42 protein-coding genes and 2 tRNA genes are annotated in these 53,197 nt (G+C 69.8%); 9 read left to right on the top strand and 35 right to left on the bottom strand.

Features of this window, described 5'->3' with window-relative positions:
• Together ACZ4WS_RS12150 and ACZ4WS_RS12145 are read left to right on the top strand one after the other, a co-directional pair.
• Positions 1-2,782, top strand: a 2,782-nt coding sequence (locus tag ACZ4WS_RS12150) for an ATP-binding protein (protein WP_467979591.1), incomplete at its 5' end; no start/stop codon positions are given.
• A gap of 16 nt (positions 2,783-2,798) precedes the next feature.
• Positions 2,799-3,383 carry a response regulator gene (locus ACZ4WS_RS12145; protein ID WP_467979590.1) on the top strand — a complete coding sequence of 195 codons (585 nt, stop codon included), beginning with the start codon at positions 2,799-2,801 and terminating at the stop codon, positions 3,381-3,383.
• 30 nt (positions 3,384-3,413) lie between these two features.
• On the opposite strand, the gene ACZ4WS_RS12140 is transcribed toward ACZ4WS_RS12145, so the two are convergent.
• Together ACZ4WS_RS12140 and lepA are read right to left on the bottom strand one after the other, a co-directional pair.
• Complete coding sequence (locus ACZ4WS_RS12140) at positions 3,414-5,288, bottom strand: AMP-dependent synthetase/ligase (protein WP_467979588.1); 1,875 nt, start codon at positions 5,286-5,288, stop codon at positions 3,414-3,416.
• Positions 5,289-5,538: 250 nt separating this feature from the next.
• Positions 5,539-7,407: a translation elongation factor 4 gene (gene lepA, locus ACZ4WS_RS12135; RefSeq protein ID WP_467979587.1), complete on the bottom strand. Its 1,869-nt coding sequence runs from the start codon at positions 7,405-7,407 to the stop codon at positions 5,539-5,541.
• Positions 7,408-7,727: 320 nt separating this feature from the next.
• Between lepA and rpsT the strand changes: the two genes are divergently transcribed.
• Positions 7,728-7,994: a 30S ribosomal protein S20 gene (gene rpsT / locus ACZ4WS_RS12130; protein ID WP_467979586.1), complete on the top strand. Its 267-nt coding sequence runs from the start codon at positions 7,728-7,730 to the stop codon at positions 7,992-7,994.
• A gap of 486 nt (positions 7,995-8,480) precedes the next feature.
• Here rpsT and holA read toward each other — a convergent pair whose 3' ends face one another.
• The 8 genes from holA to leuS all read right to left on the bottom strand — a co-directional run bounded on the left by holA (position 8,481) and on the right by leuS (position 19,761).
• Positions 8,481-9,467, bottom strand: coding sequence for a DNA polymerase III subunit delta (gene holA, locus ACZ4WS_RS12125; RefSeq protein WP_467979584.1), 987 nt, complete (start codon positions 9,465-9,467; stop codon positions 8,481-8,483).
• A 115-nt stretch (positions 9,468-9,582) separates the two neighbouring features.
• Positions 9,583-9,828 (bottom strand): hypothetical protein, encoded by a 246-nt coding sequence (locus ACZ4WS_RS12120; protein ID WP_467979582.1) that lies wholly within the window; start codon positions 9,826-9,828, stop codon positions 9,583-9,585.
• Positions 9,829-10,005: 177 nt separating this feature from the next.
• Entirely contained in the window at positions 10,006-10,860 is an 855-nt protein-coding gene (locus ACZ4WS_RS12115) for an arylamine N-acetyltransferase family protein (protein WP_467979580.1), read from the bottom strand.
• 4 nt (positions 10,861-10,864) lie between these two features.
• The gene (locus ACZ4WS_RS12110; protein WP_467979980.1) at positions 10,865-13,453 is read right to left on the bottom strand and encodes a ComEC/Rec2 family competence protein; all 2,589 of its coding nucleotides are present in this window, start codon (positions 13,451-13,453) and stop codon (positions 10,865-10,867) included.
• A gap of 128 nt (positions 13,454-13,581) precedes the next feature.
• Positions 13,582-14,463, bottom strand: coding sequence for a ComEA family DNA-binding protein (locus tag ACZ4WS_RS12105; protein WP_467979578.1), 882 nt, complete (start codon positions 14,461-14,463; stop codon positions 13,582-13,584).
• A gap of 604 nt (positions 14,464-15,067) precedes the next feature.
• Positions 15,068-15,913 (bottom strand): DegV family protein, encoded by an 846-nt coding sequence (locus ACZ4WS_RS12100; RefSeq protein WP_467979576.1) that lies wholly within the window; start codon positions 15,911-15,913, stop codon positions 15,068-15,070.
• Positions 15,914-15,985: 72 nt separating this feature from the next.
• Positions 15,986-16,717 carry a hypothetical protein gene (locus tag ACZ4WS_RS12095; RefSeq protein ID WP_467979574.1) on the bottom strand — a complete coding sequence of 244 codons (732 nt, stop codon included), beginning with the start codon at positions 16,715-16,717 and terminating at the stop codon, positions 15,986-15,988.
• 155 nt (positions 16,718-16,872) lie between these two features.
• Positions 16,873-19,761 carry a leucine--tRNA ligase gene (gene leuS, locus ACZ4WS_RS12090; protein ID WP_467979573.1) on the bottom strand — a complete coding sequence of 963 codons (2,889 nt, stop codon included), beginning with the start codon at positions 19,759-19,761 and terminating at the stop codon, positions 16,873-16,875.
• A 424-nt stretch (positions 19,762-20,185) separates the two neighbouring features.
• Here leuS and ACZ4WS_RS12085 point away from each other — a divergent pair, with 424 nt between their 5' ends.
• Together ACZ4WS_RS12085 and ACZ4WS_RS12080 are read left to right on the top strand one after the other, a co-directional pair.
• On the top strand, positions 20,186-21,505 hold the full coding sequence (locus ACZ4WS_RS12085; protein ID WP_467979572.1) for a cytochrome b/b6 domain-containing protein: 1,320 nt from the start codon (positions 20,186-20,188) through the stop codon (positions 21,503-21,505).
• A complete protein-coding gene (locus tag ACZ4WS_RS12080) occupies positions 21,506-23,125 on the top strand; it encodes an NADH-ubiquinone oxidoreductase-F iron-sulfur binding region domain-containing protein (RefSeq protein WP_467979570.1) in 1,620 nt (539 codons plus the stop codon).
• Between the two features lie 50 nt (positions 23,126-23,175).
• On the opposite strand, the gene ACZ4WS_RS12075 is transcribed toward ACZ4WS_RS12080, so the two are convergent.
• Positions 23,176-23,248: transfer RNA gene (locus ACZ4WS_RS12075), tRNA-Ala, on the bottom strand.
• Between the two features lie 147 nt (positions 23,249-23,395).
• Here ACZ4WS_RS12075 and ACZ4WS_RS12070 point away from each other — a divergent pair.
• Positions 23,396-24,580, top strand: a complete 1,185-nt coding sequence (locus ACZ4WS_RS12070) for a glycosyltransferase 87 family protein (RefSeq protein ID WP_467979569.1) — start codon at positions 23,396-23,398, stop codon at positions 24,578-24,580.
• Here ACZ4WS_RS12070 and ACZ4WS_RS12065 read toward each other — a convergent pair.
• From ACZ4WS_RS12065 to ACZ4WS_RS12055, 3 genes are all read right to left on the bottom strand, one after another.
• On the bottom strand, positions 24,549-24,782 hold the full coding sequence (locus ACZ4WS_RS12065; protein ID WP_010986886.1) for a hypothetical protein: 234 nt from the start codon (positions 24,780-24,782) through the stop codon (positions 24,549-24,551). The two genes, ACZ4WS_RS12070 and ACZ4WS_RS12065, sit on opposite strands and share 32 nt — an antisense overlap.
• Positions 24,783-24,785: 3 nt before the next feature.
• Complete coding sequence (locus ACZ4WS_RS12060; RefSeq protein ID WP_467979567.1) at positions 24,786-24,959, bottom strand: hypothetical protein; 174 nt, start codon at positions 24,957-24,959, stop codon at positions 24,786-24,788.
• A gap of 69 nt (positions 24,960-25,028) precedes the next feature.
• Positions 25,029-26,393, bottom strand: coding sequence for an MFS transporter (locus tag ACZ4WS_RS12055; protein WP_467979978.1), 1,365 nt, complete (start codon positions 26,391-26,393; stop codon positions 25,029-25,031).
• Positions 26,394-26,618: 225 nt separating this feature from the next.
• Between ACZ4WS_RS12055 and ACZ4WS_RS12050 the strand changes: the two genes are divergently transcribed.
• Positions 26,619-27,509, top strand: coding sequence for a helix-turn-helix transcriptional regulator (locus ACZ4WS_RS12050; protein WP_467979566.1), 891 nt, complete (start codon positions 26,619-26,621; stop codon positions 27,507-27,509).
• Positions 27,510-27,579: 70 nt separating this feature from the next.
• Here ACZ4WS_RS12050 and ACZ4WS_RS12045 read toward each other — a convergent pair.
• From ACZ4WS_RS12045 to ACZ4WS_RS12015, 7 genes are all read right to left on the bottom strand, one after another.
• A tRNA-Ala gene (locus ACZ4WS_RS12045) sits at positions 27,580-27,652 on the bottom strand.
• Between the two features lie 106 nt (positions 27,653-27,758).
• A complete protein-coding gene (locus tag ACZ4WS_RS12040) occupies positions 27,759-28,430 on the bottom strand; it encodes a histidine phosphatase family protein (RefSeq protein WP_467979565.1) in 672 nt (223 codons plus the stop codon).
• A complete protein-coding gene (gene rsfS, locus ACZ4WS_RS12035; protein WP_467979563.1) occupies positions 28,427-28,870 on the bottom strand; it encodes a ribosome silencing factor in 444 nt (147 codons plus the stop codon). Before rsfS ends, ACZ4WS_RS12040 begins: the two co-directional genes overlap by 4 nt.
• A 203-nt stretch (positions 28,871-29,073) precedes the next feature.
• On the bottom strand, positions 29,074-30,789 hold the full coding sequence (locus ACZ4WS_RS12030; protein WP_467979561.1) for an LCP family protein: 1,716 nt from the start codon (positions 30,787-30,789) through the stop codon (positions 29,074-29,076).
• Between the two features lie 16 nt (positions 30,790-30,805).
• Positions 30,806-31,372, bottom strand: a complete 567-nt coding sequence (gene nadD, locus ACZ4WS_RS12025; protein ID WP_467979976.1) for a nicotinate-nucleotide adenylyltransferase — start codon at positions 31,370-31,372, stop codon at positions 30,806-30,808.
• Between the two features lie 238 nt (positions 31,373-31,610).
• Entirely contained in the window at positions 31,611-31,772 is a 162-nt protein-coding gene (locus ACZ4WS_RS12020) for a hypothetical protein (RefSeq protein WP_467979560.1), read from the bottom strand.
• Positions 31,773-31,941: 169 nt separating this feature from the next.
• Complete coding sequence (locus ACZ4WS_RS12015; RefSeq protein WP_467979559.1) at positions 31,942-32,100, bottom strand: hypothetical protein; 159 nt, start codon at positions 32,098-32,100, stop codon at positions 31,942-31,944.
• Positions 32,101-32,203: 103 nt separating this feature from the next.
• Between ACZ4WS_RS12015 and ACZ4WS_RS12010 the strand changes: the two genes are divergently transcribed.
• Entirely contained in the window at positions 32,204-33,319 is a 1,116-nt protein-coding gene (locus tag ACZ4WS_RS12010) for a M48 family metallopeptidase (protein ID WP_467979558.1), read from the top strand.
• Between the two features lie 158 nt (positions 33,320-33,477).
• Here ACZ4WS_RS12010 and ACZ4WS_RS12005 read toward each other — a convergent pair whose 3' ends face one another.
• From ACZ4WS_RS12005 to proB, 5 genes are all read right to left on the bottom strand, one after another.
• Positions 33,478-34,545, bottom strand: coding sequence for an SCO2583 family membrane protein (locus ACZ4WS_RS12005; protein ID WP_467979556.1), 1,068 nt, complete (start codon positions 34,543-34,545; stop codon positions 33,478-33,480).
• 124 nt (positions 34,546-34,669) lie between these two features.
• Entirely contained in the window at positions 34,670-35,284 is a 615-nt protein-coding gene (locus ACZ4WS_RS12000) for an SCO2584 family spore wall biosynthesis protein (RefSeq protein ID WP_467979555.1), read from the bottom strand.
• An 86-nt stretch (positions 35,285-35,370) separates the two neighbouring features.
• Entirely contained in the window at positions 35,371-36,657 is a 1,287-nt protein-coding gene (locus ACZ4WS_RS11995) for a glutamate-5-semialdehyde dehydrogenase (protein WP_467979554.1), read from the bottom strand.
• Positions 36,658-36,718: 61 nt separating this feature from the next.
• Complete coding sequence (locus ACZ4WS_RS11990; RefSeq protein WP_467979974.1) at positions 36,719-37,213, bottom strand: hypothetical protein; 495 nt, start codon at positions 37,211-37,213, stop codon at positions 36,719-36,721.
• 280 nt (positions 37,214-37,493) lie between these two features.
• Positions 37,494-38,621, bottom strand: a complete 1,128-nt coding sequence (gene proB / locus ACZ4WS_RS11985; protein ID WP_467979552.1) for a glutamate 5-kinase — start codon at positions 38,619-38,621, stop codon at positions 37,494-37,496.
• Positions 38,622-38,877: 256 nt separating this feature from the next.
• On the opposite strand from proB, the gene ACZ4WS_RS11980 reads away from it, so the two are divergent.
• A complete protein-coding gene (locus ACZ4WS_RS11980; RefSeq protein WP_467979550.1) occupies positions 38,878-40,281 on the top strand; it encodes a polysaccharide pyruvyl transferase family protein in 1,404 nt (467 codons plus the stop codon).
• A 141-nt stretch (positions 40,282-40,422) separates the two neighbouring features.
• Here ACZ4WS_RS11980 and ACZ4WS_RS11975 read toward each other — a convergent pair whose 3' ends face one another.
• The 9 genes from ACZ4WS_RS11975 to rplU form a co-directional block, all read right to left on the bottom strand.
• Positions 40,423-41,565, bottom strand: coding sequence for a glycosyltransferase family 2 protein (locus ACZ4WS_RS11975; RefSeq protein ID WP_467979973.1), 1,143 nt, complete (start codon positions 41,563-41,565; stop codon positions 40,423-40,425).
• Positions 41,566-41,894: 329 nt separating this feature from the next.
• Positions 41,895-44,009 carry a hypothetical protein gene (locus ACZ4WS_RS11970; RefSeq protein ID WP_467979548.1) on the bottom strand — a complete coding sequence of 705 codons (2,115 nt, stop codon included), beginning with the start codon at positions 44,007-44,009 and terminating at the stop codon, positions 41,895-41,897.
• A gap of 186 nt (positions 44,010-44,195) precedes the next feature.
• On the bottom strand, positions 44,196-45,695 hold the full coding sequence (locus ACZ4WS_RS11965) for a D-ribitol-5-phosphate cytidylyltransferase (RefSeq protein WP_467979547.1): 1,500 nt from the start codon (positions 45,693-45,695) through the stop codon (positions 44,196-44,198).
• A gap of 197 nt (positions 45,696-45,892) precedes the next feature.
• Entirely contained in the window at positions 45,893-47,089 is a 1,197-nt protein-coding gene (locus tag ACZ4WS_RS11960; RefSeq protein WP_467979545.1) for a hypothetical protein, read from the bottom strand.
• Positions 47,090-47,210: 121 nt separating this feature from the next.
• Complete coding sequence (locus tag ACZ4WS_RS11955) at positions 47,211-48,761, bottom strand: alkaline phosphatase D family protein (RefSeq protein ID WP_467979543.1); 1,551 nt, start codon at positions 48,759-48,761, stop codon at positions 47,211-47,213.
• Between the two features lie 202 nt (positions 48,762-48,963).
• A complete protein-coding gene (locus tag ACZ4WS_RS11950) occupies positions 48,964-50,436 on the bottom strand; it encodes an FG-GAP-like repeat-containing protein (RefSeq protein ID WP_467979542.1) in 1,473 nt (490 codons plus the stop codon).
• 265 nt (positions 50,437-50,701) lie between these two features.
• A complete protein-coding gene (gene obgE / locus ACZ4WS_RS11945) occupies positions 50,702-52,138 on the bottom strand; it encodes a GTPase ObgE (protein ID WP_467979540.1) in 1,437 nt (478 codons plus the stop codon).
• 169 nt (positions 52,139-52,307) lie between these two features.
• Positions 52,308-52,562, bottom strand: coding sequence for a 50S ribosomal protein L27 (gene rpmA / locus ACZ4WS_RS11940; protein WP_028802588.1), 255 nt, complete (start codon positions 52,560-52,562; stop codon positions 52,308-52,310).
• A gap of 14 nt (positions 52,563-52,576) precedes the next feature.
• Positions 52,577-52,897, bottom strand: a complete 321-nt coding sequence (gene rplU, locus ACZ4WS_RS11935; RefSeq protein WP_103551359.1) for a 50S ribosomal protein L21 — start codon at positions 52,895-52,897, stop codon at positions 52,577-52,579.
• Positions 52,898-53,197 lie beyond the last annotated feature (300 nt).

Below are 53,197 nucleotides of genomic sequence, written 5' to 3'. Positions count from 1 at the left end.
CGGCGGTCAGGCACAGGTCCGCGGCGTCTCCGGCGTCTGGAAGGACCTCACCGACAACGTCAACTTCATGGCCCTGAACCTGACTTCACAGGTGCGGAACATCGCCCAGGTCACCACCGCCGTCGCCAACGGCGACCTCTCCAAGAAGATCACCGTCGACGCCCGCGGCGAGATCCTGGAGCTCAAGGACACCGTCAACACGATGGTGGAGCAGCTGCGCGCCTTCGCCGACGAGGTGACCCGGGTTGCCCGCGAGGTCGGCACCGACGGACGGCTCGGCGGGCGCGCCCAGGTGCTCGGCGTCTCCGGCGTCTGGCGGGACCTGACCGACAACGTCAACTACATGGCCGACAACCTGACTTCACAGGTCCGGAACATCGCGCAGGTCGCGACGGCCGTGGCCCAGGGCGACCTGTCGAAGAAGATCGACGTGGACGCGCGCGGCGAGATCCTCGAACTGAAGACGACGATCAACACGATGGTCGACACCCTCTCCTCCTTCTCCTCCGAGGTCACCCGGGTGGCCCGCGAGGTGGGTTCCGAGGGCCAACTCGGCGGCCAGGCCCGGGTCGAGGGCGTGTACGGCACCTGGAAGCGCCTCACGACGAACGTGAACGAGCTGGCGCTCAACCTGACCACCCAGGTCCGCGCGATCGCCGAGGTGGCGTCCGCGGTGGCCCAGGGCGACATGTCCCGCTCCATCACGGTGGAGACCCAGGGCGAGGTCACCGAGCTCAAGGACAACATCAACCTGATGGTGGCCAACCTCCGCGAGACCACCCGTGCGAAGGACTGGCTGGAGTCGAACCTGGCCCGCCTCGCCGCGCTGATGCAGGGCCACCGCGACCTGATGGAGGTCGCCGACCTGATCCTGCGCGAGCTGACCCCGCTGGTGAACGCGCAGTACGGTGCCTTCTTCCTGGCCGATCCGGAGGAGGACACCCTGCGGACCGCCATCCCCGCCAAGGGACTCGCCTTCATCGCCGGGTACGGCTCGGCGCAGGGCGCGACCGTCGACACGGGCGGCATGCCGGTGCACGGGCTGGTCCGGCAGGCAGCCCGCGAGAAGAAGCGGATCCTGGTCGAAGAGGCCCCGCCGGACTACATCAAGATCAACAGTGGTCTGGGTGAGGCGGCCCCCGCGAGCGTCGTCATCATCCCGATCCTCTTCGAGGACAAACTCCTCGGCGTGATCGAGCTCGCCTCGTTCTCCCGCTTCTCCGACGTCCACCTGGCGTTCTTCGACCAGTTCGTCAACACCATCGGCGTCGCCATCAACACGATCATCGCCAACTCCCGTACGGAGTCCCTGCTCGGCGAGTCGCAGCGCCTGGCCATCCAGCTCCAGGACCGCTCGGACGAACTCCAGTCACAGCAGGCGGAGTTGCAGAGATCCAACGCCGAACTGGAAGAGAAGGCCGCCCTGTTGGCGACCTCGTCGCAGTACAAGTCCGAGTTCCTGGCGAACATGTCCCACGAGCTGCGTACGCCCTTGAACTCGCTTCTCATTCTGGCCCGGCTGCTCTCCGACAACCCGGACGGCCATCTCTCCGACCAGGAGGTGCAGTTCGCGACCACCATCCACCGCTCGGGATCCGATCTACTCCAACTGATCAACGACATCCTGGACCTGTCGAAGATCGAGGCCGGGCGCATGGACGTACGCCCCAAGAAACTGCCGCTGATCAAGCTGCTCGACTACGTCCACGCGACCTTCCGCCCGCTCACCCTCGACCGGGGGCTCGCCTTCGAGGTGGCGGTCGGCGAGGACGTACCGCGCGAGATGTACTCGGACGAGCAGCGGCTCCAGCAGATCCTGCGCAACCTGCTCTCCAACGCGATCAAGTTCACCGCGACCGGCCGGGTCGAGCTGCGCGTCAACCGGCTCAAGGACCCGGAGCACATCTTCACCCGCGAGAACAGCGACGACGTGATCGCCTTCGCGGTCTCCGACACCGGCATCGGCATCGCCGCCGAGAAACTCCCGGTGATCTTCGAGGCGTTCCAGCAGGCCGACGGCACCACCAACCGCAAGTACGGCGGCACGGGCCTCGGCCTTTCCATCAGCCGCGAGATCTCCGGACTGCTCGGCGGCCGCATCATCGCCGAGAGCAAGCCCGGCAAGGGGTCCACCTTCACGCTGTACGTCCCTGTCGTGAGCCCCGGGCACGCGGCGACCGGGCCCGTCCCCGAGGACCGTCCGGTGCTCGTGCCCGAGCAGCTGTCCAGCGAGCCGTACACCGCCCACGACACCGACGACACCTGGCCCACACCCACCAAACTGGAGGCATGGAAGTCGGGCCGGGCGGGGCAGGTCCTGCCCGGACGACGGGTGTTGATCGTGGACGACGACATCCGCAACGTCTTCGCGCTGACTCATGTCCTGGGCCGCGTCGGTATGCCTGTCCTCTACGCGGAGAACGGCCGCGAGGGCATCGAGACCCTGGAGCGCAACCCCGACGTCCAACTCGTCCTGATGGACATCATGATGCCGGAAATGGACGGCTACGAGACCATCTCCGCCATCCGCCGCACCCCCCGCTGGACGGGTCTGCCCATCGTCGCGCTGACCGCGAAGGCGATGCCCGGCGACCGCGAGAAGTCCATCGCACGGGGTGCCAACGACTACGTACCGAAGCCGGTGGACGTCGACCAGCTCCTCACCGTCGTCTGCGCCCTCCTCGATCCGGAGGGCGCGGACGGCCGGGAGCGGGACGCCGCCAGCGGTTCGGTTGTACCGGGAGCGAGCACATCAGGGGAGCCCGCACCCGCCGACGACTGAGTGAGGCACAGTCACCATGAGCGCTGAGGCAACGACCGACGAGCGCGCCAGCATCCTCCTTGTCGACGACATGGAGGACAACCTGGTCGCACTGGAGGCCGTCCTGGGGTCCCTCAACGAGCCGCTGGTGCGCGCGCGTTCGGGCGAGGAGGCGATGAAGGCCCTGCTGCGGCAGCGGTTCGCCGTCGTCCTGCTCGACATCCGGATGCCGGGCATGGACGGCTTCGAGACCGCCGCGAACATCAAACGGCTCGACCAGACCAAGGACGTCCCCATCATCTTCCTGACGGGCACGGACGCCGACGCGGGCTACGCCTTCCGCGGGTACGCGACCGGGGCCGCCGACTATCTGACGAAACCTTTCGACCCATGGGTGCTGCGCGCCAAGGTCACCGTCTTCCTCGATCTGCACCGCAAGAACCAGCAGCTGGAGCGGCTGCTCGCCCGCGAGCAGCAACAGTTCGACGAACTGGCCAACCGGCTCACGAAGATCGAGACACACATGGCGGCCAGCAGCCTGCAGGATGTCTTCGAACTGCGCCATCAGGTACGGCAGATGGGGGAACTGCTGAGAGAGATGCGGCGGGGGCGGGGCCTGTAGGGCTGTTGTCAGGCGCCGCCCCCCGGGGGCTCACGCCTCGCGCGTCCCCGCGTACATCTCATCAATGAGGTGCTTGTACTCGCGCTCCACGACCGGCCGCTTCAGCTTCAGGCTGGGCGTGATCTCGCCGTGTTCGACGTCGAGGTCGCGCGGCAGCAGCCGGAACTTCTTGATGGTCTGCCAGCGCTGGAGGCCCTCGTTGAGTTCCTTGACGTAGCCCTCGACGAGGGCGACCGTGGCCGGGGCGTCGACGACCTCGGCGTACGACTTGCCCGAAAGGCCGTTCTCCTTGGCCCAGTCGAGAATGGACGGCTCGTCGAGGGCGATCAGCGCGGTGCAGAAGTTCCGGTCGGCGCCGTGCACGAGGATGTTGGAGACGTACGGGCAGACGGCCTTGAACTGGCCCTCGACCTCGGCGGGCGCGATGTACTTGCCGCCCGACGTCTTGATGAGGTCCTTCTTGCGGTCGGTGATGCGCAGGTAGCCGTCGGGGGACAGCTCACCGATGTCGCCGGTGTGGAACCAGCCGTCCGCCTCCAGCACCTCGGCGGTCTTCTCGGGCAGCCCGTGGTAGCCCTCCATGATGCCGGGGCCGCGCAGCAGGATCTCGCCGTCGTCCGCGATGCGCACCTCGGTGCCGGGCAGCGGCTTGCCGACAGTGCCGGTGCGGTACGCCTCGCCGGGGTTCACGAAGGAGGCCGCGGAGGACTCCGTGAGCCCGTACCCCTCCAGGATGTGGATGCCGGCGCCCGCGAAGAAGTAGCCGATCTCGGGCGCGAGCGCGGCGGAGCCGGAGACGCAGGCGCGCAGGTTGCCGCCGAAGGCCTCGCGGATCTTGGCGAAGACGAGCGCGTCCGCGACCTTGTGCTTGGCACCGAGGGCGAAGGGGACGGCGGCCGTGCCGGTGCGCCGGAAGCTGTCCTGGCTGGCCTTCGCGTACTCGCGGGAGACCTCGGCCGCCCACTGGAAGATCTTGTACTTGGCGCCGCCACCGGCCCGCGCCTTGGCCGCGACCCCGTTGTAGACCTTCTCGAAGATGCGCGGCACGGCCGCCATGTACGTCGGCTGCACCACCGGCAGATTCTCGATGATCTTGTCCACGCGGCCGTCGACGGCGGTGACGTGCCCGACCTCGATCTGGCCGGAGGTGAGCACCTTGCCGAAGACGTGCGCGAGCGGCAGCCACAGGTACTGCACGTCGTCGGGGCCGAGCAGCCCGGTCGAGGCGATGGCCTTGGCCATGTACGACCAGTTGTCGTGCGGGAGGCGGACGCCCTTGGGGCGGCCCGTGGTGCCGGAGGTGTAGATGAGGGTGGCGAGCTGGTCGGCGGTGATCGCGCCGACCTTCTCCTTGATCAGGTCGGGGTTCTTCTCCAGGTACGCGGCGCCGCGGCTCTCCAGCTCGGCGAGGGTGAGCACCCAGTCGCCGGTCTCGACGCCGGTCGGGTCGATGACGACCACATGGGTCAGCTCAGGCAGCTCGGCGCGCTTCTCCCGGGCCTTGGCGAGCTGGGCCGCGTCCTCCGCGATCAGGACCTTGCTCTCCGAGTCGGAGAGGATGAACGCCGACTCCTCGGCGTTGGTCTGCGGGTACACGGTCGTCGTGGCCGCGCCCGCGCACAGGATGCCCAGGTCGGCCAGGATCCACTCGACCCGTGTGGAGGAGGCGAGCGCGACGCGCTGCTCCGGCTGGACACCCAGCTCGATCAGACCGGCCGCGATGGCGAAGACCCGCTCGGCGGCCTGCGCCCAGCTCAGCGACTTCCACTCGTCCGGGCCCTCGCCCGAGGCCGGTGGTACCGGGTAGCGGTAGGCCTCGGCGTCGGGCGTGGCCGCCACGCGCTCCAGGAAGAGGGCCGCCACGGACGGCGGACGGTTCTCGATCAGGGTTTGTGTGTCGCTCACGACATCCTCCGGGGCCCGCGACAGCGCGGCTGGCTCAATTGTGCGGCTGTTGTTTAACTCGCGAGTAACTATCGAGCAGTGATCAGAGTAGAGCGCGACCGGCCGGTGCGTAAGAGGCGGCGGCCTGTCACTTCCTCCAGAGGACACGCGCGGGGCTCCTGCACGGGACACGGGTAGGACGCAGGCAGGGCCCGCCGCGCCGAAGCGCAACGGGCCCATGAAATCGGGGAAATCGGCGTGCCGCGTGTGGCTACTTCTTGCCCTTGGCCGAGCCACCGCTGTCATCGCTGGACAGCACGGCGATGAAGGCCTCTTGCGGAACCTCCACAGAGCCCACCATCTTCATCCGCTTCTTGCCTTCCTTCTGCTTCTCCAGCAGCTTCCGCTTACGGGAGATGTCACCGCCGTAGCACTTGGCGAGGACGTCCTTGCGGATGGCGCGGATGGTCTCGCGGGCGATGACCCGGGACCCGATGGCCGCCTGGATGGGCACCTCGAACGCCTGCCGCGGGATCAGCTCACGCAGCTTGGCGACGAGCCGCACACCGTACGCGTACGCCTGGTCCTTGTGGGTGATCGCCGAGAAGGCGTCCACCTTGTCGCCGTGCAGCAGGATGTCGACCTTGACCAGGCTGGAGGTCTGCTCGCCGGTGGGCTCGTAGTCGAGCGAGGCGTAACCCCTGGTCTTGGACTTCAGCTGGTCGAAGAAGTCGAAGACGATCTCCGCGAGCGGCAGCGTGTAGCGGATCTCGACCCGGTCCTCGGACAGATAGTCCATGCCGAGCAGCGTGCCGCGCCGGGTCTGGCACAGCTCCATGATCGAGCCGATGAACTCGGAGGGCGCGAGGATGGTCGCCCGCACGACCGGCTCGTAGACCTTGTCGATCTTCCCCTCGGGGAACTCGCTCGGGTTGGTGACGACGTGCTCGCTGCCGTCCTCCATCTCGACGCGGTACACGACGTTCGGCGCCGTGGCGATGAGGTCGAGCCCGAACTCACGCTCGAGCCGCTCCCGGATCACATCGAGGTGCAGCAGCCCCAGGAAGCCGACGCGGAAGCCGAAGCCCAGCGCGGCCGAGGTCTCCGGCTCGTAGACGAGCGCGGCGTCGTTGAGCTGCAGCTTGTCGAGGGCGTCGCGCAGCTCGGGGTAGTCGGACCCGTCCAGCGGGTACAGCCCGGAGAAGACCATGGGCTTGGGGTCCTTGTAACCGCCCAGCGCCTCGGTCGCGCCCTTGTGCAGGGTGGTGATGGTGTCACCGACCTTGGACTGCCGGACGTCCTTCACGCCGGTGATGATGTAGCCCACCTCACCGACGCCCACCCCGTCGGCCGGCGTCATCTCGGGCGACGAGACACCGATCTCCAGCAGCTCATGGGTCGCCCCGGTGGACATCATCCGGATCCGCTCACGCTTGTTGAGCTGCCCGTCGATGACACGCACATACGTCACGACGCCCCGGTAGGAGTCATAGACGGAGTCGAAGATCATCGCGCGCGCGGGGGCGTCCTGGACACCGACCGGGGCGGGGACCTCGGCGACGACCTTGTCGAGCAGCGCCTCGACGCCCAGCCCGGTCTTGGCGGAGACCTTGAGCACGTCGTCGGGGGAGCAGCCGATGAGGTTGGCGAGCTCCTCGGAGAACTTCTCCGGCTGTGCGGCCGGCAGGTCGATCTTGTTCAGTACGGGGATGATCTTGAGGTCGTTCTCCATCGCCAGGTAGAGGTTGGCGAGAGTCTGCGCCTCGATGCCCTGGGCGGCGTCGACGAGGAGAACGGTCCCCTCGCAGGCGGCGAGCGACCTGGACACCTCGTACGTGAAGTCCACGTGCCCGGGGGTGTCGATCATGTTGAGGATGTGGGTCTTGCCCGGGTCCTCGGTCGGCGCCCAGGGCAGACGGACCGCCTGGGACTTGATCGTGATGCCACGCTCGCGCTCGATGTCCATGCGGTCGAGGTACTGAGCACGCATCTGCCGCTGCTCGACCACCCCGGTCAGCTGGAGCATGCGGTCGGCGAGCGTGGACTTGCCGTGGTCGATGTGCGCGATGATGCAGAAATTGCGGATCAGAGCCGGGGCGGTACGGCTCGGCTCGGGCACATTGTTAGGGGTCGCGGGCACGCAGGGTCCTGTCTCTTGAGGCGCCTGTCGCCTCGGGTCGGATCGATACGTAGGCTCCATGGTCCCACGGGTGGGGAGCTGCGACCGGTTTGGGCCGTGTGAGCTGGGGGCCTGGGGTCGGCCGCGGCCGTGTGAGCTGTGGGCCTGGGGCCCGCCGGGGGCGTGCGAGGCGAGGCTCGGAGGCTGGTTTGGGCTGGCCGGAGGGCGGCTGGTAGCCTGGGTGGCTGTGTCTCATGCCCTCTCTGCACGAGGCACACCCCAAGAAATCAAACGGTGCGCGAGGCGTGTCCTCGCGTGCCTGAACCTGAAAAGGCTCATTCGTGGCGAACATCAAGTCCCAGATCAAGCGGATCAAGACCAACGAGAAGGCTCGGCTGCGCAACAAGGCCGTCAAGTCCTCCCTGAAGACCGCGATCCGCAAGGCCCGCGAGGCCGCTGCCGCGGGTGACGTCGAGAAGGCCACCGAGTACACGCGCGAGGCTTCGCGCAAGCTCGACAAGGCCGTCTCGAAGGGCGTCATCCACAAGAACCAGGCCGCCAACAAGAAGTCGGCGCTTGCTTCGAAGGTCGCTGCCCTCAAGGGCTGAGTCCCACCCGACTTGACCGCCGGAAGGGACCAAGCGGGCCCTCTCATCCGCTCCTGACCGGCACCCCGGACCCGTGCGCGGCCTGCGTTCGCCACGCGGGCATGGGTCCAGCATCTTGAACCCGAGGCCCTGCTCCCCTCCTTCCCCAGGAGGATGAGCGGGGCCTTTGGCGTGCCTGGGGGTGCCTGAGGTGCCTGGGGTGCCTTGGGGTGCCTGGGGTGCCTGGGGTGCCTTGGGGTGCCTGGGGTGCCTTGGGGTGCCTGGGGTGCCTTGGGGTGCCTGGGGTGCCTTGGGGTGCCTGGGGTGCCTTGGGGTGCCCGAAAAACGCCGGACGGGCTGGGTGTCGGCCCCTCCGGCGTTGAGGAGCAGGGTCTGGGTCTGGGTCTGGGTCTGGGGCTGGGGCGGAGCCCAAGAAGGATGGGACGGGTAGGGGCAGCGGGGGCGAAAACCCGCCCCGCCCCGCCCGGCGCCGGCGCGCCGGGCAACCTACCCCCGTCGGGACCGAGCCGCCCGAGCAATCGCCACAACCGCCTTCTCCAGGGCGTACTCGGGATCATCCCCACCGCCCTTGACGCCCGCATCGGCTTCAGCCACCGCCCGCAGGGCGACCGCAACCCCGTCCGGGGTCCACCCCCGCATCTGCTGCCGAACCCGGTCGATCTTCCACGGCGGCATCCCGAGCTCACGGGCAAGGTCAGCCGGCCGCCCGCCCCGCGCGGAGGACAGCTTCCCGATCGCCCGCACCCCCTGCGCCAGCGCACTGGTGATCAGCACCGGCGCGACCCCGGTCGACAGAGACCACCGCAACGCCTCCAACGCCTCCGCGGCCCGCCCTTCCACGGCCCGATCGGCCACGGTGAAACTCGACGCCTCGGCCCGCCCGGTGTAGTACCGCCCGACGACGGCCTCGTCGATCGTCCCCTCGACGTCGGCCGTCAGCTGGGACACCGCGGAGGCCAGCTCCCGCAGATCACTCCCGATCGAGTCGACGAGCGCCTGACACGCCTCGGGCGTGGCCGACCGCCCCAGCGCCCGGAACTCACTCCGCACGAACGCCAGCCGATCCGCCGGCTTCGTCATCTTGGGACACGCCACCTCCCGCGCCCCCACCTTGCGCGCGGCGTCCAGCAGTCCCTTGCCCTTGGCCCCACCCGCGTGCAGCAGCACAAGGGTGATCTCCTCGGCCGGCGCCCCCAGGTACGCCTTCACGTCCTTGACGGTGTCGGCCGACAGATCCTGCGCATTACGTACGACCACGACCTTGCGCTCGGAGAAGAGCGACGGACTCGTCAGCTCGGCAAGCGTGCCGGGCTGCAACTGGTCCGGGGTGAGGTCCCGTACATCCGTGTCGGCGTCGGCGGCCCTGGCGGCGGCCACCACCTCCTGCACGGCACGGTCGAGCAGGAGATCCTCCTGGCCCACGGCAAGCGTCACGGGGGCGAGAGGGTCGTCATTAGCAGTCTTCCTGGCCATCGCGACAAGCATCCCACGCGCCACTGACAACGCGGCCTGAACTGCCCCGACTGCCCGGTCCGGCCGGACCACCCGGGACCGGCCGGGACCGCCCGGGGACGCCCCGAAGCAGGGCCTACGGTTCCTCGCGCCAGCCGTCCCACTCCCCCGCGAACTCGTCCAGCTCCTTGGCGTCCAGCCGCTCCTGGGGGTCGGCCAGCACCACCAGCCACTGCGCGTCCTCTGCATCGTCCTCACCGGCCAGCGCGTCTCGTACGAGCTGCGGCTCCTCGTCGAGCCTGAACCGGTCACCGAGCGCCTCCGCAGCCTCTTCCGCGGCATCGCGGTCGGGCAGCACCAGCACATGTCTCACATCGCTCACATGGACATTTTCCGATACGCCCGACACGGCCGACGCGGGGGTCGGCCATGACGGGGTGCCCACGCCCAAAACCAGGTCAGCCCTGCGACGCGACATGCCAAAAACCAGGTCAGCCCTGCGACGCGGCACGCCCAAAGACCAGATCAGCCCTGCGAGGCGGCACGCCCAAGAACCAGATCAGCCCTGCGACGCGATGGGGCGTTCCCCCGCCGCCCGCACCTCCGGCACCCGGTCCAACTCGATCCCGAAGCGCTCCCGGTACAGGGCCAGCACCTCCTCGTCCTTGGCCACTTCCGACACCTCCTTCGTCCCGTCAGCCGTCGTCACCGTGAACTTCCGGCCGCTGAGCGTGATCCTGCCGCCGTCCTCCGTGACCCGCGAACAGACCAGCGACCGTGCGAAGTGCGACACCGGCGAGGTGCTGTGCCACCAGGCCCCGGTGACGAAGTCCTCGAGCACCCGCGGCCGCACCTCCACGCGGTACTGCGCCTTGCCGTCCCGCACGACGTCGAGGTCCTCGCCCTCCCGCGCCCCACCGACACCCCGTACCCCCGCCGCGTCCGGCCCTGACTCGGCGACCCGGAACGTGCCACCCGGATCCTCCTGCTCCCCCCTCTCCCCGAAGGCCAACGGATAGTGGCTGTGCGCCCCGAACCCGACATCGGTCAGCCAGTCACCCCCGTCCGCCGTCCGCACCCGCAGCGCGAGATGGTCGTACGGAATCCCGAGCCGCCCCTCGTCGCCGTACACCCGCGCCGCGAACAGCGTCACGTCGAAGCCCAGAGCCCCCAGCAACGCCCCGAACGCGCCGTTCAGTTCGTAGCAGAAGCCGCCCCTGCGAGCGCCCACCAGCTTGTCCAGCAGCCTCCCCTCCTCCAGCACGATCTCCTCACCGAGGTGGATCGACAGGTTCTCGAACGGCACCGTCTCCAGATGGCGGAGTTGGAGCTCGCGCAGCACATCGGACGTGGGCCACGCGGGGTGCTGCGCCCCGATCCGACGGAGGTAGGCGTCAGCCTGTGCGGAATTCATGGGTTCAGTCTCTCGTCACACTCAGCCCTCCGCCCGCACCGGCGACGGCCAGCGCCCCGTCCTCGTCCGTACGCAGCACCACGGCACCCCCGGCCCGCAGCGCCGCGACCGTACTGGGCGCGGGATGCCCGTACGGGTTGTCCTTGCCGCACGAGATCAGCGCGAGCCGCGGGGCCACCCTGCGTATGAGGTCCGGGTCCTGGTAGGCCGAGCCGTGATGGGCGACCTTGAGGACGTCCACGGCCCCCAGCTCCGCAGCCGCGGGCGATCTCAACAGCGCCTGCTGAGCCGGTGGTTCGAGGTCGCCGAGCAACAGCAGCCGCAGACCCGCCGACCGTACGAGCAGGGCGACACTGGCGTCGTTCGGGCCGTCCGGTGCGGGGGCCGGGCCCGGCGGCGGCCACAGCACCCGCCAGTCGAGGCTTCCTGTCCGGCGCCGCTCCCCCGCTACGGCCCGCGTCACCGGGATGTGCCGTGCCGCCGCCTCCCTTCGTACGAACTCCGCCTGGTCCGGTGGCTCTTCGAAACCCGTCGTCTCGATCCCGCCCACCGAACGCCCCCGCAGCACCCCCGACAGCCCCGCCACATGGTCGGCATGGAAGTGCGTGAGCACGACGAGCGGAATCCGGGTGACACCGAGCGCACTCAGACAGCGGTCGACCAGCACCGGGTCGGGCCCGGCGTCCACCACGACCGCGGTGCCGTCACCGGCGGCGAGCACCGTCGCGTCGCCCTGGCCCACATCGCACATCGCGAACCGCCAGCCCGGCGGCGGCCACCCCGTGATCACCCTGGTGAGGGGCGGCGGCTGTGTCACGACCAGCAGGAACAGCACCACGCAGGCGCCGCACAGCCACGGGTGTCTCAGGAGCCGTCGGCCGACGACCGCGACGACGGCAGTGACGAGAGCAAGCAGCAGTGCGCCCGTCCAGCTGCCCGGCCAGTCCACTCCCCCACCGGGCAGAGCCGCCCCGGTACGAGCGATGTCCGCGATCCACCGAGCGGGCCAACTGGCGCACCACGCCAGAGCCTTGGCGACGGGCAGCGCCACCGAGGCCGTCGCCAGGATCGCGAAACCCAGCACCGTGGCCGGCGCGACCGCGAACTCCGCGAGCAGATTGCACGGCACCGCCACCAGGCTCACCCGGGCCGACAGGACGGCGACCACCGGCGCACACAGGGCCTGTGCGGCGGCAGCGGCGGCGAGCGCCTCGGCCAGGCGGGGCGGCACGCGGCGCCTTTGGAGCGCCGCACTCCATCGTGGGGCAAGGGTGAGCAGGGCGCCGGTCGCCAGGACCGAGAGCCCGAAGCCGTAACTGCGGGCCAGCCAGGGGTCGTACAGCACCAGCAGCAGGACGGCCGTGGCCAGCGCGGGAATCAGGGATCGGCGGCGCCCGGTCGCGATGGCGAGCAGTGCGATGGATCCGCAGGCCGCGGCCCGCAGCACGCTGGGGTCCGGTCGGCACACGATCACGAAACCGAGCGTGATGGCGCCGCCGAGCAGTGCGGTCGCCCGGAGAGGGACGCCGAGACGCGGTGCAAGACCGCGTCGCTCGGCACGCTGGGCGAGGCCCGGCGGCCCGATGAACAGCGCGAGCAAGATCGTGAAGTTGCCCCCGCTGACAGCCAGCAGGTGCGTGAGATCCGTCGCCTTGAACGCGTCGTCGAGCTCCGGTGTGACCCGGGAGGTATCCCCCACGACCAGCCCCGGAAGCAACGCCCGTGCGTCCGCGTCCAGCCCGTCCGTCGCCTCCCGCAGTCCCTCGCGCAGCCGGCCGGCGAACCGCTGGGGCCCGGACGGCTCCCGCACCACCTCCGGCGGCGCGCTCCCCCGCACCCGCGCCACGGCCGCGATGCCGTCCCCGCCCGACAGGGCGGGCACAAGCCGCGCGGCCACACGCACTCGCGTGGACGGCAGAAGCGACAGCCAGGGCGAACGCTCACTGGGCCGCCGGGGTGAGCCCCTTGGCGAACTCGCGTCGACGATCATCAACACCGGCGTACGCGTCGCCACGACCGTCCCGTCCGGCCGCGTCACCCGCCGGACCTCCGCATCCAGCAGCACGGCCGTCGGAGCCGCGTGATCCCCCTTGATCCGCGGCCGGGTGAGCCGTGGGTCGGAGGTGACCTCCACCTCGGCGGTGACGTGTGCGTACTGCTGCGCCAGGGACGGAATGGGCCCCCGGCGCAGGTCCGCCCCGTGCAACCCCGCGGAGGCCGCAGCCGCGCCAACACAGAGCAGCACAGCGGCGAACGAAGCCCACGGCCACGAACGCGACCCTCCACTCCCACGTCCCTCGGCGCACCATCCTTCTGCGGGCCCCTCCGAAGACCTGCGTTCCCCACGCCGCTGCGCAGACCGTCCTCCCCCACACTCCTTCGCGGTGCGCGTCTCTCTCCGCGCCGCCACCAGCAGCGCACCACCCATGACCAGACAGACCAGCACCAGACCCGTGACCCACCCGGGCGGGGCGCCCAACGTCACCGCCGCCGTCACCCACGCCGCCAGAGCGGGCGGCACGAGCCGGAGATCCGTCGGTCCTTCCTCCCGGGGATGCGAGGCCCCCAGTCGCTTGCCGGAGGCGGCATGCACGGCCCGTCGGCTCGCGGGGCCGGTGCCAGTGCCGATGCCGGTGCCGGTGCCGATGTCAACGTCGGTGCCGATGTCAACGTCGGTGCCGGGCGCGCTGGGGCAGTTGGGGGCGATACCCGTCGGCCCGCTCATGGCCGTACCGAATTCCGCAGATCGGCGAACCTGCGGTCGCCGATTCCGTTGACCTCACGGAGCTCGTCGACCGAGCGGAAGCCGCCGTGCTGGGCGCGGTAGTCGATGATGTGCTGGGCCAGGACAGGACCGACGCCCGGGAGGCTGTCGAGCTGGTCCGCGGTGGCCGTGTTGAGGGACACCGGAGCGGAGGGCGCCGCCCCGGAATCGGATCCGGCGCCGCCAACGGCGCCCGTGCCGGATCCCAGCGCGAGTGCGGGAGCGCCGACCACGATCTGTTCGCCGTCCACGAGGAGGCGGGCGCGGTTGAGAGTCTCGGTGTTGGTGCCCGCGCGCACCCCGCCCGCGGCTCGCAGCGCGTCCTCGACGCGGGAACCGGTCGGCAGCCGGTGGAGTCCAGGGCTGCGCACCTTGCCGCTGACGTCCACCACGATTACGGTCCCGGCCGGACCGACGGGGCTCGGTGCGGCGGCCGAGGCGTCCGGCCCGGCCGCCGACTGCTCCCCCTGTCCGGCCCGTTCGCCGTAAGGAGCCGCCGCCCGCACCACCTCGGGGGCCCGGACCGGCTGGGTCCGGCCGGCCCAGAAGTGCTGCACGGCGAAGACCGCGGCGACGACAAGGAGCACGGTGAGTGCGGCCACGCTCTTGCGCTCCAGACCACACCGTGACTGCAGCCACAACGGCATCCGCTCCCGCACGGCAAGCCCGACCCGGTCCCGCCACGCGCCCGTCGCCGCCGCTGGATTCGAAGCGACGTCGGCGTGCGCATCGGAGTCAACAGCCGCGCCCGTCTCCGCTGCATCACCGTCCGCGGCCTCGCTCACCCGGGAGCCGTCATGGCCCACCGCCCCGCGTACCTGAGGGCCGTCCCGGCCCACCACTCCACGTTCCCGGGACCCGGCGCGGTCCGAAGCCCCACGTTCCCGGGACCCAGCATGGTCCGAGGCCTCACGTTCCCGAGACCCGCCACGGTCCAAGGCCCCACGGACGCGGGACCCACCATGGTCCGAGGCCCCACGTTCCCGAAACCCGCCACGATCCAAGGCCCCACGAACGCGGCCCTCCAGCCGCCACACATCGGCAACACCCATCCCCACCGCGGTGCGCGCCCTCGGCCCGTCCCCCACATCCCGGTCCACCCCCGGCGGCCAGTTCCCCAACTCCCGCCGCTCTCCTGCCCTTTCGGCGAATAACGCCTCCGCGCGCAGACGGAGCGCCTCCGCCGAGGCCTCACGGCGTCGGGCCCGGCTTCGGAGATGGGCATGGGGACGGCGATGGCGGCTGCGGCCGTCGGAGACGGGGCCGCGACCCGGGCCGCTGGTCGGTGTGGCTGTGCGAGAGCGTGATCGAAGTGCCATGCGACGAGGATCCGGCAATCCGCATCTTCGCGATGATCTTGCTCAATTTCCGGGGACTACTGCCCAGTTGTGGATAACTCCATCACCCACACGAGCCATGCAAGCCCGAGCAATCCCCGCGGCCTCACCGAGGTGAGACAACCACTCCCAGCAGCCCAGGCCCGGTATGCGCACCAATCACGGCACCGACCTCACTGACATGCAGATCCGCGAGCCCGGGCACCCGCGTCCGCAACCGGTCCGCGAGGGCGGAGGCCCGCTCGGGGGCGGCGAGGTGGTGGACGGCGATGTCGACCTGGGCGCTGCCCGCGCGCTCGGCCACGATCTCCTCCAGGCGGGCGATCGCCTTGGACGCCGTCCTTACCTTCTCCAGGAGTTCGATGCGGCCGCCGTCCAACTCCAGCAGCGGCTTCACCGCGAGCGCGGAGCCCAGCAGCGCCTGCGCGGCCCCGATCCGGCCGCCCCGGCGCAGATAGTCGAGGGTGTCGACGTAGAAGTACGCGGAGGTGCCCGCGGCCCGCTTCTCCGCGGCCGTGACCGCCTCGTCGACCGTGCCCCCCGCCTCCGCGGACTCGGCCGCGGCCAGCGCGCAGAACCCGAGGGCCATCGCGACCATCCCGGTGTCCACCACGCGTACGGGCACGGGAGCCTCCCGCGCCGCGAGGACCGCGGCGTCGTATGTGCCGGACAGCTCGGCGGACAGGTGGAGGGAGACAATGCCGGTGGCGCCGGACTCGGCGACCCTGCGGTAGGTCGCGGCGAAGACCTCGGGGCTGGGCCGGGATGTGGTGACGGGGCGCCGCTTCTGCAGGGCCTGGGCCAGGGCGCGGGCCGAGATCTCGGTGCCCTCTTCGAGCGCCTGGTCGCCGAGGACCACGGTCAGGGGCACCGCGTTGATGCCGTGGCGCTCCATCATCCGCGGCGGCAGGTAGGCCGTTGAATCGGTGACGATCGCGACATGGCGGGACATGAGCTGGAGGTTACCTGCCGGGGCGCATGGACGGCAGCCCGGCCCCTCTCACCTGCGGTCGCACCGGCCCGATCAAGTCGTGCTCTCGGGACGGGGCTTCTTCTGCCAGGGGTAGGCGGGCCGTCGTCCCGGCGGGGTGATGGCGGAGCGCGTCGGCTCCTTTGCCGTGCGGGAATCCGGGCTCTCCGGCCAGGTCTGCCCGTCGGAAGCGGCCGCGTCCGGCGACGGTGCCTCGGGCCAGGAAGCCGCGGGCTTCGGCTCCGTCGTCCAGTGCCGCAGCGCACCGGCCTCGACGTCAATCTGCGCGCTCAGCGAGTCCAAGTCGTCGTCCGCGAACCGGCGGGCCCGGTCGCGTGCGGCCCAGCGCAGCGAGTCCGCCGACTGTGTGATCCGCTCGGTGCGCTCACGCAGTCCGGGCAGCCGCGAGGCCAGCGCGCCCCGGTCGGGCTCGGCCTCCAGTCGCTTGAGCTCGTCGTCCAGTTCGTGTCCGTGCACGCTGAGCCGCTCGAAGAGGCCCAGGGACTCCTTCAGGGACTCGTCCTCCGCCACGCCCGCGTGCAGCGCGTCCTGCGTGGCCCGCATCGACGTGCGCAGCTTCAGACGCAGCTGGGCCAGCTCGCCCAGCGGGCCCGGCTGGGCGAGGGTCTTGGCGCGCAGCGTGGTGTCCTCGACCGTGCGGCGCGCCTGCGAGATCGTGCGGTCCACGCCGCGCTTGGCGGCACCGACCACCTTCACCGTGGCGTACGCGCCCAGCACCACGAACAGCAGGAAGAGCAGGGCGATCACTGTGATCACGGCTTCCACCACACTCCTCCTCCGACCGGTCGCGGCGGCAGCCACGGCGCTCTTCAACGGTAAACGCTACGGGCAGGTCCGGAGTTCCAGAAGAACCCCGAACCTGCCCGTAGGGGACTACCCCGAGGCGGTTCACCGCACCGGCGCCGACCCGGCGGAGACCGCTACGCCGTAACGATGTTCACCAGCTTCGGCGCCCGCACGATCACCTTGCGGATCCCCGCACCGCCCAGTGCGGCGACGACCTTCTCGTCGCCCAGCGCCACCTTCTCCAGCTCCTCGTCGGAGATCGACGGGGAGACCTCCAGGCGCGCCTTGACCTTGCCCTTGATCTGCACGACGCAGGTCACGGCCTCGTCGACGACGTACGCCGGGTCGGCGACCGGGAAGTCCTGATGGACGACCGAGTCGGTGTGGCCCAGCTTGCGCCACAGCTCCTCGGCGATGTGCGGGGCCAGCGGCGCGACCAGCAGCACCAGGGCCTCGGCGACCGAGCGCGACACCGGGCCGCCCACCTTGGTCAGGTGGTTGTTCAGCTCGGTGACCTTGGCGATGGCGGTGTTGAACCGCATGCCCTCCAGGTCCTGGCGCACACCGTCGATGGCCTTGTGCAGGGCACGCAGCGTGTCCTCGTCGGGCTCGGCGTCGACGACCGTGACCTCGCCGGTGGCCTCGTCGACGACGTTGCGCCACAGCCGCTGCAGCAGGCGGTACTGGCCCACCACCGCGCGCGTGTCCCACGGCCGCGACACGTCCAAGGGACCCATCGCCATCTCGTACAGGCGCAGGGTGTCCGCCCCGTACTCGGCGCAGATCTCGTCCGGAGTGACCGCGTTCTTCAGGGACTTGCCCATCTTGCCCAGCAGTCGGGAGACCTTCTCGCCCTGGTAGTAGTACGCGCCGTCGCGCTCCTCCACCTCGGCGGCGGGCACCGCGATGCCACGGCTGTCGCGGTACACGAAGGCTTGGATCATGCCCTGGTTGAACAGCTTGTGGAACGGCTCGGGTGAGGAGATGTGCCCCAGGTCGAACAGCACCTTGGACCAGAAGCGCGCGTACAGCAGGTGCAGCACGGCGTGCTCGGCGCCGCCGACATACAGGTCGACGCCACCGTGCGGCATGCCCTCGCGCGGGCCCATCCAGTACTGCTCGATCGCCGGGTCGACCAGCTTCTGGTCGTTGTGCGGGTCCAGGTAGCGCAGCTCGTACCAGCAGGAACCGGCCCAGTTGGGCATGGTGTTGGTCTCGCGGCGGTACTTCCGCGCACCACGGCCGTCACCCAGGTCCAGGGTGACGTTGACCCAGTCCTCGTTGCGGGACAGCGGCGTCTCCGGGGACGTGTTCGCGTCGTCCGGGTCGAAGGTGCGCGGCGAGTAGTCCTCGACCTCCGGCAGCTCCAGGGGCAGCATCGACTCGGGCAGCGGGTGGGCGATGCCGTCCTCGTCGTAGACGATCGGGAAGGGCTCGCCCCAGTAGCGCTGGCGGCTGAACAGCCAGTCACGCAGCCGGAAGTTGACGGTGCCCTCGCCGATGCCCTTGCGCTCCAGCCACTCGGTGATGCGCGCCTTGGCGTCGACGACGCCCATGCCGTCCAGCGAGATGTCGTCATTGACGGAGTTGATGATCTTCGCGTCGTACGACCCGAAGGCGTTCTCCCACGTCGACGTGTCGGTGCCGCGGCCGTCGGTCGGCTCGACGATGCAGCGGATCGGCAGCTCGAAGGCGCGCGCGAACTCGAAGTCTCGCTGGTCGCCCGCCGGGACGGCCATGATCGCGCCGGTGCCATAGCCCATCAGCACGTAGTCGGCGATGAAGACCGGGACCTGCTCGCCGTTGACCGGGTTGGTCGCGTACGCGCCGGTGAAGACGCCGGTCTTGTCCTTGGCCTCGGCCTGCCGCTCGACGTCGGACTTCGAGGCGGCCTGCGCACGGTACGCGGCGACGGCCTCGGCGGGCGTGGCGTGACCGCCGGTCCACACCTCGTGGGCGCCCTCGGGCCAGGCGCTCGGGGTGAACTTCTCGACCAGCGGGTGCTCGGGCGCCAGCACCATGTAGGTGGCACCGAACAGGGTGTCCGGGCGCGTGGTGAAGACCGTGATGGCTTCGCCGTCGATCGGGAAGTCGACGCGGGCGCCCTCGGAGCGGCCGATCCAGTTGCGCTGCTGCAGCTTGATGGCCTCGGGCCAGTCCAGCGCGTCCAGGTCGTCCAGCAGCCGGTCGGCGTACGCCGTGATCCTCATGTTCCACTGGCGCAGCTTGGCCTTGAAGACGGGGAAGTTGCCGCGCTCGGAACGACCGTCGGCGGTGACCTCCTCGTTGGCCAGCACGGTGCCCAGTCCGGGACACCAGTTGACGGGCGCGTCGGAGGCGTACGCCAGGCGGTACTCGCTCAGGACGTCGGCGCGCTCGGCGGCGCTCAGCTCGTTCCACGCGCGCGTGGTGCCGTCAATGGCGGGAACAGCACGCTCACCGCTCTCGAACTGGGCGACCAGCTCGGAGATCGGACGGGCCTTCTTCGCCTCGTCGTCGTACCAGGAGTTGAAGATCTGCAGGAAGATCCACTGGGTCCACTTGTAGTAGTCCGGGTCGATCGTGGCGAACGACCGGCGCTTGTCGTGGCCCAGGCCCAGCGCGCGCAGCTGGACCTTCATGTTCTCGATGTTGGCCTCGGTGGACACGCGCGGGTGCGTGCCCGTCTGCACGGCGTACTGCTCGGCGGGCAGGCCGAAGGCGTCGAAGCCCAGGGTGTGCAGGACGTTGTGGCCGGTCATCCGCTGGAACCGGGCATATACATCGGTGGCGATGTAGCCCAGGGGGTGGCCGACGTGCAGGCCCGCACCGGAGGGGTACGGGAACATGTCCATGATGAACTTCTTGGGCTTGGCGACCAGCTCGGGGTCGCCGGCCAGGTCACCGGTCGGGTTCGGCGCCTCGTACGTGCCCTCGGCGTCCCAGAAGTCCTGCCAGCGTGCCTCGATGTCAGCGGCCAGGGCGGCCGTGTAGCGGTGCGGCGCGGCCACCTCGGCGGTGGCAGCGGTATTCGTCTCGCTCATGATCCTCAAAGCTCCATCGATCGTCTCTGCCAGCGGCTGCGACATTCAAGAAACGAAAAATCCCCTCGCACAGGAGGGGACGCCGCGCCGATTCCGACCACGGTTCTTCAGTGGTCGGGACTGATCAGCGCGGCTCGCTAAGCAGAAGGCGTACGGCACGCATGGCGTCAGGGTACCGCAGCCCCCGCACGCGCCGCGACGAGCTTCCGGCGACCGTTCGGCACCCCGTGCCACCGCCACGATCACCGCGAAAAGCTGAACAAGATTCAAATATTACTTCGCGTAACGGCCCCTAAGGGACAACACAAAGACCTGATTGCCCTTTGGTAACAACGCAATAACTCAAACCTCGTACCCATCGGTATGGCTCGACCTAGAGTGCGACCTCGGGACCGCTTCCCCGAACTGTTTGGGAGTAACCCCCATGAACCCTCGTCGCAAGAACAGCTCGATTACCCAACCGGGCCGCTCGGCCTACGGGGCGCTGACGGCTGCCGCTCTACTGCTCATACCCATGGTCGTGCTGGTCGGAGGTGACGGTCTGCGCGACTTCCTCAACTTCGGCGCCGGCGTGCTGTCACTGGTCGCCCTCACCTGCTCCGTGGTGTGGGGACTCGTCGCCACCGACCGGCTGTTCCTCAACACGCGCCAGCGGCTGGTCGCCCAGGCCGTGCACAGGACGACCGCGGTCTCCTCGGTCGCCTTCCTCCTGCTGCACATCACGGTCAAGCTGGCCCTCGACCACACCACGCTGGTCGCCGCGGTGATCCCCTTCGGGCTCGGCTTCACGGGCACCAACGGACTCATCGGCTTCGGCTCCCTGGCCGGCCTGCTCATGATCTTCACGGCCATCACCGGCGCGCTGCGCAGCGCCTTCGCGTCCCCCGCTCCGGTCGCGGCGCGCTGGCGGGCCGTGCACATGCTGGCGTACCCGGCCTGGTGCTCGGCCCTGGTGCACGGCCTGTACGCGGGTCGCCCCGCGAAGACCTACGTCACCGTGCTCTACAGCCTCTGCCTGGTCGCCGTGATGGCCGCCCTGGCGCTGCGCTCGGCCTCCGGCCCCTTCAAGCGCAAGGTCGCCGACCGGATCCTGGCGATCATCGGAGACAACAACAGCCCGGGCGCCCGCCTGTCCCGCGAGGAGCTGGAGGCATCCCGTGCCGCCGCCGCGGAATCCCCGCTGCCGGGCTTCGCCGCGCGCTCGAGAAGGCAGTCCGCGGAGGACACGTTCGCGCCCCCGCAGCGCATGCCGTCGCCCGCGCCTTCGATGTACGAGGCCCCATCCGACCTGACGGCCACCGCGGGCAGCGGAATGTCCGGCTTCGCGGCCGCCTACCGGGCCGTGTCGGGCAACCCGCCCGGTGGCGACGCCCTGGGGCCCAACCCGACCGAGCACCTCCAGATGCCCCTGGACATGCAGCCCACGGAGTCGCTCCCGCGCTACGAGAGCGGCAGCACGTCGGGCAGCTGGCCCATCCCCTCCCCACCGCCCGTCGGCGAGGCACCCCAATCCGCGTACGACCCGCTCAACGACACGGGTTACAACATCCCTGTCTATGACAATTCGGCCGCCAACGCGTACGGCGCGAGTGACGTGTACGACACGGGTGAGACAAATCCCGGCTTCGGTACGTACAACACCAACGACACGTACGACAGCGGTCCCACGACTGAAGTACTGCCGGGCGCCTTCGACGCTCCTGGCTCCGGTGAATCATGGAACGCCCCTTCCGGAGGCTTTTAAGTGAACGAGGCCCTGCCCGACGTCCCGGAAGTCCGCGTAGTCGGACTTCCGCAGCTCACGTCGGGTTTCGACCTGGTTGAACGACTCGATCTGCCGATGCACCTCAAGGTGCACGGACCGCTCGAACCGATGGGCGGCGAGCAGCTCGCGGGCCTCGCCGAAGCGATATCCCTGAAGGGCCGCGGCGGCGCGGGCTTCCCCTTCGCCAAGAAACTGCGCTCGGTCGCCGAATCGGCCATCAAGAAGGGCATCCGCCCCGTGGTGGTCGTCAATGGAAGTGAGGACGAACCCGCCTGCCGCAAGGACACGGTGCTCATCAACCGTGCCCCGCACCTCATCCTGGACGGCGCCCTGCTGGCCGCGGAGGCCATGGGCGCCCGCACCCTGGTCATCGGGGTGACACGCGCGTCCACACAGGCCTCGATGGAAGCCGCGCTGGCCGAGCGCGGGCTGAGCAACCGGCGCGGATCGCCGCTCCGCGCGCGCGTGCAGCGCAATCCGGTGCGCATGGTGACCGGAGCGGCCGCCTCGCTGATCCGCTCCATCGACGGCGGTCCGGCGATCCCGCCGGGCCGCAAGATCAGCGCGTCCCAGAGCGGCGTGGGCGGCGCGCCCACGCTGCTGTCCAACGCCGAGACGTTCGCCCAGCTGGCCATCGCCGCGCGCATCGGCCCCGACCGCTACCGCAACACCGGCTTGTACGACGAGCCCGGCACCGTCATGCTCACCGTCTCCGGCGCGGTCGCCCGCCCCATGGTGATCGAGGTCCCGACCGGCGTACCGCTGCGCTACGTGCTCCAGCTCGCCGGCGCCCCGCCCATGCCGCAGGGCGTGCTGACCGGCGGGTACCACGGCAAGTGGCTGGATGCGACGACGGTCAACGAGGCGATCGTCTCGCGCAACTCACTGGACGCGGTGGGCGGCGCGCTCGGTGCGGGCGCGATCCTCCCGATCACCCAGCAGACGTGCCCGCTGGGCGAGTCGCTGCGGGTGGCGCAGTGGCTGGCCGAGGAGAGCGCGGGACAGTGCGGTCCTTGCTACCTCGGTCTGCCCGCCGCGGCGCGCGGCCTGGAGGACATCCTCAACGGCGGCGGCCCGGCCGCCCTGGAGGCCGTGAAGCAGGTCGCCAAGGCCGTGAAGCGACGTGGTGCCTGCTCGCACCCGGACGGCTCGGCGATGTTCATCGAGTCGACCATCAAGGCGTTCACGGACGACCTGGCCGCACACGTCCTCGGCAACGGCTGCGGAAGGCCCGTGGAGGGCGTTCTGCCGCTCTTCGAGGACGGCCAGACCCCGACGGGCATCCCGGGCGGCCAGGGGCAGCTGGAGGCGGGCCCCAGCCGTCAGAAGATCTACGTCGACTGGACACTGTGCCGCGGGCACGGCCTGTGCGCGGACATCCTTCCGGAGGTCTTCGAGCTGGGCGCCGACGGCTTCCCGACCGTGGCGCAGGCGTCGGTACCCCGGTACGCGGAGGCGAAGGCCCTACGCGCCGTACGCCGCTGCCCCGCGCTCGCCCTGCGCATCGAGGAGGACACCCGGTCCTCCGCCCCGGCGCGCAACAACCTGCCGGTCCTCTCCCAGGGGCGCGGCCGCCGGGCGCTCGGCAGCGGCCGCTGAAACACGAAGAAACGGGCCACCCTGATCGGGTGGCCCGCTTTCAACGTCTGTGGAGCTAAGGAGAATTGAACTCCTGACCTCCTGCATGCCATGCAGGCGCTCTACCAACTGAGCTATAGCCCCTTGCGGTCACGCGGCGGAGCCGCATATTGACCGCGTCGCCCGGTTTCCCCGGCGGCGACGCCAACATTACACGGTCCTCCGGGTGCACCACCAAATCGATTCCGCGCCGTACGGACAATACGGATATGGGGGATAGTGTCGGCCTTCGTGACCGTGATCGCGCTCCCCCGTGCCAGCCGCCGTGCGCCCGTCGCCCTGGGGGTGTGCCTGCTGTCGTTCGCGGTCTTCTGGTGCGCGCAGCGGGCCGCACACGTGTCGATGATCGACCTGATGGTGTACCGGGCGGAGGGCGAGACGGTCCGGGCGGGCGGCGACCTCTACGCGCTGCGGACGACCGAGGCCCATCTGCCCACCACGTACCCGCCGTTCGCGGCGCTGCTGTTCACACCGCTGACGCTGCTGGACACGCCGACCATGCGCACCCTGGCGACGGCCGGAAATCTGGCTCTTCTTGTGGTGTTCGTGGCCCTCTCGCTGCGGCTCGTCGGCCACGCGCGCGTGGAGTGCGTCTGGTGGGTCTCGGCGGCGGCCGTGTGGTGCGAGCCGGTGTGGACCACGCTGCGGTACGGCCAGATCAATCTGCTGCTCGCGGTGCTCGTACTGTGGGACCTGTCACGTCGGCCGGAACACCGCTTGGCCGGGGTGGGTATCGGCATCGCGGCGGCGATCAAGCTGACGCCCGCGCTCTTCGCGGTGTTCCTGCTGGTCACCGGTGTCGTGAGGCACATGAGGCAGGGCTCCGGAGGGCCGTGGCTGCGGCAGGCACGAGACGCCGCCGCCGCGTTCGCCGGGGCGACGCTGCTGGCGGCGGCCGTCCTACCGTACGACTCATGGCGTTTCTGGACCCGCATGGTCTTCGAGGCGGGCCGCGTGGGGCTCGTCGAGGACACCGCGAACCAGTCGCTGCGCGGCGCCCTGGCCCGGCTGCTGCACACCACGGAGCCCGGCGTCCGCTGGATCACCGCCGCGGCGGTGACGGGCATGGCGGGCCTGGCGGTGGCCGTTGCCGCCGAGCTGCGTGGGCGGCGGGCCTGGGCGGTGGTCGCCTGCGCGGTGACGGCTCTGCTGGTCAGCCCGGTGTCGTGGTCGCACCACTGGGTGTGGTGCCTGCCGATGATCCTGGTCCTCGCGGCGACGAACCGGGCGGCCGCCCTGTGCACGGCGCTGGCCTTCTGCTCGTACGCGCTGTGGTGGGTGCCGCACGGCCCGGGGAGGCTCGAACTGCATCAGAGCGGCGCCGAGTTGACGTTGTCGGCCCTCTACGTAGGAGTCGGTTTCGCCTTCCTGACCCTCACCGGGGTCAGGCTGTGGCGAAGGAGTAGAACCGCTTGAGTGTGCAGTGCTCGTCGAGGAGCCGGCCGTAGATCGGCTCGCCCTCGAGTTCGCGGTACGTCTCGATCGGGTCGCCTTTTATGATCAGCGCCCGCGCGCATTCCTCGCACCAGTACTGGTAGTCGTGGTTGACCGGCTCCATGTCGCGGACGATCGGCGTACCACTGCCGCACCAATCGCACTTTCGCCTGTGTGCACCCATCGATCAGCTCCAGCTGTGGCCGCAGGCCGTGCACACGTAGGAGACCCCGCCGTTGTCGCCGAGGACTTGGGCGACGTGGACCGAGCCGCAGGAAGGGCAGTCGAGGAGCGTGGCTTTTTTCCGCTTCAGTGCCACTTCGAGGAGATTGTCGACCTCCTCGAGGATGCTCGCAGGCATCGCTTCTCCCTCCCGTCGGGCCGCGCCCCCTTCCGGCCGTTTGATTCTGCCACGGCCGGAGCAATACGGTCAGCGACGCCTTCGTACCAGTCCGGACACGGCACCCAGTGTGGCCGTCGCGGCCAGCGCATACGTGCACGCGAGGAGCGCGTCCGCAGAGGTATACGCCCCGGGGGCTCCAAGTGACTCAAGCCGGTTCAGGAAGAGTGTGCCGAAGGCCGCGACACCGATCAGCTGACCGAGCTGGGTGACCGTCGCGAGCAGCCCGCCGGCGTCCGCCGCGTCCTCGGGCCGCACCGTGGCCAGGGCCCTGGTGAGCGTGGGGCTGAAGCCGAGCGCGAGACCGGTGCCCACACCCACGAACGCCACATAGAGCCACAGGCCGCCGTCGCCCCCGTCCTTCAGCGCGCGTCCGACGCCGGCCACGGAGACGGCGGCGAGCGCGAACCCGGCCGGTATCAGGGCCCGTTGCCAGGAAACGGGCCAGTTGCGCCAGGTCAGACCGACCAGGCCGAAGACCACCGCGGTCGGCGCGAAGGTGAGTCCCGCCCGCAGGGCGCTGTCCCCCAGACCGCCCTGGATGTGCAGCGTGAGCACGAACAGGTAGCCCGCGTTGACCGCCATCACGGCCAGCAGCCGGAACACCGCGAGGCCGATGCCGGGATGACGCAGCACCCTCGGCGCGATCAGCGGCGCCCCGCCGCGCCGGGCGAGCCGGGACTCGTACAGGCCGAACAGGGCGAAGAACACCGCGGCCGCCCCCAGCGACAGCCAGGACCACAGTGGCCAGTCCTCCTCCTGTCCGAGCACGAGCGGCACGGTGAACAGGGAGACGGCGCCGGCGAGCAGCACGAGCCCCGGCAGATCGAGGCCGCGCGAGCGCTCGAGAGCCCGCGCGTCGTCCCGCGGCAGTACGCGGCTGCCGACGGCCAGGAGCACGACGCCCACCGGCACGTTGACCAGGAACACCGGCCGCCAGCCGGCGCCGAACAGGTCGGCGCTGACCAGGACGCCGCCCAGCACCTGTCCGGCCGCGGCGCCGGTCGCGACGACGGCGGAGTACGCGCCGAGGGCACGGGCCCGTGCCTCGCCGGTGAAGTTGCGCTGGATCAGACTGAGCACCTGCGGGATCATCACGGCCGATCCGGCGCCCTGGACCAGGCGGAAGGCGATCAATTCGCCGGTGCCCCGGGCCAGTCCGCACGCCAGCGAGGCGGCCGTGAACAGCGCAAGGCCGGCCAGATAGACCCGCCGGTGACCGAGCCGGTCGCCCAGCCGCGCTCCGGTGATCAGCAGCACGGCGTAGGCGATGGAGTATCCGGCGACCACCAGCTGCAGGCTCGCGCCGGACGCGTGGAGTTCGGAACCGATCGTGGGCACCGCGACGTTCACGATGAACACGTCGAGCAGTGCCATGAACTGGGCCGCGAGCACGACCGCGAGCAGCCGTCCGGGGCGATTGTCAGTGCCAGGGGCTTTACTGGTCACAGGACTTGGACCTGGTGCGGGACCTGCTCCCGCGGGGGTTGTTGTCGTCATGGCATCGAGCGTGACGGCGGCTGGATACGGGTAACGAGAGCCCGCCGATGCTGGTACTGACAGCACCTGGCAGCGGACGGGTTCAGCACGGACGATGAATGACGGGGGGATGTGAAGCCGATGACCACGACACAGCGCCGCAGGCCGGAGCTGGCCGCTTTTCTGCGCAGCAGGCGGGCACGGGTGACACCGGCCGACGTCGGGATGCCGCCGGGCTTACGGCGCCGTACACCAGGGCTGCGGCGCGAGGAGGTCGCGCAGCTCTCCGGCGTCGGCGTCACCTGGTACACATGGCTCGAGCAGGGGCGCCGGATCAACGCGTCTCCTCAAGTCCTGGACGCGGTGGCGCGCACGCTGCGCCTCGACCAGCCGGAGCGCGAGCATCTGTACCACCTGGCGGAGGTGCCGTACGCGGCGGATCCGGAGGTCCCCGCGCTGACGGTCGGTGCGGAGATCCAGGGCATCCTCGACGCCCTCGACCCGCATCCCGCGGTCGTCTACAACTCGCGGTACGACGTCCTCGCCACCAACTCCGCCTATAGCGACCTGTTCTTCGGGGCAGAGCCGCTCGGCATCGAGGTCCCCAATGTGCTGTGGACGATGTTCACGGTGCCCGAGCCTGACTGCCCATTGGTGTCCCGGGACAGAGAGCTGCCGATGATGGTGGCGACGCTGCGCTCCTCGTACGGAAGACATGTGGGCGAGCCCGCATGGGAGGACTTCATACGCAGGCTGTCGGCCGCCAGCGCGTTCTTCGCCGAGTTGTGGGCGGGCGGCGAGGTCATCCCGCCCGGGTCGCGGGTGAAGACATTCCGGCACGACGCGGTCGGCGAACTGCGAATGACCTCGGTCTCGCTCTCCATCGACGGGATGCCGGAGTGCCGGATCGTGACGTACACACCGGCCGACGAGGAGGCAAAGAGGGGCGTGGCCATCCTGCGGGAGCGGCGGGAGGCGTTGTGGCCGCCTCCCGGCACCGTGAGCGGCAGCACGGTGGGGGCCGGGACATGAAAAATCCCGCCCCCTGAAGGGGACGGGATCCTCATTACTGATCTTTGACAACTCAAAAGAGTCGATCTTGTGGAGCTAAGGAGAATTGAACTCCTGACCTCCTGCATGCCATGCAGGCGCTCTACCAACTGAGCTATAGCCCCTTGCGTTCTTCCCGCCCTGCGGGGCGAACAAGAAGAACTTTAGCCTGCGACCAGCCGGAAAGTGAAATCCGGTCCCGATGGGTCCCCGGGACCGGACAGGGGCCGCTCAGTCGTCGTCGCCGAGCACCGGTTCCGGCAGTGTGCCGGCGTTGTGCTCAAGGAGCCGCCAGCCGCGGGCGCCCACTCCGAGGACGGACCAGCAGCAGTTGGAGAGGCCGCCGAGGCTCTCCCAGTGCTGGGACTCGAGGCCGAGGAGGCGGCCGATGGTGGTGCGGATCGTGCCGCCATGGCTGACGACCACGAGGGTGCCGTCCTCGGGGAGCTTGTCGGCGTGCCGCAGCACCACGGGGGCGGCGCGCTCGGCGACCTCGGTCTCCAGTTCGCCGCCGCCGCGGCGCACCGGCTCCCCACGCTTCCAGGCGGTGTACTCGTCGCCGTACCGCTCGATGATCTCCTCGTGCGTCAGCCCCTGCCAGACGCCCGCGTAGGTCTCGCGCAGGCCCTCGTCGTGGGTGACGTCGAGGCTGGTGAGCGCGGCCAGCTCGGCGGCCGTGTGCGCGGCGCGCTTGAGGTCCGAGGCGACGATCGCGTCGGGCTTCAGCGAGGCGAGCAGCCGGGCGGCGCGGCGGGCCTGACCGACGCCGGTCTCGGTGAGCTCGACGTCCGTGGTGCCCTGGAAGCGGCGCTCCACGTTCCAGGAGGTCTGGCCGTGCCGCCAGAGGATGACGCGGCGACCCCGGCCCGGCTTCTTCCCGGCCTCGACGCCGTCCGCGCTCACCGCAGCTCCCCGAGTTCGGCGGAGTCCTCCTCGGCCTGGAGCTTGGCGTGCTCGGCGGCCTTGCCGCGGGTCGCCTTGGCGTCGGCGGGCAGGTCCAGCTCCGGGCAGTCCTTCCAGAGCCGCTCCAGGGCGTAGAAGACGCGCTCCTCGGTGTGCTGCACGTGCACCACGATGTCGATGTAGTCGAGCAGCACCCAGCGGGCCTCGCGGTCGCCCTCGCGGCGCACCGGCTTGGCGCCGAGCTCCTTGCTCAGCCGCTCCTCGATCTCGTCGACGATCGACTTGACCTGGCGGTCGTTGGGCGCGGACGCCAGCAGGAAGGCGTCGGTGATCGAGAGTACGTCGCTGACGTCGTACGCGATGATGTCGTGCGCGAGCTTGTCGGCGGCCGCCTGCGCGGCGGTCTTGATGAGCTCGATGGAGCGGTCCGTGGCGGTCACTACGCGGCTTTCCGTCGGCGGTCAGTAATGACTCAAGGGTCTCACGGACCGCCGACGACACCCCACGCGTTTCTTCGATCACGCCCCGGGGGCGCCCGGGACGGGGCCGTCGACCGCCCCGGGGCGGGTGCCGGTCACTCCAGGGCGTGGCGTCGGTCACCCCCGCAGGGCGTGGTGTCCCTCACCCCGGAGCGCGGCGGCGGTCACCCCGTGGAGGTGCTGACCTTGTAGTCCTGGCCTAGAACCACGGACACGTCCGCGTTGGAGGTGACCGTGCCCTTCTTCACGGTGCTGGTCGCCAGGCCCAGCGTCTTGGCCACCTCGACGGCGTCGGCCTTCTTGGCGGCGTCGGTGTACGTGATCTGGGACACGCTCTGGGCGGTGCCTGTCGTACCGGAGTCCAGGAAGGTGTAGCCGCCGTTGACCAGGACGACGCGGGCCTGCTCGGTGGCGGCCTTGTTGCCGGTGGCGTTCTTGATGCCGACGCGGACGGCGGCGCCCTTCTCGGGGCTCTTCACGGTGCCGCCGAGCACGTCCTTGACCACGCTGTCGGTGGCCTTCTCGCTCAGGGTGCCGTCCTGCTGCACGGGCAGCAGCGCCGTCTTGTAGTCGCCGCCCTTGGCGTGGTCGGCAAGCTTGGCGAGGAAGGCGCCGAGGTCCTTGTCGGTCAGGGGCGGGTCGAGGATCTGGGCCAGGGTCTGCACGGTGGTCGTCGCGGCCTGCGGGTCGGAGGACAGCTTGCGCAGCACGCCCTGCATGACCTGCCCGAACCGCTCCAGCTGGGCGTTCTGGGCCTCGCCGGAGGCCTGATAGGTGGCGTAGGCGACGGCCATCTTGCCGCTGAGGGTCTGGGCCTGGCCCTTCTTCACGAGGGGCGACTCGCCCTTCTTCTTGGAATCGGGGTCCGGCACAGCGACGTTGGTGTCGACGTCGATGTTGCCGACGAGTTCGACGAGGTTGCTGAGGAACGGGGTGTCGAGGCGCCAGGTGCCCTCGATGTCGGTTCCCAGCACCGTGTCGACGGCGTCCTGTGTCCCGGACGAGCCGTCGGCGTCGACCGACTTGGCGAGCGTGGTCGTGCTGCCGTCGTCGTCCGTCAGGGCAAGGGAGTTGGGCAGCAGGACGGTGGTGCCCTGCTTGGTGGTGGTGTTGTTGACGAGCAGCAGCGTGGACGTGGTGCTCTTCTTGGTGTTGTGCAGGTGGACGACGATCACGTCACGGTTCTGGGCGGCCGTGGACGTGGTCGTGCCGGCCTTGTCGTTCGACGACAGGCCGGGGAGCTTGCCCGCGTACCAGAGGTAGCCGACGCCGCCCACCGCGACCAGGGCGAGCACCACGACCAGGGCGACGACCCGGCTGCGGGCGCGGCGCTTGGCCTCCTCGCGGCGCTCGGTGCGGTTCTCGGTGAACTTCAGCCAGTCGATGACGTCTTCGGAGTCGTCCTCCTGCTCCTCGACGAAGGCGAACTGCTCCGTGCGGTAGTCCCGGTCCCGGTCGGCCCGCGGTTCGTTCTGCTCGGCGGGACCGGCCTGCTGCGGGATGTACGCGGTCTGCTCGGCGACTCGCGGCTGCTGCCCGGTACTTGAGGTCTGCCCGTACGGGTCGTACGCGGTCGAGGTCCCGGAGGCTCCGGGTGCGCCGGCGCCATACGGGTCGTAGGAGTCGTACGAGGGGACGGGCGGCTGCTGACCGGTGTCATAGGACGACACAGGTTGCTGCTGACCGGTGTCATACGGCGACACAGGCGGCTGCTGGCCGGTCGCGTAAGGGTCGTAGCCATAGCCCTGCTGCCGGGCGCCGTAGGGGTCGTACCCCTGGGAAGGCTGCTGCGGCACCTGTCGGTACACAGGCTGCCCGAACTCGTCGTAGCCGACGAGCTCGTACTGCTCGCCCGCGTATCCGTCGTATCGGTCGTTCACCGGTGCCCCTCTCGGCTCACTCGCCGCGGTACAGCTCGCGCTTGTCGATGTAGCGCACCACACCGTCCGGCACCAGATACCAGACGGGGTCGCCCTTGGCGACCCTCGCACGGCAGTCTGTGGACGAGATGGCGAGCGCGGGGACCTCGACGAGCGAGACGCCGCCCTCGGGCAGCCCCGGGTCGGTCAGGGTGTGGCCGGGCCGGGTGACCCCGATGAAGTGCGCGAGGGAGAACAGCTCTTCCGTGTACCGCCACGTGAGGATCTGGCCGAGCGCGTCGGCGCCCGTGATGAAGAAGAGGTCCGTGTCGGGGTTGAGCGCGCGCAGGTCGCGCAGGGTGTCCGTGGTGTAGGTCGGACCGCCGCGGTCGATGTCGATGCGGCTCACCGAGAACTGGGGGTTCTCGGCGGTGGCGATGACCGTCATCAGATAGCGGTCCTCGGCCGGGGTGACCTTGCGCTCGGTCTTCTGCCACGGCTGCCCGGTAGGCACGAACACCACCTCGTCGAGGTGAAACTGCGCGGCGACCTCGCTGGCCGCCACGAGGTGCCCGTGGTGGATCGGGTCGAACGTTCCGCCCATGACGCCGAGGCGGCGCTTGCCTGGATTCGAGGGGCCGTTTCCGGGGCCTGTCGTCAGACGCTTCGCCGCACCATCGTCGGCCACGCCGCTCGCGCCACCCGTGGCGGCGCCCGCGGCGCCGCTCTCCGTGTCACTCGCCGGACCGGTAGGCATGTCCTGCTCTCCCATGCGTGCAGACCCTACCGGCCCGGTCGACGGGCTCCGGCCGACAGGGGCCCCTGAGCGGGCCCGGTGGGGCTCAGCGGTCCCGGTTGAAGCGCGTGGTGATCCACAGCAGCAGGAGCAGGATGAAGAAGGCGCCGCCACCGGTCAGGTACGGGCTGAGGCTCTCGTGGTTGCCGCCGTGCTCGCCCTCGGCGGCGACGGTGACCAACTGTGCAGCGGTGCTGTGGAAGCTCATCTCGGCAGGACCTATCCGGTGTGGGCGGGATAAAGACGTCGGCCCATCGTATGCGGGGGCCTCGGCCGCGATCACGCCGACTCCGCCGTTGGGGACGCCGGTTACGGCGCACGCCTCCCACCGGTTGCCGCGCACGCCCCTCAGGGATACGGCGATCCCCGCGGGGAACTCAGTCGTCCCGCTTGTACCCCCGCAGCAGGAACCAGGCGGTCAGAGGCACTCCGACGGCCAGAACAATCAGCACGACGCGGAGCAGATTGCCCGGGCCCTGCTTGTCTGCCGCGCTCGCGGCCTCCGTGAGCCAGACGGCTGCGGGGATGTGCTCCATGGCGTACGACTCCTTCTCTGTACTGCCCGTCCACGGTATCTCCGCCTAGGCTGGGCTCTGCCTTGGGGGCACATAGGGCACTCAGACGCACATGGGGGAAGACATGTCCGACGACGGCCACGACCAGAACGGGCACGAGAACGTGCCGAGCAGGCAGCGCAGGCGCTTCGAGGGGATCTCCTCGCGGGCGTACGAACACCCGGCGGACCGCTCGGCCCTGGTGGCCCTGCGCAAGCTGAGCGGCTTCGACACGGTCTTCAAGGCGCTCAGCGGTCTGCTGCCCGAACGCAGCCTCCGGCTGCTGTTCCTGTCCGACTCGGTGCGCGTCTCGGACGCCCAGTTCGCGCACCTCAACCACATGCTGCGGGACGCCTGTTACATCCTGGACCTGGAGAAGGTCCCGCCGATGTACGTCACCCAGGATCCGCAGCCGAACGCGATGTGCATCGGCCTGGACGAGCCGATCATCGTCGTCACCACCGGGCTCGTCGAGCTGCTGGACGAGGAGGAGATGCGGGCCGTCGTCGGGCATGAGGTCGGCCACGCGCTGTCCGGCCACGCGGTCTACCGCACGATCCTGCTGTTCCTCACCAACCTGGCGCTCCGGGTCGCCTGGATCCCGCTGGGCAACCTCGCGATCATGGCGATCGTGACCGCGCTGCGCGAGTGGTTCCGCAAGTCGGAGCTGTCCGCCGACCGCGCCGGGCTTCTGGCCGGCCAGGACCTGCGGGCCTCGATGCGCGGCCTGATGAAGATGGCGGGCGGCAACCATCTGCACGAGATGAACGTGGACGCGTTCCTCGCGCAGGCCGAGGAGTACGAGGCCGGGGGCGACCTGCGCGACTCCGTGCTCAAGATCCTCAATGTTCTCCCCCGCACCCACCCCTTCACCACGGTTCGCGCGGGCGAGCTGAAGAAGTGGGCCGAGTCCCGCGACTACCAGCGGATCATGGACGGTCACTACCCGCGCCGCAGCGAGGACAAGGACACCTCGGTCTCGGACTCCTTCCGGCAGTCCGCGGCCAGCTACGCCAGCGACGTGAAGAACTCCAAGGACCCGCTGATGAAGCTGGTCAGCGACCTCGCGGGCGGTGCGGGCGACCTCGGCGGCCGGGTACGACGCGGCTTCGGCGGCTTCGCGAGCAGCTCGCCCAAGGACGCGCCCCCGCGGGACACCGACGAGCACCCGGACGACGAGAGCCCCAACGGCAACGGCTGATCAGAGCCCTCGGTCGAACGCCGGTTCGCAGTCGCTCAGACCGACCGCCGGGTTGGCAGACACCCACGCCGACCGCCGGTGCGCGGACGCCCACGCCGACCACCGGTTCGCGGAGGCCCAGGGCCGACCGCCACCGGTTCAAGAACGGCGACCGCCGGTCACAGCCTCGGCTGCGCGCTCGTCGCCAGCGACCCGCACAGCGCCGTCGCGCTCCCGGTCGCGTACGGGTCCGTGCCGGCCGGGCCGCCCGCCTTCGCCGTCTGCCCCGCGAGCAGCGGGCGCAGCCGGCTGACCGAGTCCTCGGAGCAGGCGAGCGGCCCGGCCTGGATGTAGGAGACGACCAGCTCGGCCTGGTGCATGCGCAGGTCGTCGCGGTCGAAGCGGAAGTGCAGCTCGCGCCGGACGGTGAACAGCGAGGCCCGCGCGTTGGCGTCCGAGCCCGCCGCCTTCAGCGCGTACACGAAGGTGTGGTCGGCGATGACCTCAAGGGTGTTCGAGTCGAACTCGGCTGCCTGGAGGGTGCCCTGGACGCGAATCTGCTGGTCGGCGAGCTGGACGCGGGTCGCGTCGAAGCGGACCAGCCAGCCGGTGGGCGCGTGCCGCCCGTCGGCGGTCGGCCGCTCGAAGCTCTGGTCGAACTGGTCGAGCTGCTGGGGGTCGAGCAGGATCCGTACGGGCCGGTTGGTGGCGCCGGTGAGCACGTCCGGGTCGAGGGAGGACTCGACGAGGTAGTCCTTGGCGGTGGTCAGGGCGGTGACGACCTGGCTGTCGGAGAAGTGCGCGGTGCGCCGGGAGGCGGGCATCGTGATGCCCTCGGCGCCGAGGCGGAACTGGGCGGCCGGGCTGTGCGTGTACAGCTCCTCGGCGCTCGTGGAGCCCGGCACGGCGGTCTGCGGGGCGAGCGGTATCACCGTCATGCGCAGCGGCTCGGGGGGCTGCGCGGCGGGGGTCTGGTACGGGTGGCGTACGCCCATGTATATCGCGGTGCCGAAGGCTATGGCGATCAGCAGGACGAGGATCATCGCCTGCCGGGACAGTCCGCGCTGGAGGGCCGGGCGGCGGCGTACGGCCGGGGCGTGGTCGGCCATGCGCTCCTGGGCGGAGAACTCCTGGAGGCGGGCAGCACGGACGAACGACTCGTCGAAGACGACGGATCGGTATTCGTCCTCTCCACCACCGGGAGCGCCCTCGGGTGTCCCCTCAGGTGGGTCTCCTGGCCCGCCCATACCTTCAGAGTAGGTCTCCGGGAGCCCCGGTAAACGCCCTGGTACACGACAAGTTCTGACAGGTTCTCACCAGGGTCGTCACAGTGTTCGCACCAGGGCTGTCATGGCGTTCGCACCAGGGTCGTCACGGTGTTCGAGGGACCGCCGACACCGCTGGCTGGGAGTAGTCGGCCGAAGCGGAGGGGCCGGTGCCGGTGACCTTGTCCTGACCCTGTTCGAGGCCCGTGGAAGCGGGCGACGGGACCAGGTCCTGGCGGCCCGAGGACGCGCCCCGGTAGACCGCCGTGAAGGCGAGCGCGACCATGCCGATGCCCATCATCAGGGCGAGCATCCAGGCCACGGGGCGGTGCCAGCGGGACGGTTTTCCGTAGGCCCTGCCGTACGTTCCCGGTGCGCCGTAGCGGCCTTCCATGACCTCGGTGTCGTCCAGATCGTCCAGATCGGGGTCATGGCCGAAATCACCACGGTCGTCGGGCCCGAAGCCGTCCTCGTAGCGTTCGTCGTCACCGCGTGCGCCCCGGGCGTGCGCCCGGCGCGCCTCGGCCTCGGAGGCCTCCGCTCGGGCCTGGGCTGCGGCGAGCAGTCTCTCCACGGCGGTCGGCTCGTGGATCACGGCCGCCCGTACGAAGTCCTCGTCGAAGACCACGGAGGCGAACTCTTCGTCCGCACCCCCGCGATCGCGGTCGTCGTCGGGCTCCCAGCCGTCAGGGGACGGCGTGCCCCCCACGTCCTCCGGCACGGATCCAGAGTAGACCTGGGGGGTCATTTTGGGCAGACGGTATGGAAATTCATCCGCCCGACGAGACAGTTCGCCGGGGGCGGGAGTCAACGCCGGATGTGCCCGTCCCCGGTGACGATGTACTTCGTGCTCGTCAGCTCCGGCAGCCCCATCGGCCCCCGCGCGTGCAGCTTCTGCGTGGAGATGCCGATCTCGGCGCCGAAGCCGAACTGGCCGCCGTCGGTGAAGCGGGTCGACGCGTTCACGGCGACCGTCGTGGAATCGACCAGTTGGGTGAAGCGGCGGGCGGCCTGCTGCGAGGTGGTGACGATCGCCTCGGTGTGGCCCGAGGTCCACAGCCGGATGTGCTCGACGGCCTTGTCGAGCGAGTCCACGACGGCGGCGGCGATGTCGTACGAGAGGTACTCGGTCTCCCAGTCCTCCGGGGTGGCCTCGACGACGGTGGCCTTGGAGTCCTTGGCGTAGGCGAGGACGCGCTCGTCGGCGTGCACGGTGACTCCGGCGTCCGCGAGGGCGTCCAGAGCCCGCGGCAGGAACTCCGGGGCGATGTCCTGGTGCACCAGGAGCGTCTCGGCGGAGTTGCAGACGCTGGGCCGCTGGGCCTTGGAGTTGATCAGGATGTCGATCGCCATGCCGAGGTCGGCGTTCGCGTCGACGTACACATGGCAGTTGCCGGTGCCGGTCTCGATGACCGGGACGATCGACTCCTGGACGACCGTGCGGATCAGCGAGGCGCCGCCGCGCGGGATGAGGACGTCGACCAGGCCACGGGCGCGCATCAGCTCGCGCACGGACTCCCGGCTCTCGCCGGGCACGAGCTGGACGGCGTCGGCGGGCAGCCCGGCGCCGCCCACGGCGTCGCGCAGCACCCGTACGAGGGCGGTGTTCGACTCGTACGCGGACGACGAGCCCCGCAGCAGCACCGCGTTGCCGGACTTCAGGCAGAGCGCGGCCGCGTCGACCGTCACGTTCGGGCGGGCCTCGTAGATGATCCCGACGACGCCGAGCGGCACTCGCACCTGGCGCAGGTCGATGCCGTTCGGCAGCGTGGACCCGCGCACGACCTCGCCGACCGGGTCGGGCAGCGACACGACGTCGCGGACGTCCGAGGCGATCGCGCGCACGCGCTCGGGCGTGAGCGTGAGCCGGTCGATGACGGTCTCGCTGGTGCCGGCCTCGCGGGCGCGCGCGATGTCCTTGGCGTTGGCGGCGACGATTTCGCTCGTACGGACCTCCAGCGCGTCCGCGATCGCGAGCAGCGCGTCGTCCTTCTCGGCCCGCGGCAGGGGCGCGAGGTCGGCGGCGGCGGCCTTCGCGCGGTAGGCGGCCTGGGTGACCGGGGACATCGAGTCGTACGGCGAGAGCGTGGTCATATCGGAAGGGTAGTGCGCCGAGCGGACGGGTCCACCGGCTATCCCACACCGCGAGACAGGCTCAAAAGGGGTGAACTCCGACAGGCGTCGCCGGCAGCGGTCCGTACCCCTCGGCGATCCGCTGGTGGTACGTCTCGCGGTCGATGACCTCGAGGCCGACGATCTCCCAGGGCGGGAGCTTGGCGGTCTGCCGGTGCTCGCCCCACAGGCGCAGCGCGACGGCCGCGGCGTCGTGCAGGTCGCGGGCCTCTTCCCAGTAGCGGATCTCCGCGTGGTCGTTGGCATACCGGCTGGTCAGCAGAAAGGGGTGGTCGTGGGCGAGCTGTTCGAGACCGCGCCTGACCTCCTTGAGCGGGGCCTCACCGCCCGAGACGCTCAGCGTGACGTGCCACAGCCGGGGCTGGTCCGCCGGCTGTTCGCCCTCGTACGTGTCGCCGGCCGCGACGCTCGTCAGGGCCCGTTCCTCGCCCGTCACACGGGATGGGTGTCCCCCCGCTCGAGCGGAGCCGAGAGTGGGGGCGGCACCACCGCGGGACGCCGCCGCCCCAGGGCGCACTCGTCTCACGACGGCCTCCTTTACGCAATGGTCGTGCCGAATCTCCCTGCCACAAAGTTGAGCAGGTAGGCCGCCTCCGCGTGGCGGTTTTGCGGAACGTCCCCCACGGGAGGCGGGGGAATCGGCCGTTTACGGGTGTAGTGGGCAGCTGTTTTACGCAGGCCGCCGGGTCCCGCAGAACGGATGTCTGACGGCTGACAGGCCGGACGTCCCAAGGCCGACGGAACGGATGTCCGACGACTGACGGACCGGACGGCTCACGGCCGACGGACCGGATGCCTTACGGCTCCAGGAGCACGAGATCATCCCTGTGTACGACCTCACGCTCGTACGCGGGACCCAGCTCGCGCGCCAGTTCCCTGGTCGAGCGGCCGATGAGCTGGGGAATCTCCTTGGCATCGAAGCTCACCAGGCCTCGCGCGACCGCCCGGCCCGTGCTGTCGCGCAGCTCGACGGGGTCGCCCGCGGTGAACTCGCCCTCGACGGACGCGATGCCCGCGGGCAGCAGCGACTTGCGCCGCTCGACGACCGCGCGCACGGCCCCGTCGTCCAGGGTGAGTGCGCCCTGCGGAGTGGAGGCGTGCTGAAGCCACAGGAGCCGGTCGGCGGACCGCTTGCCGGTGGGGTGGAAGTACGTGCCCGTGTCCCCGCCCGCGAGGGCGTCGGCGGCGTGGACGGCGCTGGTCAGCACCACCGGGATGCCGGCCGCCGCCGCGATCCGGGCCGCCTCGACCTTGGTGACCATGCCGCCGGTGCCGACGCCCGCCTTGCCCGTGCTGCCGATGTCGATGCCGTCGAGGTCGGAGGGCCCGCGTACTTCCGCTATCCGCGACGTACCGGGCTTGCTGGGGTCGCCGTCGTACACGCCGTCCACGTCGGAGAGCAGGACGAGCAGATCGGCTCGTACGAGATGGGCGACGAGCGCGGCGAGCCGGTCGTTGTCGCCGAAGCGGATCTCGTCCGTGGCGACCGTGTCGTTCTCGTTGACGACCGGCAGGGCACCCATCGCGAGGAGCTTGTCGAGGGTGCGCGAGGCGTTGCGGTGGTGGGCGCGGCGGCTGGTGTCGTCGGAGGTCAGGAGCACCTGGCCGACGCGGATGCCGTAGCGGGCGCAGGAAGCGGTGTAGCGGGCCACCAGGAGACCCTGGCCGACGCTCGCGGCGGCCTGCTGCCGGGCGAGGTCCTTGGGGCGGCGGCGCAGTCCGAGCGGTGCGAGCCCGGCGGCGATGGCGCCGGACGAGACGAGGACGACCTCTCTCTCGCCGCCGCTGCGGCTCTTGGCGAGCACGTCGACGAGAGCGTCGACCCGGTCCGCGTCGAGGCCGCCCGCGGCCGTGGTCAGCGATGAGGAACCCACCTTGACGACGATTCTGTGGGCTTGTGCCACGGCCTGCCTTGCCCCTGCCACCTGCTGTGTGTCCCCTCGCGTCGGTCCGGCTGCCCCGTCCGGCAATCTACGCGAAGGGGCAGGGGAGATGCGTGTCCGTCCAGTACACGGACGCCCGCAGTGCCCGGTTCACACCGAATTGACCCAACTTATGGGCTGACGTCATGTAATCGAATGCTTACGCGACGCGTATGCGAAAAAGGTTGTGCAGGTTCCTCATGGAAATTAAAGTCCCCGTAAAGTTAAGTTGATGAATGTGGCACCTAAAGTTCGCGCGGTGAAGCGCATACTCCTGAGATCGGGGAAAAGCCCCTTCGACGTCGTCCCCGTGGAGCAGGCACTCCACCGGGACGTTTTCGCGACCAATTCGGGCAACCTCATCTTCAGCGATGCCGCGCACAAGATCCTCTCGACCCCGAACGCCGAGGTCGTGTCCAACGGGATCCGCACCAACGTCAACGCCGCGGGCCGGATCAACGAGCAGTTCGACGCCTTCGTCGTCCCGCTGGCCAACGCGTTCAGGCCGTCGTTCGAGCCTCAGCTCAGACGCCTGACGCAGCTCATCAGCAAGTTGAAGATCCCCGTGATCGTGCCGGGGATCGGCGCGCAGGCCGGCCTCGACTACAACCCGGCGCGGCTGAAGCCCATGGAGCCCGCCGTCCGGGAGTTCGTCTCCGCGGTGCTCGACCGCAGCGCGACCATCGGGGTGCGCGGCGAGTTCACCGAGCGCTATCTGAAGGACATGGGCTTCCGGGACGTCGAGGTCATCGGCTGCCCCTCCCTGTTCATGTACGGCAAGGATCTCGACGTACGGAAACGGACGGACGCGCTCGGTCCCGAGTCCCGGATCGCGATCAACGGTTCGCACAGCGCGGTGAAGACACAGGGCCTCGACCGTGTCATCCGCAGCGCCCACGCGCGCTACCCGTACCTGCGCTTCATAGGCCAGAACCTCAGCGACGCCCGCCAGCTGCACTGGCGCGACCTGACGGACCCGAACGGCTCCGTCACCGGGATGCCGACCCACCCGGACCACCCGATGTACCGCGAGGACAAGGTCCGCGTCTACATCGACCCCGTCACCTGGATCGACGACCTCCAGGACTTCGACTTCTCCTTCGGCTCGCGCATCCACGGCAACATCGCGGCGCTGCTCGCCGGTACGCCCGCGACGGTGCTGTGCTCCGACTCCCGCACCCTGGAGCTGTGCCGCTACTTCGGCATCCCGCACCGGCCGCTCAACACGGTGCCCGAGGATCTCGACCCGGCCCAGCTGTACGCGGAGGCCGACTTCAGCGCCCTGACGGGCGGTCACCAGGAGCGCTTCGAACGCTTCACCGGCTTCCTGGACCGCAACGGTCTGGAGAACACCTTCACGCACGGAGACGCGGGCGCGGCCTACGAGGAGCGCATCGACTCGCTCGCCTTCCCGCCCGGCGTCCGCCCCTGGAACGACGCCGACGTCGCCTCCCTCACCACCCGTTTCGGCTGGCTCCAGAGCCGTATCACCGAACTGTCCACGGCCAACGCCCAGTTGAAGCGCGAGCTCGACCGGTCACGCAAGACGGCGGCGAAGAGCACCGTCGTCGCCGCGGCGAGCTCGCCGGGACGCTCCGTCTACCGACGGGCGCGCAGCGCGGTGGGGCGGCCGCTGCGGAAGGCCTTGCAGTCGGGGCGGTAGCAACAGCAACCCCCACAGGGTCGATCTCCGCGGGCGCGTGGCCGCGGCGTACTGCGGGGCCCGGGCGCGCCTGACAGGTACCGCGCCCGCGGACGTGCTCCGGACGCGCGCAAGGGCCTCACGAGCACCCCCGGGAACTGATCACGCCGCGCGGCGCGCCCCCAACACCCGGCGCGCCACTCGACGCAGCCGGGGAAAGCGGGTGCGCGGCGGCCTGAAGCCCTCGATGGTGACCGTTTCACGGGTGGTCGGCACGAAACAGCTGTCCGGGATGCCGGCGGCCGGGTCGCGGAAGTGGGGGTAGGCGAGAAAGACCTTGCGGCCGCGGGACTCCAGCAGGACCGCGGGGGTCTTCTTCGCCTTGATGAACTTCAGTACGTCAATGAGGAGATCGGCGCGACCCCGCGCCACGAGGTGGAGTCGCAGCCGCTCGTTCACCTTGATGCGTGCGGCGACACCCTCGTGCCAGTGCGCGTCCATCAGCGGCTTGGCCAGCTCGAGCTTATGACGCTGTACGTCCTCGCTGACCTTGAGGAAGCCGGGGCCGAACTGCGGGAGCAGGGTGATAAGTAAGGGGCGGACCATCAGGGCGTCGCGGCGCGGCCCGGCGGGTACGTGCTCGGCGATCAGACCCATCAGCGCACGCGCGGAGTCGAAGCGCAGGGTGTAACTGCCGCTCTTGGTCATGTGCTTGCCGTCGTCGCGGCCGACCAGGTAGTAGCACTCGTAATCGGCGATCACGGAGACACCGTTCGCCCGGAGGTACGCCTCCATCGTGAACAGGGCGTCCTCGCCGGTCTTCAGCGACTCGTCGAAGTGCATGCCGTGCTGGGTGAGCAGCTCGCGCCGGAAGAGCTTCTGGGCGCTCAGGGTGAACTTGATCTGCGAGGAGAAGACGTCGGTACGGGGCTGGTCCTTGCCCCACATCGACTTGGGGGCGGTCCGGTTGACCCCGACGACCTTGCCGAGCACCACGTCGGTGCCCTGCTCGTCGGCCATCGCGACCATGCGCTCCAGGGCCTCGGGGCCGAAGTAGTCGTCCGCGTCGAGGAAGAAGACGTAGCGTCCGCGCGCCTTGTCGAGACCGACGTTGCGCGGGCCGCTGGGGCCGCCCGAGTTGGACTGCCTGATCACTGAGACGGCCATGGGCGCGCGCTCGGCGAACTGCTCCAGGTACTCCCCCGTACCGTCCGTCGACCCGTCGTCGACGGCGATCACCTCGATACGCGCGGCGTCGAGCGTCTGCGCCTCCACCGACTGCAGACACTTGACCAGGTACGGCATTGCCTCGTACGCGCCGATGATCACACTCACATCAGGCTGCGTCACATTTCCCCCTTATTACGGGGAAGTGTCCAGTGGAACATTTCCCTCTTATCACCTCAATCGCTACTTGGAAGACGACTGAAAGTACGTACCGGTTGCCCTGAGTCGCTCATTTCGTGACTCAGCTCACAGGAGGCCATGAGGTGCCTCACAGTCCAGACTTACAGGGAGACGTAAGAGGACTCACCAACGTACGCAAAAGAAAACGTAAGAAAAGGGCCCGGCCCCGAGGAGTGTTCCTCGGGGCCGGGCCCTTGCGCGGCTCGGCGGGTCAGCTCATGACCAGGTCAGCCCGTGACCGCCGCACCGTCCGTCTCACCGGTCACTCGCGTCTCATCGGCCACCCGCTGGCCGGGCAGCGCGTTCGCCAGGTCCACGGCGGCGGCCGAAGTGCCGTTCTCCTGGCCGAGGTTGCGCCGCTCGGCCTTCTGGGCCAGCTGCCGCACCGCGGAGTTGAACTGGTCGATGGACGCCGGCTCGTCGGGGCCGAGCAGGTACCGCTTCAGCTCCTGGCGGTCGGCCGCCTGCGCGTCGGCGGCCGTGTCGATCACCGCAGTGAGCAACTGCCCCAGTTCCGCAGCCGAGTTGGACAGGATCACGGCGGCGCGCACCGCGGTGTTCTGCCGCTTGAACTCCTCGACGCCCAGCTCCGCGGAGTCCGTGACCGCGTACGGCTTGCCGCTCGCGATGAAGTCCGAGACCACGCTGGATATGTCCGAGACCATCGCGTCGGAGACGTTGAAGCAGTCGTACAGGCGCGGCTCGGCGCCCGTGATGACGCGGTGCTCCCAGGCGCCGAAGGAACGCCAGTAGGCGTCGTTCCACTCGCCGCGCAGCCGGGCGACCTCGGCGTGCTTGGCCGCGTCGACCATGCCGTCGCGGGTGGCCTCGGCCTCGTCGCCCGCCTCGGAGGCGCCGGACAGCACCGCGATACGGGCCTCGATGCGGGCCAGCTCGGCCTTGGCCGCGCTCTGCGCCGCGGTGTCGGCGACGAAGCGCGGGTCGGCGGCGCGCTCGGCGGCCGCCTTCTCGACCAGCGCCGTGATCCGCTGGTGCGCGGCCTTGGCCTCGGCGCTGCGGGTTCCGGTGAAGGGGTGCGGCTTGTAGAGGACGCGGACCGGCTGCTCGGCCTTGAGCAGCCCCCGCACGATGTTCTCGCCCGCGAGCAGGATGGAGGTGTTGCCGGGGTTGTCGTCCCAGCCCTCCCAGGTGGGCGCGTACAGGACGGTCGGGATACGGCCCTCGGGCACCCCGCGCCACGGCTGGATCGGGGCCAGCTGCGGGCGGCCCACCTCCACTATGTCGTCGTCACGGACGCCGACGTCGGCGATGGCGTAGCGGTCGCGGCCCGCGCGACCGGCGGTCCACACCTCGTCGTACACCTTGCTGAACGGGTTGACGCTGGCGAGCTTGTCGCTGTCGCCGTGGCCTATGAAGACGTGCTTGATGGTCGGCACGCGCAGCATGTGGATGTTCTTGCCGACGTTCGCCGCGTACAGCGCGACGCGCACCGTGGACAGGTCCATGTTCATCAGGTGCACCCCTCCGGGCACGCAGATGACCGGCACCGTGGTGGGCGCCATGCGCTCCAGGATGGCGCGCTCGCGGAGGATGATCAGCGGCCGGGTGTCCAGCTGCTCCATCGTCTCCAGCCACATGTTGACCTGGTACGCCGAGTCCTTGGAGCCCGAGAAGTAGAGCACCGTCTCCGGGCGGTACTCGCGCAGCCACTCGTCGACCGCCGCCAGGACCTTCTCGGCGTTCGGCGGGGTCTTCCTGCCGCGGACGTAGGGGACCAGCGCGGCGACGTAGAGGAAGCCCAGTGCCAGGGTGACCGCGACGCCCGCGAACCCGTAGACGTCGCTGTCGGTCCCCGCGGTGACGAGGACGCCGACGACCGCCGCCAGGTCGAGGTGGAGCATCTTCTCCGCGGAGCGGTCCAGCAGGCCGCGGGGCGGGGCGTCCGGGATGCGGACGCGCGAGCCGAGGTCGACGTTGCGGGTGGCGACGGGCATCTTGCGGCGCAGCCGGATCAGCGTGATCAGCGCGCCGTGCGGGGCCTGGAAGCCGTAGAAGGCCAGGAAGCACGCGATGGCCGCGTAGAAGACCATGCTGTCGGACAGGTCGAGCCGCGCCAGCAGCAGCACAAGCAGCAGCTGCCGGATCAGGAACCTGATGGACAGACCGGCCCGCACCTTGCTGAGGCGATTGATCAGATAACTGCCACGCCGGTGCAGATAGTGGTCCGCCAGGTACGTCACGGCGGCCGCGGCCGCGAAGGCGGCGACGCTCGGCAGGAGCGCGGCGAGCATCAGGCAGGGGAAGCCCAGCATCATGAGGGCCGCCGCGGCCAGCTCGGCCGCGCTGCCCACCCGGGCAACGCGAATAGCGGTGGAAATCACGGAGAAACCTGCTCTTGAGGGATGAGTGCCGGTTTGGTACTAAAAATATTGCTTGGTACTAGAAAGAACCCGAAAGCGTATTGCGGGCGATCTGGAATCTTCTGGAACCTTACGGATTCAGGCCTCTGCGAATGCGCGACAAATGCGCAGACACAGAGGCCTGAATTCCAGAAAGCTATTCGGTAATTATGCCACGCCGTCCTGGCGGTCCAGGACGCTGGCCAGGGCCGCTTCGAAGCCGGAAGCCTGGCCGGCGCCCGCCGTCGGGTCCTGCTGACGGACGTCGATGACGTGTCCGGTGAGCTCGGAGACGAGGACGTCGAGCGAGGTGCGCGCGACGGCCTCGGAGGAGAGCAGCGAGCCTTGGGGCTCCTGGCCGAAGGCCTTGGTGCGCATCGGGGTGGCCGTGCGCTCCGGGTTGATGCAGTTGACGCGGATGCCGTCGCCGGCCCACTCGTCGGAGAGCGCCTGGGTGAGGTTCACCATGGCGGCCTTGGTCGAGGAGTAGAGGCTGTACTCGGCGCGGCCGCGGGTGTAGCTGCTGGAGGTGTAGAGCAGCAGCTGGCCCTTGGTCTCGGCCAGGTACTTGTACGAGGAGCGGGCGATCTGCACCGGGGCCAGGTAGTTGACCTTCAGCGCTTCCTCGATGGTCGCGTTGTCCGTCTCGGCGAGCTTGCCGATGCGCAGCACGCCCGCGGTGTTGATGACGTAGTCGATGCGCCCGGTCTCCGCGTACGCCGTGGACAGCGCGTCGTCGACCTCCTCGGGGTTCTCGACGTGCGTGCCGGTGGTCGAGCGGCCCAGCGCGTAGGTCTTGGCGCCGTAGCCCTCGGCCAGTTCGGCGATGTCCTTGCCGATGCCGTACGAACCGCCGAAGACCACCACGGTCTTGCCGGTGAGCAGCTCGCGGTAGGCCTCCTCGCCGGCCTGCTCGGGCGCGGCGGTGGAGGCGAGCTGGAAGAGCTTGTCGGCGATGAAGACGTCGACGGGCTGGGTGACCTTCATGTTGTACTCGTCGCCCGCGACGACGTGGATCGGCACGTCCGGCAGGTACTTGAGCACGACCGAGCAGTCGTCGGTGGCCTGGAAGTTCGGGTCGTTCGCGGCGACCTCGTACGCCCGGCGGATGGTGGACAGCTTGAACGCCTGGGGCGTCTGGCCGCGGCGCAGCCGGGAGCGGTCCGGGATCTCGGTGATGAACTCGCCGTCCTCGCCGTGCGTGCGGGTCACGATGATCGTGTCCGCGGACGGAATGGCGACGTCGACGGCCTGGTAACGCTCCAGCGCGGTCACGCAGTCGTCTATGACGCGCTCGGACAGCAGCGGGCGCACGGCGTCGTGGAACAGGACGTTGGCGTCCTCGCCCTCGGCCAGGCCCTCACCGAGGGCGGCGATGGCGCGCTCGGTGGTCTCGTTCCGCGTCTGGCCGCCCTCGATCACCTTGGTGACCTTCTGCAGCCCCGCCTTCGCGACGATCTTCTCGACGTCCGGCACATAACCCGGAGCCATCAGCACGATGATGTCGTCGATCGAGTCGGCCTGCTCGAAGGTGGTCAGCGTGTGTTCGATGACCGCCTTGCCGGCGATCTTCAGCAGCTGCTTCGGAATCGACAGACCCACGCGCTGACCGGTGCCGCCGGCCAGGATCACTGCGGTGGTACGGGGTTTGGCAAAGTGCTCAGACACAGGTGACCTACCTTGGGGCGACAGGGAACATTCGGATGGTCCCACTTACGGTTACTGCGGTGCAAGGTGAGCGCCCACTGCTGCATATGTGCGCGCAACCGGTTATTCACCTTGCACGCTGGCGACTTCCGGAACGTCGGACCGGATTGTCCGGATTTGCTGTGAGTAACTGCACACGTTTTTTGTACGCTTTCTCCTCAGGTCCGCTTGAGGCGCCTGAGCACACGGTGACCGAGGACTCGGACGAGTTCCTTCGACGGCGTCTGGTGCACCGAGCGGACGGCGTCGGGGTGCGCCGGGGCCTCGGCCGCCACGGCGAGCGCACCGTACAGCGCGTGGGCCGCCACCTCAGGGTCGATCCGCGCGGGCTCCGGCTCCGCGCTCTCCGCACCCTGCGCGGTGGGTACGGCGGACAGCAGCGCCGGATCACCGAGAACCCGTACGCCCATGGTGCCGATCCGCTCGGCGATCTCGGCGCCGATACCCGCGGCCGCCTCCAGGGCCCAGGCCGGGGTGCTGATCCGCGCGTCGTCCGGCGCAGGAGGGCAGGTGTTCTTCATATGCATGACCGCGCCGTTCCGCACCAGCTTGGAATACAGCTCGTCGGGCAGGCCGTTGCCGCGGAATTCCATGTTGAGCTTCCGCAGCATTTCGGTCTCGGCGAGCGTGAGGGAGCGGTTGGCCGTGTCCGCCACCGGCACCAGGAGACCGTCGGGCAGACCGAGGAGCGACTCGAAGGTGTGCATCAGACCGCCGCGGTCGCTGTCGTCGACCACGACGACCGTGATGTTCTCGGCACCGACGACCCGCGTCCAGCGCTCGACGAGCCGGTCGTGACGGTGGCGGCGCCAGAAACTCGGGTTGGGCTTCTCGTACGGGGCCTTGCGCAGCATGTGCTCGAGCCAGTCCTCGTAGCCCATGCGCAGACCGTTCTGCACGTACTGCTGCCACTGCGAGGGCATGATCTTCGCCAGCGGGCGCAGCGTGACGAGGACGTGCACCCGCTCGCGGCCCAGGTCGTCGACGATCCGCGCGATGGTCTCGTCGTCGGGAGCGTCGGCGAAGAACTCACTGCTGATCACCGAGGTGCGCTTCCCGCCGGCGTGCACCGCGTCCACGAGCCGCTGCCAGTGCCCCTCGGTGGGCTGGGTGTCGCCCATCATGCCGGGCCGGGCGCAGACCGCGAGGGCCGCCTCCATGGGGTGCCTGCTGCGCGCCGGGAAGTCGACGCCGTGCCCGGCCATCGTGTCCTTCGCGGCGAACAGCGCGCCCTGGATCGACGTGGTCCCGGTCTTGTGCGGGCCTATGTGCAGCAGCCGGGTGCCGGCGGGCAGCGGCGCGGGCACAGCCTTCTCAGAGGCTGCCGTGTGGTGTGTCGAACAGTCGGTCTCCATGGTAAGAGGACGTTAAGGAGCAAACCTGAGACGACGCTGAGAATGCCCTGGGACTCCTGTGAGTCCCAGGGCACGTGACTCAAGGCACGTGATTCAAGGCGCGTCGTTCAAGGCGCATGATTCACGCCAGCCGCACCCCGGGCTCCCCGGCCTCCACCCGCAGCCGGGCCACGGTGCTGGAGGCGGCGTCCGGCTGGAGCACCGTCTCCGGGACGCGCACCTGGGCGTCGATGCCGTCGCGGCGGATGTCGAAGAGGTGGTAGCCGCGGTGGGCGTCGATGAACTTCCAGTGCGGGTTGTCCGCCATCCGCGGGTCCCACACCTCGTGGAAGGCCGCCTGGTCCTGGTCGCCGCCGCTGGAGATGGAGGTGCCGACGAACTCGGCGCCGACGACGTCGGAGTCCGGGTCGGCGAACTCCTCCTTGAGGTCGCTGATCATCGTCAGGTGGCGGTCGCCGGTCAGCACGACCGGGTTACGGATGCTCGCGAACTCCTCCATGAGGGCGTTGCGTTCGGCCTGGTAGCCGTCCCAGGCGTCGTAGTACCAGAGCTTGCCCTCGCCGATCTGCAGGTCGGTCTCGGCCATCATGATCTGCGAGGCGATCAGGTTCCAGCGGGTCGGCGAGTGGTGCAGGCCGTCGAGCAGCCACTCCTTCTGCTCGGCGCCGAGCATGGTGAGCGAGGGGTCCTCGGCGGCCTCCTGACTGGTCACCTGGTTGCTGCGGAACTGCCGGGTGTCCAGGACGTTCAGGCGGGCCAGGCGGCCGAAGTCGAGGCGGCGGTACATCTGGATGTGCGGCCCGTTCGGGATCGCGGTCGCCCGGACCGGCATGTGCTCGTAGTACGCCTGGTAGGCGGCGGTCAGCCGGGCCACGAAGGCGTCGTGCGACTGCTTGTCGGGGTCCTGCGGGATCTCCCCGGCGAAGTCGTTGTCGACCTCGTGGTCGTCGAAGGTGACCACCCAGGGGGCGTTCGCGTGCATCGCCGCGAGGTGCGGATCGGTGCGGTACTGGGCGTAGCGGTTGCGGTACTGGACGAGGGTGTACGGCTCGTCGCTGCCCTCGTGCCGGCGTACGGCGGTGGCCGAGGCTTTGGTCTCGTAGATGTAGTCACCGACGAAGAGGACGAAGTCGGGGTCCTGGTCGAGCATGTCGGCGTACGGCGTGAAGTAGCCGTTCTGCCAGTTCTGGCAGGAGGCGAGGGCGACGCGCAGCGAGCCCCCGGAGCTGTACGGGTGCGGCGCGGTGCGGGTGCGGCCGGTCGGCGAGAGCTGTCCGTCGGCGCGGAAGCGGTACCAGTACCTGCGGTCGGGGCGCAGCCCGCGGACGTCGACGTGGACGCTGTGCCCGTACTCGGGCCGCGCCTGCGCGGTGCCGCGCCGCACCGGCTTTCTGAAGCGGCTGTCCTCGGCGAGCTCCCAGTCCACCGGCACGGCGCGGTCGGGCATGCCGCCGCCGTTCAGCGGGTCGGGGGCGAGTCTGGTCCACAGCACGACGGCGTCGGGCAGCGGATCGCCGGAGGCCACGCCGAGCGTGAACACTCCGTCGGGCAGTGGTGTTTCGGCGGCACGCGCGGTGGTGGGCAGCCACAGCTGGGCGGAGGCGGCGGCGCCGAGTACGGCGGCCGAGGCGGTGAGAAAGCGGCGTCGATCGCGTGAGACTGCTCCGGCCATCGGTGAACTCCCTTGCGTCGGTGGCCCCTTGGACTCTGGGAAGCTCACACGGCGCAGCAGCCCGCTCGTTGAACAGAACGCATCGTAGGCATGACAAATGCAGGAGCAACGGACGACCCGCCGTGACAGGGCGACACCCCTCTGTCACGGCGGATCCTGACGGGCCATCACTGACCGTGACCCTCGCGGACCGGCAGCAGGTTCAGTAGGTGAAGCCCTCGCCCAGGTGGGCGCCCTCCGCGACCGTGCCCAGCGTGCCCGCGCCGAAGGTGTACGAGCCGGTCGGGGTCACTCCGGAGGCGGTGGACCGGAACACCCACACCGACCCGGCGGTGGCGTTCTCACCGGGGGCGCCGACGGACAGCTCGGCCCGCCCGTCGTGGTTGGCGTCCACGAGGTGGGTGGCCCAGCCGAAGTGGTCGCGCCACTCCGCGGTGCCCGGCACCCCGGCGGTGTTCTGGCTGACCGCCTTCGCGCCGGTGCCGGTGAGGCCGGACGCGGTGCCGCGCAGGGTGACGACGGTGCCCGCGTCCTGAGTGCCGTCGAAGTCCTCGAACGGCACGCCCACGGAAACATCGGCATACCCGTCGCCGTCGATGTCACCCACGGCGACGCCGGACCCGAAGTGGTCGCCCTTCTCCGCGGTGCCCGGCACCCCGGAGCTGTCCTGGTTGAAGGACTTCGCCCGGACGCCGACGGGGCCGTCCGCGCTGCCGGGGATGTACGTGACCCGGCCTCCCTTGGCGAGCGGGGTGTCCAGGTCGCTGTCGTAGCCGTCAATGGCGCGGCCCACGACGAGGTCCTCGTAGCCGTCCCCGTTCACGTCACCGATGTCGAGGTTCTCGCCGCCCTGCAGTCCCGCACCGTCGTTGTCCGTGACCAGCTGGTACGGCGTGAGCCCGTCCCGGGTGCCCGTCCAGTACTGGACGAGCCGTGAGTCCCACTCGTCGGCGTCGTTCGCGGTCGCGGCGACGTCGGTGATGCCGTCGCCGTTCAGGTCGCCCGCGGCCAGGTCCAGGACGACCCGGTCGAACTGGTCACGCTCGTACTCCTCGCCGCTCGCCACGCCGTCACGGCCGAAGGGGCCGGTCAGCACCCGCAGGTCGCGGTTGTCCGTGACGGCCGCCACGTCGGACGCGCCGTCGCCGTCGAAGTCCCCGGCCACCAGGCCCACGCTGCCGAGGTTGTCGTTCTCCCCCGTGCCGACCGCCAGGGTCGCGCCGCCCGCCAGCCCCTTGGGCCCGCCCCACATGACCTCCAGATACCCGGAGTTGGTGCCGCTCGTGGTGTCCTCGCCGCCCACCCCGACGACCAGGTCCGCATACCCGTCCCCGTCGAGATCGGCGGTGGTCAGCGCGGAGCCGAACCAGTCGTCCTCCTCGGCGGTACCGGGGACACCCGCGGTGTTCTGGCTGACCACCTGCTTCGTCGAGGCCTTCGGCCCGGTCGCCGAGCCATACAGGACGGCGACGTAACCGGCCTGCTTCCTGCCGCCGATCGTCGCCTGAGGGGCGGCCACGGCGAGGTCGGAGTAGCCGTCGCCGTTGAAGTCCTGGCGGACACTCGTCGTGGCGGGTTGGGCGTGGGCGAGGGGCAGGGCGGTGGTGGTGGCGGCGAGCAGGGTGATCGCCACCACCACCGCTCGGCGCGTTCTCGGCTCGGCGGGCTCAGACACGTCGACTCCGGGCAGCTGGAAGGCAGTTGGACGCGGAGAGGAAGATCCTCATCCGCGTCCCATACGACCTCCGGCCCACCCGGTTGGTTGCCCTGCCTACGCCAGGGCTTTCCCTGGCGTTCATGTGCGTGGGCGGCTGCGGGTGTGTGGGGGCGTGCGTGGTGCGTTCTTCGCCCCCGCCGCCCCTTCCCGTCCCGACCTGGGGCTTCCGCCCCAGACCCCGCTCCTCAAACGCCGGAGGGGCTGAATCTCTCCCCCGGAAACCCTAGAACGGCTCGAAGTCGTCGTACTCCTTGTCCGACTCGTCCCGCTCCGCCTGCTTGTCGCGGCGACGCTGCGCGGCGGGACGCGGAGCCTCGAGGCGGTGGTCCTCACCCCGGCGACCGAGCATCTCCGCACCGGCCATGACCGTGGGCTCCCAGTCGAAGACGACCGCGTTCTCCTCGGGGCCGATGGCGACGCCGTCGCCCGAGCGGGCGCCCGCCTTCATCAGCTCCGCCTCGACGCCGAGGCGGTTGAGGCGGTCGGCGAGGTAGCCGACGGCCTCGTCGTTGTTGAAGTCGGTCTGGCGGACCCAGCGTTCGGGCTTCTCGCCGCGCACGCGGAAGAGGCCGTCCTCCTCCTGGACCACGGTGAAGCCGGCGTCGTCGACCGCCTTCGGGCGGATGACGATCCGGGTCGCCTCCTCCTTGGGCTTGGCGGCCCGCGCGTTCCCGACCAGCTCGGCGAGCGCGAAGGACAGCTCCTTGAGGCCCATGTGCGCGACCGCGGACACCTCGAAGACGCGGTAGCCGCGCGCCTCCAGGTCCGGGCGCACCATCTCGGCCAGTTCCTTGCCGTCCGGTACGTCGATCTTGTTCAGGACGACCATGCGCGGCCGGTCGCCGAGACCGCCGTACTGCTTCAGCTCCTCCTCGATGATGTCGAGGTCGGAGATCGGGTCACGCTCGGATTCGAGGGTGGCCGTGTCGAGGACGTGGACCAGGACGGAGCAGCGCTCCACGTGGCGGAGGAACTCCAGGCCGAGGCCCTTGCCCTGGCTCGCGCCGGGGATGAGACCGGGCACGTCCGCGATCGTGTAGACCGTCTCGCCCGCCGTCACCACACCGAGGTTGGGGACGAGGGTCGTGAAGGGGTAGTCCGCGATCTTCGGCTTGGCGGCCGACAGGACCGAGATGAGCGAGGACTTGCCCGCGCTCGGGTAGCCGACGAGCGCCACGTCCGCGACGGTCTTCAGCTCCAGGACGATGTCCTGGAGGCCGCCGGGAACGCCGAGCAGCGCGAAGCCGGGCGCCTTGCGGCGGGCCGAGGCCAGCGCCGCGTTGCCGAGGCCACCGCGGCCGCCCTCCGCGGCGACGTACGACGTGCCGTGGCCGACGAGGTCCGCGAGCACGTTGCCCGCCCTGTCGAGCACGACGGTGCCGTCCGGCACCGGCAGGACCAGGTCCTGGCCGTCCTTGCCGGAACGGTTGCCGCCCTCGCCGGGCTTGCCGTTGGTGGCGCTGCGGTGCGGCTTGTGGTGGTAGTCGAGCAGCGTGGTGATCGACTGGTCGACGACCAGGATCACGTCACCGCCACGGCCGCCGTTGCCGCCGTCCGGGCCGCCGAGCGGCTTGAACTTCTCCCGGTGTACGGAGGCACAGCCGTGGCCTCCGCTACCCGCGGCGACATGCAGCTCGACGCGGTCCACGAAGGTGGTCATGGGGGGTGCCTCCAGCACTTCGGTTACTTCGGTTGCGTACGGAATTGTCTTACGTACGGAATGTCTCTTACGTAACACGCGAAAGGCGGACCCGCCTTCCCGATCGGGAAGTGAGGTCCGCCTCACGAAGAACTCTGTTCTACGGAGCCTGAGCCCTAAAGGGACTGGATCAGGCGACCGGAACGATGTTCACGACCTTGCGGCCACGGTGGGTACCGAACTCCACCGCACCGGCGTCAAGGGCGAACAGCGTGTCGTCCTTGCCACGGCCGACGCCGTTGCCCGGGTGGAAGTGGGTGCCGCGCTGGCGGACCAGGATCTCACCGGCGTTGACGACCTGACCGCCGAAGCGCTTCACGCCGAGCCGCTGAGCATTGGAGTCGCGACCGTTCCGAGTGGACGATGCGCCCTTCTTGTGTGCCATCTCTCCTCAGTCCCTTACTTCGCAGCCGCGGGGATCTCAGTGACCTTGATCGCCGTGTACTGCTGGCGGTGGCCCTGACGACGGCGGTAGCCGGTCTTGTTCTTGTAGCGAAGGATGTCGATCTTCGCGCCCTTGTGGTGGTCCACGACCTCGGCCTGGACCTTGATGCCGGCAAGGACCCACGGGTCGCTCGTCACGGCTTCGCCGTCGACAACGAGCAGGGTCGAGAGCTCGACCGTGTCGCCAACCTTGGCAGTGGAAATCTTGTCAACCTCAACGATGTCGCCGACAGCAACCTTGTGCTGGCGACCACCGCTGCGCACGATGGCGTACACGCGGATCTCTCTCTCGCTCGGAACGGACCCCGCAGTCCAGCCGCGCGCTGCGCGAGCGGCCTCTCCCGAAGCGCCGGGCGCCGGGAGGAAGAGGTTTACGGGGGTGCGGCGCGTCAGGGGACACGCCGACGGTCAAGGTTACGGGGCCGCGACCGAAAGGGTCAAACCAGGCCGGGCCCCGCGGGTGTGCCACCGGTCACGCCGGCGGGGGGGGGGGGGGGGGGGGGGGGGGGGGGGGGGGGGGGGAGAGAGGGGGGGGGGGGAGGGGGGGTGGGGGGGGGGGGGGGGGGGGGGGTTTTT

Source organism: Streptomyces sp. NPDC029292 (assembly GCF_055569295.1).
The sequence above is the reverse complement of the archived record's forward strand: the minus strand, read 5'-3'. Positions and strand labels throughout refer to the sequence as shown.

What these genes read in the sequence shown, in the direction of transcription:
- ACZ4WS_RS12010 (WP_467979558.1), top strand. Translation starts at nt 32,204, where the DNA reads ATGTCCGACGACGGCCACGACCAGAACGGGCACGAGAACGTGCCGAGC.
- ACZ4WS_RS12050 (WP_467979566.1), top strand. Translation starts at nt 26,619, where the DNA reads ATGACCACGACACAGCGCCGCAGGCCGGAGCTGGCCGCTTTTCTGCGC.
- ACZ4WS_RS11955 (WP_467979543.1), bottom strand. Translation starts at nt 48,761, where the DNA reads ATGGCCGGAGCAGTCTCACGCGATCGACGCCGCTTTCTCACCGCCTCG.
- holA (WP_467979584.1), bottom strand. Translation starts at nt 9,467, where the DNA reads ATGGCCAGGAAGACTGCTAATGACGACCCTCTCGCCCCCGTGACGCTT.
- ACZ4WS_RS11975 (WP_467979973.1), bottom strand. Translation starts at nt 41,565, where the DNA reads ATGCCGTACCTGGTCAAGTGTCTGCAGTCGGTGGAGGCGCAGACGCTC.
- ACZ4WS_RS12005 (WP_467979556.1), bottom strand. Translation starts at nt 34,545, where the DNA reads ATGGGCGGGCCAGGAGACCCACCTGAGGGGACACCCGAGGGCGCTCCC.
- ACZ4WS_RS11995 (WP_467979554.1), bottom strand. Translation starts at nt 36,657, where the DNA reads ATGACCACGCTCTCGCCGTACGACTCGATGTCCCCGGTCACCCAGGCC.
- ACZ4WS_RS12015 (WP_467979559.1), bottom strand. Translation starts at nt 32,100, where the DNA reads ATGGAGCACATCCCCGCAGCCGTCTGGCTCACGGAGGCCGCGAGCGCG.
- ACZ4WS_RS12060 (WP_467979567.1), bottom strand. Translation starts at nt 24,959, where the DNA reads ATGCCTGCGAGCATCCTCGAGGAGGTCGACAATCTCCTCGAAGTGGCA.
- leuS (WP_467979573.1), bottom strand. Translation starts at nt 19,761, where the DNA reads ATGAGCGAGACGAATACCGCTGCCACCGCCGAGGTGGCCGCGCCGCAC.
- obgE (WP_467979540.1), bottom strand. Translation starts at nt 52,138, where the DNA reads ATGACCACCTTCGTGGACCGCGTCGAGCTGCATGTCGCCGCGGGTAGC.
- ACZ4WS_RS12065 (WP_010986886.1), bottom strand. Translation starts at nt 24,782, where the DNA reads ATGGGTGCACACAGGCGAAAGTGCGATTGGTGCGGCAGTGGTACGCCG.
- nadD (WP_467979976.1), bottom strand. Translation starts at nt 31,372, where the DNA reads ATGGGCGGAACGTTCGACCCGATCCACCACGGGCACCTCGTGGCGGCC.
- ACZ4WS_RS12145 (WP_467979590.1), top strand. Translation starts at nt 2,799, where the DNA reads ATGAGCGCTGAGGCAACGACCGACGAGCGCGCCAGCATCCTCCTTGTC.
- rpmA (WP_028802588.1), bottom strand. Translation starts at nt 52,562, where the DNA reads ATGGCACACAAGAAGGGCGCATCGTCCACTCGGAACGGTCGCGACTCC.
- ACZ4WS_RS12020 (WP_467979560.1), bottom strand. Translation starts at nt 31,772, where the DNA reads ATGAGCTTCCACAGCACCGCTGCACAGTTGGTCACCGTCGCCGCCGAG.
- ACZ4WS_RS12100 (WP_467979576.1), bottom strand. Translation starts at nt 15,913, where the DNA reads ATGTCCCGCCATGTCGCGATCGTCACCGATTCAACGGCCTACCTGCCG.
- ACZ4WS_RS12115 (WP_467979580.1), bottom strand. Translation starts at nt 10,860, where the DNA reads ATGAATTCCGCACAGGCTGACGCCTACCTCCGTCGGATCGGGGCGCAG.
- ACZ4WS_RS12085 (WP_467979572.1), top strand. Translation starts at nt 20,186, where the DNA reads ATGAACCCTCGTCGCAAGAACAGCTCGATTACCCAACCGGGCCGCTCG.
- ACZ4WS_RS11960 (WP_467979545.1), bottom strand. Translation starts at nt 47,089, where the DNA reads ATGGAGACCGACTGTTCGACACACCACACGGCAGCCTCTGAGAAGGCT.